Annotated in this window: 56 protein-coding genes and 1 pseudogene (1 of these 57 running past the window's edge); 13 read left to right on the top strand and 44 right to left on the bottom strand. The window is 39.1% G+C overall.

The window, feature by feature from the left end; translation table 11 throughout:
- Positions 1-78 precede the first annotated feature (78 nt).
- The 5 genes from AC1M84_RS02190 to dapC all read left to right on the top strand — a co-directional run bounded on the left by AC1M84_RS02190 (position 79) and on the right by dapC (position 6439).
- Positions 79-807, top strand: a complete 729-nt coding sequence (locus tag AC1M84_RS02190) for an AzlC family ABC transporter permease (RefSeq protein WP_092766232.1) — start codon at positions 79-81, stop codon at positions 805-807.
- The gene (ygaH, locus tag AC1M84_RS02185; RefSeq protein ID WP_179998205.1) at positions 804-1145 is read left to right on the top strand and encodes an L-valine transporter subunit YgaH; all 342 of its coding nucleotides are present in this window, start codon (positions 804-806) and stop codon (positions 1143-1145) included. Before AC1M84_RS02190 ends, ygaH begins: the two co-directional genes overlap by 4 nt.
- 185 nt (positions 1146-1330) lie before the next feature.
- Positions 1331-2548, top strand: a complete 1218-nt coding sequence (gene purT, locus AC1M84_RS02180; protein ID WP_481588341.1) for a formate-dependent phosphoribosylglycinamide formyltransferase — start codon at positions 1331-1333, stop codon at positions 2546-2548.
- Positions 2549-2571: 23 nt separating this feature from the next.
- Complete coding sequence (glnD, locus tag AC1M84_RS02175; protein WP_481588342.1) at positions 2572-5238, top strand: [protein-PII] uridylyltransferase; 2667 nt, start codon at positions 2572-2574, stop codon at positions 5236-5238.
- 31 nt (positions 5239-5269) lie between these two features.
- Positions 5270-6439, top strand: a complete 1170-nt coding sequence (gene dapC / locus AC1M84_RS02170; protein WP_481588343.1) for a succinyldiaminopimelate transaminase — start codon at positions 5270-5272, stop codon at positions 6437-6439.
- Between the two features lie 304 nt (positions 6440-6743).
- Here dapC and AC1M84_RS02165 read toward each other — a convergent pair whose 3' ends face one another.
- The 28 genes and pseudogenes from AC1M84_RS02165 to AC1M84_RS02030 form a co-directional block, all read right to left on the bottom strand.
- Positions 6744-7214 (bottom strand): hypothetical protein, encoded by a 471-nt coding sequence (locus AC1M84_RS02165; RefSeq protein WP_481593014.1) that lies wholly within the window; start codon positions 7212-7214, stop codon positions 6744-6746.
- Positions 7215-7258: 44 nt separating this feature from the next.
- Positions 7259-7327, bottom strand: a pseudogene (locus AC1M84_RS02160) (recombinase family protein); the annotation flags it as partial.
- A gap of 231 nt (positions 7328-7558) precedes the next feature.
- A complete protein-coding gene (gene pyrF, locus AC1M84_RS02155) occupies positions 7559-8257 on the bottom strand; it encodes an orotidine-5'-phosphate decarboxylase (protein ID WP_171076736.1) in 699 nt (232 codons plus the stop codon).
- Positions 8258-8395: 138 nt separating this feature from the next.
- Positions 8396-8761 carry a lipopolysaccharide assembly protein LapA domain-containing protein gene (locus tag AC1M84_RS02150; protein WP_035264552.1) on the bottom strand — a complete coding sequence of 122 codons (366 nt, stop codon included), beginning with the start codon at positions 8759-8761 and terminating at the stop codon, positions 8396-8398.
- Positions 8762-8781: 20 nt separating this feature from the next.
- Positions 8782-9087, bottom strand: coding sequence for an integration host factor subunit beta (locus AC1M84_RS02145; protein WP_035264555.1), 306 nt, complete (start codon positions 9085-9087; stop codon positions 8782-8784).
- A gap of 162 nt (positions 9088-9249) precedes the next feature.
- On the bottom strand, positions 9250-10926 hold the full coding sequence (gene rpsA / locus AC1M84_RS02140) for a 30S ribosomal protein S1 (protein WP_035264556.1): 1677 nt from the start codon (positions 10924-10926) through the stop codon (positions 9250-9252).
- A 116-nt stretch (positions 10927-11042) separates the two neighbouring features.
- Positions 11043-11723 carry a (d)CMP kinase gene (gene cmk, locus AC1M84_RS02135; RefSeq protein WP_035264559.1) on the bottom strand — a complete coding sequence of 227 codons (681 nt, stop codon included), beginning with the start codon at positions 11721-11723 and terminating at the stop codon, positions 11043-11045.
- Positions 11724-11741: 18 nt separating this feature from the next.
- A complete protein-coding gene (locus AC1M84_RS02130; protein ID WP_481594329.1) occupies positions 11742-12173 on the bottom strand; it encodes an SRPBCC family protein in 432 nt (143 codons plus the stop codon).
- A gap of 76 nt (positions 12174-12249) precedes the next feature.
- Positions 12250-12774: a tRNA adenosine(34) deaminase TadA gene (tadA, locus tag AC1M84_RS02125; protein ID WP_035264563.1), complete on the bottom strand. Its 525-nt coding sequence runs from the start codon at positions 12772-12774 to the stop codon at positions 12250-12252.
- 2 nt (positions 12775-12776) lie between these two features.
- On the bottom strand, positions 12777-13898 hold the full coding sequence (locus AC1M84_RS02120) for an enoyl-CoA hydratase/isomerase family protein (protein ID WP_481593011.1): 1122 nt from the start codon (positions 13896-13898) through the stop codon (positions 12777-12779).
- Positions 13895-14608: a uracil-DNA glycosylase gene (gene ung / locus AC1M84_RS02115; protein WP_481593010.1), complete on the bottom strand. Its 714-nt coding sequence runs from the start codon at positions 14606-14608 to the stop codon at positions 13895-13897. The genes AC1M84_RS02120 and ung overlap by 4 nt, the downstream gene beginning before the upstream one ends.
- Before the next feature lie 28 nt (positions 14609-14636).
- A complete protein-coding gene (locus AC1M84_RS02110; protein ID WP_180027682.1) occupies positions 14637-15233 on the bottom strand; it encodes a 6-pyruvoyl trahydropterin synthase family protein in 597 nt (198 codons plus the stop codon).
- A gap of 162 nt (positions 15234-15395) precedes the next feature.
- Entirely contained in the window at positions 15396-16352 is a 957-nt protein-coding gene (gene gspK, locus AC1M84_RS02105) for a type II secretion system minor pseudopilin GspK (RefSeq protein WP_481593009.1), read from the bottom strand.
- Between the two features lie 15 nt (positions 16353-16367).
- Positions 16368-17015 (bottom strand): type II secretion system minor pseudopilin GspJ, encoded by a 648-nt coding sequence (gene gspJ, locus AC1M84_RS02100; protein WP_481593008.1) that lies wholly within the window; start codon positions 17013-17015, stop codon positions 16368-16370.
- Entirely contained in the window at positions 17012-17404 is a 393-nt protein-coding gene (gspI, locus tag AC1M84_RS02095; protein WP_481588351.1) for a type II secretion system minor pseudopilin GspI, read from the bottom strand. Before gspI ends, gspJ begins: the two co-directional genes overlap by 4 nt.
- On the bottom strand, positions 17391-17951 hold the full coding sequence (locus tag AC1M84_RS02090; protein ID WP_481594328.1) for a pilus assembly FimT family protein: 561 nt from the start codon (positions 17949-17951) through the stop codon (positions 17391-17393). The genes gspI and AC1M84_RS02090 overlap by 14 nt, the downstream gene beginning before the upstream one ends.
- 1 nt (position 17952) lies before the next feature.
- Positions 17953-18567: a TetR/AcrR family transcriptional regulator gene (locus AC1M84_RS02085; protein ID WP_481594327.1), complete on the bottom strand. Its 615-nt coding sequence runs from the start codon at positions 18565-18567 to the stop codon at positions 17953-17955.
- Between the two features lie 49 nt (positions 18568-18616).
- Complete coding sequence (locus tag AC1M84_RS02080; RefSeq protein ID WP_481594326.1) at positions 18617-19387, bottom strand: TatD family hydrolase; 771 nt, start codon at positions 19385-19387, stop codon at positions 18617-18619.
- Between the two features lie 31 nt (positions 19388-19418).
- Positions 19419-19760 (bottom strand): PilZ domain-containing protein, encoded by a 342-nt coding sequence (locus AC1M84_RS02075; protein WP_481587020.1) that lies wholly within the window; start codon positions 19758-19760, stop codon positions 19419-19421.
- A 25-nt stretch (positions 19761-19785) separates the two neighbouring features.
- Entirely contained in the window at positions 19786-20763 is a 978-nt protein-coding gene (locus AC1M84_RS02070) for a DNA polymerase III subunit delta' (protein WP_481594325.1), read from the bottom strand.
- A gap of 13 nt (positions 20764-20776) precedes the next feature.
- A complete protein-coding gene (kdsB, locus tag AC1M84_RS02065) occupies positions 20777-21538 on the bottom strand; it encodes a 3-deoxy-manno-octulosonate cytidylyltransferase (protein WP_481594324.1) in 762 nt (253 codons plus the stop codon).
- A gap of 9 nt (positions 21539-21547) precedes the next feature.
- Positions 21548-22558: a tetraacyldisaccharide 4'-kinase gene (gene lpxK / locus AC1M84_RS02060; RefSeq protein ID WP_481594323.1), complete on the bottom strand. Its 1011-nt coding sequence runs from the start codon at positions 22556-22558 to the stop codon at positions 21548-21550.
- A gap of 3 nt (positions 22559-22561) precedes the next feature.
- Positions 22562-24286 (bottom strand): lipid A export permease/ATP-binding protein MsbA, encoded by a 1725-nt coding sequence (gene msbA / locus AC1M84_RS02055; protein ID WP_481593004.1) that lies wholly within the window; start codon positions 24284-24286, stop codon positions 22562-22564.
- 233 nt (positions 24287-24519) lie between these two features.
- A complete protein-coding gene (locus AC1M84_RS02050) occupies positions 24520-25410 on the bottom strand; it encodes a ParB/RepB/Spo0J family partition protein (protein ID WP_035264597.1) in 891 nt (296 codons plus the stop codon).
- On the bottom strand, positions 25407-26189 hold the full coding sequence (locus tag AC1M84_RS02045) for a ParA family protein (protein ID WP_035264598.1): 783 nt from the start codon (positions 26187-26189) through the stop codon (positions 25407-25409). The genes AC1M84_RS02050 and AC1M84_RS02045 overlap by 4 nt, the downstream gene beginning before the upstream one ends.
- Before the next feature lie 23 nt (positions 26190-26212).
- Complete coding sequence (gene rsmG / locus AC1M84_RS02040) at positions 26213-26845, bottom strand: 16S rRNA (guanine(527)-N(7))-methyltransferase RsmG (RefSeq protein ID WP_481593002.1); 633 nt, start codon at positions 26843-26845, stop codon at positions 26213-26215.
- Positions 26846-26930: 85 nt separating this feature from the next.
- Positions 26931-27620, bottom strand: a complete 690-nt coding sequence (murU, locus tag AC1M84_RS02035) for an N-acetylmuramate alpha-1-phosphate uridylyltransferase MurU (protein ID WP_481593001.1) — start codon at positions 27618-27620, stop codon at positions 26931-26933.
- A complete protein-coding gene (locus tag AC1M84_RS02030; protein ID WP_481593000.1) occupies positions 27617-28633 on the bottom strand; it encodes an aminoglycoside phosphotransferase family protein in 1017 nt (338 codons plus the stop codon). The genes murU and AC1M84_RS02030 overlap by 4 nt, the downstream gene beginning before the upstream one ends.
- A 119-nt stretch (positions 28634-28752) precedes the next feature.
- On the opposite strand from AC1M84_RS02030, the gene AC1M84_RS02025 reads away from it, so the two are divergent.
- Together AC1M84_RS02025 and AC1M84_RS02020 are read left to right on the top strand one after the other, a co-directional pair.
- Positions 28753-31227, top strand: coding sequence for an LPS-assembly protein LptD (locus AC1M84_RS02025; protein WP_092766270.1), 2475 nt, complete (start codon positions 28753-28755; stop codon positions 31225-31227).
- Positions 31227-32525 carry a peptidylprolyl isomerase gene (locus tag AC1M84_RS02020; protein WP_481591162.1) on the top strand — a complete coding sequence of 433 codons (1299 nt, stop codon included), beginning with the start codon at positions 31227-31229 and terminating at the stop codon, positions 32523-32525. Before AC1M84_RS02025 ends, AC1M84_RS02020 begins: the two co-directional genes overlap by 1 nt.
- 107 nt (positions 32526-32632) lie before the next feature.
- On the opposite strand, the gene hfq is transcribed toward AC1M84_RS02020, so the two are convergent.
- From hfq to tsaE, 4 genes are all read right to left on the bottom strand, one after another.
- Complete coding sequence (gene hfq, locus AC1M84_RS02015) at positions 32633-33142, bottom strand: RNA chaperone Hfq (RefSeq protein ID WP_481594322.1); 510 nt, start codon at positions 33140-33142, stop codon at positions 32633-32635.
- 89 nt (positions 33143-33231) lie between these two features.
- Complete coding sequence (gene miaA, locus AC1M84_RS02010) at positions 33232-34176, bottom strand: tRNA (adenosine(37)-N6)-dimethylallyltransferase MiaA (protein WP_481594321.1); 945 nt, start codon at positions 34174-34176, stop codon at positions 33232-33234.
- 6 nt (positions 34177-34182) lie between these two features.
- Positions 34183-36135, bottom strand: a complete 1953-nt coding sequence (mutL, locus tag AC1M84_RS02005; RefSeq protein WP_180027668.1) for a DNA mismatch repair endonuclease MutL — start codon at positions 36133-36135, stop codon at positions 34183-34185.
- An 8-nt stretch (positions 36136-36143) separates the two neighbouring features.
- On the bottom strand, positions 36144-36611 hold the full coding sequence (gene tsaE, locus AC1M84_RS02000) for a tRNA (adenosine(37)-N6)-threonylcarbamoyltransferase complex ATPase subunit type 1 TsaE (protein ID WP_481592995.1): 468 nt from the start codon (positions 36609-36611) through the stop codon (positions 36144-36146).
- Between the two features lie 116 nt (positions 36612-36727).
- Here tsaE and AC1M84_RS01995 point away from each other — a divergent pair, with 116 nt between their 5' ends.
- The 3 genes from AC1M84_RS01995 to AC1M84_RS01985 all read left to right on the top strand — a co-directional run bounded on the left by AC1M84_RS01995 (position 36728) and on the right by AC1M84_RS01985 (position 38625).
- Complete coding sequence (locus AC1M84_RS01995) at positions 36728-37651, top strand: RluA family pseudouridine synthase (protein ID WP_481594320.1); 924 nt, start codon at positions 36728-36730, stop codon at positions 37649-37651.
- A gap of 106 nt (positions 37652-37757) precedes the next feature.
- A complete protein-coding gene (locus tag AC1M84_RS01990; RefSeq protein WP_092766206.1) occupies positions 37758-38060 on the top strand; it encodes a type II toxin-antitoxin system RelB/DinJ family antitoxin in 303 nt (100 codons plus the stop codon).
- A 121-nt stretch (positions 38061-38181) separates the two neighbouring features.
- Positions 38182-38625, top strand: coding sequence for a GNAT family N-acetyltransferase (locus AC1M84_RS01985; protein ID WP_035264628.1), 444 nt, complete (start codon positions 38182-38184; stop codon positions 38623-38625).
- A 50-nt stretch (positions 38626-38675) separates the two neighbouring features.
- On the opposite strand, the gene AC1M84_RS01980 is transcribed toward AC1M84_RS01985, so the two are convergent.
- Positions 38676-39404 carry a pseudouridine synthase gene (locus AC1M84_RS01980; RefSeq protein WP_481594319.1) on the bottom strand — a complete coding sequence of 243 codons (729 nt, stop codon included), beginning with the start codon at positions 39402-39404 and terminating at the stop codon, positions 38676-38678.
- A gap of 123 nt (positions 39405-39527) precedes the next feature.
- On the opposite strand from AC1M84_RS01980, the gene AC1M84_RS01975 reads away from it, so the two are divergent.
- Both AC1M84_RS01975 and AC1M84_RS01970 read left to right on the top strand, forming a co-directional pair.
- Positions 39528-39980 (top strand): DUF441 domain-containing protein, encoded by a 453-nt coding sequence (locus tag AC1M84_RS01975; RefSeq protein WP_481594318.1) that lies wholly within the window; start codon positions 39528-39530, stop codon positions 39978-39980.
- Between the two features lie 120 nt (positions 39981-40100).
- Positions 40101-40952 (top strand): alpha/beta hydrolase family protein, encoded by an 852-nt coding sequence (locus AC1M84_RS01970; RefSeq protein WP_481594317.1) that lies wholly within the window; start codon positions 40101-40103, stop codon positions 40950-40952.
- Between the two features lie 49 nt (positions 40953-41001).
- On the opposite strand, the gene gltS is transcribed toward AC1M84_RS01970, so the two are convergent.
- The 11 genes from gltS to AC1M84_RS01915 form a co-directional block, all read right to left on the bottom strand.
- Entirely contained in the window at positions 41002-42225 is a 1224-nt protein-coding gene (gltS, locus tag AC1M84_RS01965; RefSeq protein ID WP_180027662.1) for a sodium/glutamate symporter, read from the bottom strand.
- 122 nt (positions 42226-42347) lie between these two features.
- Positions 42348-42593, bottom strand: coding sequence for a hypothetical protein (locus AC1M84_RS01960; protein ID WP_481594316.1), 246 nt, complete (start codon positions 42591-42593; stop codon positions 42348-42350).
- Between the two features lie 217 nt (positions 42594-42810).
- Positions 42811-43080: a hypothetical protein gene (locus AC1M84_RS01955; RefSeq protein ID WP_481594315.1), complete on the bottom strand. Its 270-nt coding sequence runs from the start codon at positions 43078-43080 to the stop codon at positions 42811-42813.
- Positions 43081-43265: 185 nt separating this feature from the next.
- Entirely contained in the window at positions 43266-44048 is a 783-nt protein-coding gene (locus AC1M84_RS01950) for a hypothetical protein (protein ID WP_481594314.1), read from the bottom strand.
- 23 nt (positions 44049-44071) lie between these two features.
- On the bottom strand, positions 44072-45064 hold the full coding sequence (locus tag AC1M84_RS01945; RefSeq protein ID WP_035267103.1) for a restriction endonuclease: 993 nt from the start codon (positions 45062-45064) through the stop codon (positions 44072-44074).
- Between the two features lie 74 nt (positions 45065-45138).
- On the bottom strand, positions 45139-47778 hold the full coding sequence (locus tag AC1M84_RS01940) for a bifunctional aconitate hydratase 2/2-methylisocitrate dehydratase (RefSeq protein ID WP_481587005.1): 2640 nt from the start codon (positions 47776-47778) through the stop codon (positions 45139-45141).
- A gap of 290 nt (positions 47779-48068) precedes the next feature.
- Positions 48069-48338, bottom strand: coding sequence for a hypothetical protein (locus tag AC1M84_RS01935; RefSeq protein WP_035267100.1), 270 nt, complete (start codon positions 48336-48338; stop codon positions 48069-48071).
- Between the two features lie 142 nt (positions 48339-48480).
- On the bottom strand, positions 48481-48858 hold the full coding sequence (locus AC1M84_RS01930; protein WP_481594313.1) for a hypothetical protein: 378 nt from the start codon (positions 48856-48858) through the stop codon (positions 48481-48483).
- Positions 48859-48931: 73 nt separating this feature from the next.
- Entirely contained in the window at positions 48932-49366 is a 435-nt protein-coding gene (locus AC1M84_RS01925; protein ID WP_481588372.1) for an I78 family peptidase inhibitor, read from the bottom strand.
- A 118-nt stretch (positions 49367-49484) separates the two neighbouring features.
- Positions 49485-54008: a translocation/assembly module TamB domain-containing protein gene (locus AC1M84_RS01920; protein WP_481588373.1), complete on the bottom strand. Its 4524-nt coding sequence runs from the start codon at positions 54006-54008 to the stop codon at positions 49485-49487.
- 43 nt (positions 54009-54051) lie between these two features.
- Positions 54052-56808, bottom strand: a complete 2757-nt coding sequence (locus AC1M84_RS01915) for an autotransporter assembly complex protein TamA (RefSeq protein WP_481588374.1) — start codon at positions 56806-56808, stop codon at positions 54052-54054.
- A gap of 176 nt (positions 56809-56984) precedes the next feature.
- On the opposite strand from AC1M84_RS01915, the gene AC1M84_RS01910 reads away from it, so the two are divergent.
- Positions 56985-57671, top strand: the 5' portion of a protein-coding gene (locus tag AC1M84_RS01910; RefSeq protein ID WP_179998246.1) for an MFS transporter. 633 nt of this gene lie beyond the right edge of the window; 687 of the gene's 1320 nt are visible here — the first part of the coding sequence; its start codon is at positions 56985-56987; the stop codon falls past the right edge of the window.

Genomic DNA, 57671 nt, shown 5'->3' with positions numbered 1-57671 from the left:
AGAATACTCAATCTCGTTTTATACCTTTTGTTCCAATCTCCAATTAGGTTTATCGTGACCCAATCAAGCTCCCCACACATGACACCGGCAGGTTTTTGGCAAGGTGCCAAAGACAGTCAAGCCATCATTTTCACCTATTTGCCTGTTTCATTCGCGTTTGGTGTATCGGCAACTCAATTTGGATTTACGGCGTGGGAAGCATTATTTTTATCCTGTTCGATGTATGCAGGTGCCAGTCAATTTTTGGTGGTTGCCTTACTCGGCAGTGGCACTTCCATCTGGATGACAGCCTTAACTGTAATAGCGCTTGATATTCGACATTTGTTATATGGTCCTGCTTTACAAAACTTAATTCAAGATAAACTCAATCTGAAAAAAACTGCAATTTGGTCATGGGGCTTGACCGACGAAGTCTTTGCATCAGGCATGATTAAACTGTCGCAACGCCGTCAAGAATGGTCTGAATCTTGGATGTTAGGTCTCAGTCTGTTTAGCTGGTTGTCTTGGGCACTCGGATCTTTTCTCGGGGGCTTATTTGCAGATCAAGTCAGTCATCTCCCCCAATTTTTGCAGGCAGCGCTCGACTTTCTATTACCTGCACTTTTCTTGAGCTTCTTACTAGCTGCATTTGAGAAAAAACATACCTTTGTCGTGACCATCACCATTATTGTTTCTGCTATTGCCTGTTACTTTATCGATTTATCTGCAGCGATATTCATTGGCATAAGCTCTGGTATTTTGGCTGGTTTGTTTAAACATTATGTACTGAAGCAACATGATCCTTTGCACACAGGTGAACAATCATGAATCTAGAAATTATTTGTGTCGGTATTCTGGTCGGCATCGCGAATTTCGCCTCACGCTTTGGTCCTTTTTTTGTGATTCAGAAACTACAACAAGGTCGCCAGAAACGCGGTGCTCTTTGGCTTAAAATCGCCCTTGGATCTATCGGTATTGCAGCAATCAGTTCAATGCTCGTGGTCGCGACTTTACCGCCGCTCTTAGAAACACCCAATAAGAGCGTTGCCATGTTAATTGGTTTTATTGTGCTCTCGGGTTTGTATTTCAAATTTAAACAGATTGTACCTGCAACACTCACAGCGGCACTCACATACGGTTTGGTGTATACCTATTTCCCACTTTAAAACATTTCTCGCGTATTATTCATTCAGATTCTAAATTTATAAGCCTGATCCTCGGATAAGGCTTATAAATTTTTATCAATAAAAAAATTAAACGATATCAAAATAATTTCTTGCTTTTTCTTGTATTCATCGCTCTCAAGAGGTTTTAGTTCTGATATGCTAAAAGTCCATAATATCAAGCACGGATGAATCAAATGCTTATTACACTCGGTACTCCACTTCAATCTTCGGCGTTTAAAGTTCTATTATTGGGTTCAGGTGAGTTGGGTAAAGAGGTGGTAATATCATTACAACGATTAGGTGTAGAAGTACATGCGGCAGATCGCTATGACAATGCACCTGCCATGCAAGTTGCTCATCACTCCTACACATTGAATATGGCGGATCCAAAAGAATTAAAAAAACTGATTGAACAAGTTCAACCTCATTTAATTGTTCCCGAGATTGAAGCCATTGCCACTGAAGTCTTAGTGGAAATCGAAGATTCTAAAACTGCCGTAGTTATTCCCTCTGCGAAAGCCGTCAATCTCACCATGAATCGTGAAGGAATTCGTCGCCTCGCAGCTGAGGAACTAGGGCTACCAACCTCGGCTTATCGTTTTGCCAATAGTTTGGAATCATTCCGTGCAGCATGTGATGATATTGGCTATCCAAATTTTGTAAAACCTGTGATGTCATCATCAGGTAAAGGACAGTCACGCGTAAAATCTTTTGATGAAGTCGACGCGGCTTGGGAATATGCTCAAACAGGTGGTCGTGTCAATCAAGGCACTGTCATCGTAGAATCGCAAATTGATTTTGATTTCGAAATTACATTACTCACAGTACGGGCAAAAAATCCTGAAACAGGAGAAATCGAAACGCACTTCTGCGATCCTATTGGACACCGTCAAGATGCAGGTGACTATGTAGAAAGCTGGCAACCTCAACCTATGAGCACAGCTGCCCTTGGTGAAGCAAAACGTATTGCCAATAAAGTCACAGTAGCACTAGGCGGTTGCGGTATTTTTGGTGTGGAATTATTTATTAAAGGTGATCAAGTTTGGTTCAGTGAAGTTTCTCCTCGTCCACATGACACTGGATTAGTCACACTTGCATCTCAATATCAAAGTGAATTTGAACTTCATGCCCGTGCGATTTTAGGTCTTCCAGTAAATACGCAACGTCACAGTGTTGCTGCAAGCGCTGTGATCTATGCAGGTGTTGATGATACGAATTTGTCATTTTCTGGCTTAAATCTTGCTATGCAAAACCCTAATGTCGATTTACGACTTTTTGGTAAACCTGAAGGCTTTAAACGTCGCCGTATGGGGGTTGCAACTGCACGTGCTGAAACAACTGACTTAGCACGCGAATTAGCGTCTGAAGCCGCTTCAAAAGTAATTGTAAATCAAAACAAATAATTCATTAGGTAGGCCATCATTTCATGATCAATACGTCTCCATTAGCAAACTATGTTTCGAGTAATCACGACATCAAGGCAATTAATCAATGGCGCTCAGATGTTGAAAATCAATTACAACATGAGTTTGAAAATGGTAAGGCGATACGTGAGATTATTCTCACTCGATCAAATCTGATTGATGAGGCGCTTAAATTCCTTTGGCAACATGCTGAGTTAGATCAAACCGATCTGGGTTTGTTCGCTGTAGGAGGTTATGGTCGTCGTGAAATGATGCCCTACTCTGATGTCGACATTCTGATCCTTTCAGAAGATGATCTTACACAAGAACAAGAAAATGCCATTACCATTTTTATTTCCTCTCTATGGGATGTTGGAAATTTTAAACCTGGCGTAAGTGTAAGAACCATTCAACAGTGCTTTGAACAGGCCATGAATGACTTAACGGTAGCTACATCTCTCATTGAGTCTCGTTTAATTATTGGCAATGAACACTTAGCGAAATGGCCTCGTCGTGTTGTTTCACAAACTTGGACGGATAAAACCTTCTTTGATGCCAAGATGGAAGAACAAGCCAAACGCTACGCTCAGCACAACAACACTGAAAGTAATTTAGAACCTGATATCAAAAATGCACCGGGCGGCATTCGAGACATTAACCAAATTGGTTGGATTGCAAAACGGCATTTCCGAGTAAATCGTATATACGATCTTGTACATTTAGGTTTCATTTCTGAGTTTGAACTTGGGGTTCTCGAAGATGCTGAGAATTTTCTCTGGGAAATTCGTCATCATTTACACCGCTTAACTAAGCGTGATGAAAACCGACTATTGTTTGATTACCAACGCGATATCGCAGCAAAATTTGGTTACCACAAAGTCGAAGGTGAACATATCAATTATCCAATTGAACAGTTCATGAAACGCTACTATCGAGCAGCTCAACAGGTTTCAACCCTGAATGAAATGCTACTCGCCTATTTTAATGAGTCTGTCATCACGCCTCGCTTACCCAACTATGAGCGTAAAATTGAAGAAGTGAATGAAAACTTCAAATTGGTGGATGGTAAACTCGCAGTTCAACACCATAAAATTTTTGCAGAGAAGCCTACAGCCATCCTTGAGATTTTCTATATCCTAGCAAATCGCCCTGATATTGATGGTATTCGAGCTCGTACACTTCGATTGCTTACTTTAGCTGCAAAACGCATTGATCAAGCGTATAGAGACAATCCAGTTAATCAAGCCTTGTTTATGGCGATCATCCGGTCACCAAATAACTTATATGAAACATTGCTTGCGATGAAACGTTATAGTGTACTCGGCAACTATATTCCTGCATTTGGGCAAATCATGGGCCTTATGCAATACGATTTATTCCATATCTATACTGTAGATGCACATACGCTCCTACTCTTACGTAATTTAAATCGTTTTAAAGCACCCGAATTTGCTAAAGATTTTCCTGTCGTAAGTTCGGTATTCCAGCGTCTGGTGCGCCGAGACATCGTATTCCTCGCTGCTTTGTTCCATGATATCGCCAAAGGCCGTGGTGGAGACCATAGTGAATTGGGCGCGGTTGATGCCATTGAGTTCTGTAGCAAGCACGGTTTTACTGAGCGTGAGTGTAATCTTGTTGCGTGGTTGATCCAAAATCATCTATTGATGTCGATGACTGCGCAGAAAAAAGATATTTCTGATCCAGATGTTGTAAAAGATTTTGCCGAGAAGCTCGGTGATATGGAACACTTAGACTATCTGTATACGCTTACAGTGGCTGACATTAACGCAACCAATCCTAAGCTTTGGAACACATGGCGCGCATCGCTCATGCGTCAGTTATATACCAATGCTCGTGACGTTATTCGTAGTGGTTTGGGTCGTCCTGTCGATTACCAAATGCTGATCGAAGATACCAAATTTGCTGCAAGTGAATTACTTGTCAATGATTATGCTTTAGAAGCCGTTGAAAAAGTTTGGCAAGAACTTGGTGACGAATACTTCCTCAAAGAAACTGCAGATGAAGTCGCATGGCATACACGTGCAATCCTAGATCATGGTGATAATTCAGCACCATTGGTGATGATGCGCGCGCACCGTAAATCAGCGCAAGATGCTGTGCAGATTTTTATTTACACTCAAGATCAACCTAATCTTTTTGCAACCACTGTTGCAGTTCTAGATCGTATGAATCTAGATGTACAAGATGCACGCATTATTACAGCAACTAAATCCTTTAGCTTAGACACCTACGTGGTGCTTGATCGTTTTGGCACATTAGTGACAGATCCAGAACGTGAAAATACGGTAAAAGAATCATTGGTGCACGCATTAACAGATTCACAAAATTATCCAGGTTTAATGCAACGCCGTATTCCACGCCAACTTCGTCATTTTGATATCGAAAACACAATTGATATTACTTTGAACGAGGCGCTACAGCAAAATATGGTCGAGATCTCTACCCTCGATCAGCCTGGATTACTTGCCCGTATCGGTGGCTTATTTATGATGCAAGGTCTCGATATCCATTCCGCGAAAATCGCCACCTTGGGTGAGCGCGCAGAAGATATTTTCTTTGTAACCAAAAAGAATGGCGAACCTATGAATTTAACTGAAGCTCAGGCTTTTGCTGAACAATTAAAAGCAGCATTAGATGAGGCTTCAAATCAGGTCTGTAATCATCATTAAAATTTAGATTTAACCCGACGGTAACTGTTTCATGAACTCTAGTTTAAACCTATTACATCCTTATCCATTTGAAAAGTTGAATAAACTTTTTCAGGATGTAAAACCTGCAAATCTTCCGTTAATTCCATTGTCAATTGGTGAGCCAAAACATCCTGCACCTGAATTCGTAAAACAAGCTATTGTCGATAACTTCAATCATCTTTCGACATACCCAAACAGTAAAGGCTTACCAGAATTACGTGAAAGTATTTCGCAATGGCTCACACGCCGTTTCAAATTAAATGCTATTAGCGCAGAAGATCATATTTTACCTGTGACTGGCACACGTGAAGGAATTTTCTCATTCGTACAAGCGCTGATCAATCGTGATGAAGCGCCTTATGTAGTTATGCCGAATCCCTTTTATCAAATTTACGAAGGTGCAGCTTTACTCGCTGGCGCTCAACCCTATTTCATCAACTGTACTGAAGAAAATGGTTACCTTGGCGACTTCGATGCTGTCCCTGCGGAAGTATGGGAGAAGACAGTTTTGCTCTTTGTCTGCACCCCCGGAAATCCGACAGGTGCTGTGCTTTCAAAAGAACAGTTCAAAAAATTAATTGCGCTCTCTGATCAATACAATTTTGTCATCGCATCTGATGAATGTTATTCAGAACTATGGTTTGATGAAGCACCAGTTGGCTTATTAGACGTTTGTGCAGAATTAGGTCGTGATGACTATAAAAACTGTATCGTATTTCACTCTCTGTCTAAACGTTCTAATTTACCAGGTATGCGATCTGGCTTTGTTGCAGGTGATGCTAGTCTATTAAAACCTTATTTAAAATTCCGCACTTACCACGGTGCTGCAATGCCAGTACAGCATCAATTGGCATCGATTGCTGCATGGAATGATGAAGCACATGTTGAAGAAAACCGTAAACAATACCGTGCTAAATTTGATTTATTCCAACAAGAATTAGGTCATTTGCTACCACTGAAAAAGCCTGATGCGGGTTTCTATTATTGGTTAAAGGTCGATAATGATGAAACTTTTGCCAAAATGCTGATGGAAAAAGCACATATCAAAGTTTTACCGGGTCGTTATTTATCTCGTGATACTGAACAAGGCAACCCAGGTAAAAACCATGTTCGTCTTGCTCTCGTAGCAGATTTAGACCAATGTAAAGAAGTTGTTAAACGCTTAAAATCAATTCTCTAATCGTGCATGATCTTTAATTTTAAGCCCTCTTTTTAGAGGGCTTATTTTTTTTATTGATGATTCTAGGCATAGTTTGAGCGGAAATTGATATTTTCTAACAAACCTCTCTCTAACACTATCCCAGAGGAGGATAGAATTTAAAAGAATGGTTGTTCACGATAGCGTCTAGGGTTGGTTGTAAAGCTATTATTATAGTTTGAGGAGTTAGAGCTATGACAATCTTATTCTGCTTTATCGCTGTGGCTTCAATTATTTATCAGATTATAAATTTGTAAATCCGAGTCCAAGATTCACCCCGTTACTCTTACATATGAGATACGATGCGCCTAAAGGTTGTTATAAAAAATCTATATTTTATGTATGGAAATAAGCTATCTTTAATTTCTGCAATAGTACTTAACACATGATTATAACCAACACTTTCGTGTCTAGATTCATCACCACCAAATCGTTGAAGTTTGTTATGTACAAAATTATCTGATTTAAACTTTTCAATTAATTTCTCTGTGCTTTCCACAACTTTACTATCATTATTTGTAAGTTTTCTTACCAAGTTAGTTCTAGATAAATTTACCTCTTGCCATTTTTTTCGTTTCCCATAAAATTCTTTATAATTATCGCTTTTAAAGTCTGCATTCTTTTCTAAGTTTTTATAAATTCTTTCTAGATCGTCAAGCCTTTCCCAATATGCTTTACATTCACTGGCTGTAACCTCAAGCCCTTTCTGTAGATGCCAAACTAAAAAATACTTAAAGCGACTATATATGGTGTCCATCCTTTAAATGTTACCCAGCCATCTGTAACACAATTATCCATACCTTATCCTTTTAATACTCTATGAACAGTAACAACGTGACAACCAGCAGTTTTAGCAATTTCTTCTTTTGTTAAAACTTTTTAACTCTCTGATTTTACCATATTTTTAGTAGCAACTTTTTCTATTTGGATTGTATCTGCTTCTTACTAAACCTTGTTTAAAACTTTCTTGAGTCTAACAATAATGGTCAGTAGTTCCCTTTAGAGATAATATAACTTTAACTATTGATACATCATAAAATTAAAAAAAACGCCATGAATTTTCATGGCGTTTTAAAACACTTAAAGACTGTAATTTAAAAATTACAAAGTAGCCAGAATGTCTCTTAAAGTTTGATTTGGATTTTCTGATTTAGTAATCGGACGGCCAATCACCAAGTGTGTAGAACCATCTAACATTGCTTGCTTAGGTGTAACAATACGTTTTTGATCATCCGCTGCAGAACCTTCCGGACGAATTCCTGGAGTGACGAGAGCAAAGTTCTGACCTAAAGTTTCACGTAACATTTTTGCTTCTTGCGCAGAACATACAACACCATCCAAGCCACTTTCTTGAGTTAAAGTCGCTAGACGTTTTACATGTTCAAAAGGCTCAATATCCAAACCTAGATCACGTAGATCTTCTCGCCCCATTGAAGTTAATACGGTTACTGCAATCAACTGTGTTTGATAGTTACCTGCTTTTAATCTTTCTACACAAGTTTCCATCATTTTTCGTCCACCAGATGCGTGAACATTAACCATCCATACCCCTTGATCTGCAGCAGCGCAAACGGCTTGTGCTGTCGTATTTGGAATATCATGAAATTTTAAATCTAAAAATACTTCAAAACCCTGATCATGCAATGCTTTTACAACAGTCGGACCTTCATGTGTAAAAAGTTCTTTACCCACTTTTACACGACAAAGTTTAGGATCCAAATTTTCAGCCATTTTCAATGCGTCGTATTGGCTTTTTGCATCTAAAGCAACAATGATACTCAAGGTTGTTCTTCCGTCCATCTAAAGTTGCGTCATTATAAAGATGTTCAACTTAAGCTGCAAAATTAACTTTAAAAAACGCAGCTTAAAATTCAACAGTTTATTTTCAATAAAAAAACCTCTAAAATAAATTTTAGAGGTTTTTTAAATATTTATAAATTACAGCGGATTTGAGTTACGCGGATCTGAATGCACATCTAGTACTGTCTTTTCATGACGTACATTTGCAGCAGCTTCAGCAGCAGCTAACTGAGCATTTTGGATTTGTTCTTTACGAAGATATTCAATATCTTTGCGAAGACGCTTAATTTCCCAACTATTTTGGAATACACGGAAAACTTGAACTCCAAGTAATAATCCAACGATGATCCCAAGTGCCAAAGTCAACAAAAGCAATAAACCTAATCTCATTGCCGGTACTTGAGTGAAGAGAAGATCAACAGTCAGTTCTGTACCATTTTGCAGAACCAATGCCAATGCATATCCGAAGATTACAACTAACAGTGCAACTAATACGTAACGCATAACCACCCCTGAGTAATTTATTATTTTCCTGCTGATTCGTTTACAGCATCTCTTAGTGCTTTACCTGGTTTGAAATGAGGTACAGCTTTAGCAGCCACTTCAACTGACTTACCTGTTTTAGGATTACGTCCAACTCGCGGTTCACGATGATGTAAAGCAAAACTTCCAAACCCACGAATTTCAATACGATTATCAGCTGATAATGACTCAATCATTTGATCGATCATAATTTTAACAGCTTCTTCGACCAATGGCTCAGCCAAATGAGGATTTTTGATAGAAATACGTTCTATTAAGTCAGACTTATTAAGTGCTTCAGTAGTCATCTGCGACCTCTTTAATTATCAAGCTACTCTGTGCATAGCGAGATAATAACCTGTTTAAATACAAAACGGTAGCGCAGTAAGTCAATACTACGCTACCGTTTACAGTATTTGTGTAAAAAGTATTAGTTAAATTACATTAACAATACATTGAACACGAAAGACTTAGTGGTTCATTTGAGCTTTGATCAAATCACCAATTGTCTTAGGACCGTTGTCTTGACCTGCAGAAGCAGTTTTCAAGTTAGCAACAGCTTCTTTCTCTTCAGCTTCGTCTTTCGCTTTGATAGACAAGTTGATTGCGCGTGATTTGCGATCAACATTGATGATCTTAGCTTCAACTTCTTGACCAACTTCTAAGAATTTAGTTGCATCTTCAACGCGGTCACGGTTGATTTCTGAAGCTTTAAGAGAAGCTTCAACTTCGTCAGCCAACTTAATTGTTGCGCCACGAGCATCAACTGCAACTACAGTACCTTTAACAAGAGCACCACGTTCGTTAGCAGCTAAGAAATCGTTGAACGGATCGCTGTTCATTTGCTTGATACCAAGGCTGATACGGTTGCCTTCAGCGTCTACAGAAAGGATAACCGCTTCAACAGTGTCACCTTTCTTGTAACGACGAATCGCTTCTTCGCCTTGTTCATTCCAAGAAATGTCAGATAAGTGAACTAGACCATCGATACCGCCTGGTAAACCGATGAAGATACCGAAGTCAGTGATAGACTTGATTGTACCTGAAACTTTTTCACCTTTGTCGTGAGCCTTAGCAAACTCTTCCCATGGGTTAGCACGAGTTTGTTTGATACCAAGAGAAATACGACGACGCTCTTCATCAACTTCAAGAACCATAACATCAACTTCATCACCAATCTGAACAACTTTAGATGGGTGGATGTTCTTGTTTGTGTGGTCCATTTCTGAAACGTGTACTAAGCCTTCAACGCCTTCAGCGATTTCAGCGAAGCAACCGTAATCAGTTAAGTTAGTTACACGCGCTTTAACGATAGAACCTTTAGGGTAACGGTTCATGATCGCTAACCATGGATCTTCACCAAGTTGTTTAAGACCTAATGATACACGGTTACGCTCTTTGTCAAACTTAAGTACTTTAACAGTAACTTCTTGACCAACTTCAACAACTTCTGATGGATGCTTGATACGTTTCCAAGCCATGTCAGTGATGTGAAGAAGACCATCAATACCGCCAAGGTCAACGAAAGCACCGTAGTCAGTAAGGTTTTTGATTGTACCAGTAACTGTTTGACCTTCTTCAAGTTGAGAAAGAAGAGCTTCACGGTCAGCTGAAGATTCAGCTTCCATAACAGCACGACGTGATACAACAACGTTATTACGTTTAGCGTCAAGTTTGATAACTTTGAACTCTAACTCTTTACCTTCAAGGTGAGTCGTGTCACGGATAGGACGAGTGTCTACCAAAGAACCTGGTAAGAACGCACGTACTGGACCGATGTCAACAGTGAAACCGCCTTTAACCTTACCAGAGATAACACCAGTAACGATCTCGCCGTCTTCAAAGATTTTTTCAAGTTTAGTCCAAGTTTCAGCACGCTTAGCTTTTTCACGTGATAAAACTGTTTGACCCATACCGTTGTCAAGCGCTTCAACAACTACGTCAACTGTGTCACCAACGTTAACTTCAAGTTCACGTTGTTCGTTTAAGAATTCAGAGCGAGCTACTACGCCTTCAGATTTAAGGCCAGTATCTACAGTTACCCAGTCAGAATCGATGCTAACAACGATACCTTGGATGACTGCACCCTTTTCAACGTTGAGGTTTAATTCGCTTGCTTCAAAGAGGGCTGCAAAAGATTCGGTCATGATATACCTAGAAAAGTCAGCGGTCTTGGATCAGACAAGGCCGGTTTAGTTAAGTATCGACATAGTCCATATAGAACTGATCAAGCTATGCTTCCACTAATATTCATTAATTTATCTTATTGCGCATCAATATATGCGGTCATCAGGTTAAATACAGCGTCAATGTCCAGATCTGAACTATCGATAATGTAAGCCCCTTCAGCCGGCTTAAGCGGCGCAACGGTTCTTTCCATATCACGCTTATCACGTGCTTGGATATTAGATAAAATGTCGCTTATTTTAACATTTTGCCCCATGGCCTGCAACTGCTTTACACGTCGCTCAGCACGCGACTCAGCAGAAGCCGTCAAATATATTTTTGCTTGGGCTTCTGGGAAGATTGAAGTCGCCATATCACGGCCATCGGCAACAAGACCTGGTGCTTGAGCAAATGCACGTTGTCTTTCGAATAATGCCTGTCTTAATTCAGGTACAACTGCAACCTTGGATGCAAACTCACCGACTTTTTCAGTGCGAATTTCATCCGTTACATCATGCCCGTTAAGTAAAATTTTTGTTTTTAAATGATCACTAACAAATTGAATATCGAGATGAGTCGCTATTTCTACGCATTTAACCAACACATCTGGATTGTGAATTGAATCAATTAAATTCAGCTGATGTAATGACAATCCCAACAAACGATACAAGGCTCCAGAATCCAATAAATGAAACTGATAATGCTGTGCCAATTTTGCTGCCAAAGTGCCTTTGCCTGAACCGCTTGGTCCATCGATCGTGATAATTTGAATTGTCATTACTTTACCAACTTCGCCTTAAAGGCGTTTTGCTAATTTCTTAAAACCAAGTGTAATAGCAAGTTTGAGTTGTGCAAGAATTAATTTGCTCACAAATGGTGCTCTTGCCTGTAATTCGATCGTGTATGTGACTAAAGTTTTAGCTGATGAAAGCTCTTTAAATTCAATAATTCCAAGATGATGTTTGATTAATGGATTCTTGATAAGTTTGTATTCAATACGCTTATTTGGCTCTAGTACAGTAATTTGTTCTTGAATTGGCTTTATTGGGCCTAATCCCATTTTTCGTACTGACCCAATCCCATCAGGACGGCTCGGATCAGCTGCATCTTTAATGCGTACAACCTGAATCGGTGCAAATACCTCATTATAAGTCGCATGTTTTGATAAAATTTCAAATACACGATCTATAGGCTGGTTAAATTCTTGTTTAACTTGGATTGAATTCATTTTTTATTCCTTTTCATTGAGTCCGCTTCATACTGACAATACATTATGTCAATTTTTCCACAATCAACAATAGCAATCATTCCTGATTATTTTCTATTTTTTGTCGTACACGCTGTTGTTTTTTTTGTTCACGTCTGAATTTAAAAAATTCTGAAAGTTGATGAGCACACGCTGATTGCATGCAGCCCCCTTCAAATTCAAATATATGGTTATAGTAACCTTGATTATTCAATAGCTGTCGCGCACTGACCAGAGAACCCGCCTTCGGCTCTAAAGTACCAAATACAACACGATGAACTCGAGCATGAATTAAAGCCCCCACACACATCGTGCATGGCTCAAGGGTTACATAAAGGGTTGCATCTTCTGGTAGACGATAGTTCTGAATTTGATTACATGCTTGGCGAAGTGCGACCACTTCTGCATGAGCAGTTGGATCATGACTCAGGATGGGTTGATTATATCCTTCACCAATTACTTTTCCTTGACTCACAATGACAGCTCCAACAGGAATTTCTCCCAATTGAGCTGCGAATGCAGCCTGCTCATAGGCACGCTGCATCCATTTTAGATCTTCAGTATCAAATTGGATTTCAGTCAAAATTAGATAATACCGTACTGTTTTAACAAGTTATTCCAGCTCTCGATATTTGTAACTGGTGGGTGCGCACTTAAAATTCCTTTTAAGGACATGGATTCTGCAGGTGTCCATTCAGGAGATAAATCTTTATCCACTAAACGTGCACGTACGCCTTCAACAAAATCAGGATGTCTAATTTTCCAATCAGAAATTTGAGTTTCAAGTTCAAATACTTCTTGCCAAGGATGAACTTGACGCCCCCATTGCCATAACAACCAGGTAATGGCAGCTGTACTTGGTGATCCTTTTGCCAGATTTTCACTCGCTTGTCTTAGCCAATCACTTCGTGCATCACTTAGACCGATAATTGCTTCGTAGTCATTTTCAAAGTTTGCACCACGACAGACACTGTGAATCACGTCTAACGAGATTTGCAGTGGCCCTGGAGAAACTGGTCGATGCAAACTATTTAAAGTGTCATCTAATGCCCTAAAATCACCAGCAGGATAATGATCCCAATCGATATTGATCAACTTTTGTAAAACAACATCGCGCTGAGCATCACAAATATGAGTCGCCCAGCCAATACCATAAGCTCCTGCCGCAGTCATGATCGATCCAGTTAAACCTGTAAATAGACCAATTGGACCACGATCTGCCAAGAAACGACTAGCACCAACATCTGGATATAAACCAATATTCACTTCTGGCATTGCAAGACGCGAATAAGGTGTAACGAGTCTGAATGGTGCAGCCATAAATAAACCAAGCCCACCCCCCATCACATAACCTTCACCCCAAACGACAATCGGCTTAGCGTAGTCATGCAACAAAAGATCTAGCGCGTATTCTTGTTCAAAAAATTTATTTGCCGCATCAACCTCATTATTGATGACCAACTGACGGAGTTTGCGTACATCCCCACCGGCACAAAAAGCTTTAGGGGTTGTTGAATCAAACCAGATCGCTTTAACCGCATCATCATGATGAAACTTTTCAAAAACAGCCAATAAAGCCGTCACAATAGATTCATCAAGTGCATGTAAAGATTTTGGACGATTTAATCGAACCACTCTCCATCCATTCTGTGCTTCTTCAACAATTAAGTCAGGATGATATTGATTCGTCTCAGGAGATATTGTCATGCTTCCAGCTGCCATTTAATTGGCTCAATGCCATTTTGTTTAAGATAATTATTTGTTTTTGAAAAAACTTTACACCCAAAAAAACCACCTCGGTTTGCTGCCAACGGTGATGGATGTGCTGCTTTTAAGACCAAATGCTTATTTTGGTCAATTCGTTGACCTTTCTTATGCGCGTACGCACCCCAAAGAATGAAAACGATCTTTTCACGTTGCTCATTTAGAACATCTATCGCAGCATCAGTGAAATCTTCCCAACCTTTCTTTTGGTGTGAAGTCGGCTGACCCGCTTCAACAGTCAATACACTGTTCAGCAATAAGACACCCTCTTCAGCCCATTGGGTTAAATCACCATGCTTGGCAGGCACTATTCCAAGGTCAGTGCTGAGTTCGTGATAGATATTACGCAAAGACGGCGGTAATGCAACACCCTTTTGCACTGAAAAACTCAATCCATGTGCTTGATTTGGACCGTGATAAGGATCTTGACCGAGAATCACGACCTTTACACGATCTAAGGGTGTGGTGTTGAACGCATTAAAAATAAGGGAATTAGGTGGGTATATCACCTTATTCGCCTGTAATTCAGATTTGAGAAAAGCTTTCAGCTGATCCATTTTATCGCTGAGCAAAAACTCTGCTAAAGCATACTTCCAACCATCCTCTAACCGAACTTGATTCAGTTGACTTAATTCTTGTTCGGTGAGTTGCATTGTGTTCATCCCTAAATCAATCACAGCTTTAAAGTTTTACTTGTAAATCTACACTTGGGTTCTTAAAAGTGAATCCTTGTTTCAATTGTTCGTACATTTTAGGATCAGACCATTCATTTTGAATTTGTTCTGAGAATACGATTTGATCAAGCGCCAATAAGCCCATCTGTTCATTTACGATATCTTCAGCAAAACTTTGCGCATAGCCTGTGTCAGTTTCATGCACGATCACTGAATAGACTTCGACATCACCTTCACCATTTTGCGTGATAGTTGATTTCAGTACTTGTTCTGCCAAATAAAAGAAAATTCGAGAAAATTGTTCAGCAGAAGGTGAAACTGGCAATGAAACCCAACGCGCACTAAAAGTTTTACATGCTTGAATATATTCAGCTGAATCCTCTTGCCAAAAACAAATCGCATGATCAAAACTATCATAAAGTTCTTTGATCACACCTTTCAGCAAACCAAAATCATAGACCATTTGACCATGATCTAGCTTTGAGGCTTTCAATAATAATTCGACTTTATAGCTATGACCATGAATTGAACGCTTACAGCGGTCTGATGTGCAATTTCGCACAATATGCGCGTTTTCAAACTTAAATAATTTTCGAATTAACATATGTCAGAGCAATAAAAAATCATGGATTAAAATGATTATAGTGCATATTCACACAACTCATCATTAATTTTAACGTTTTAAGCAATTGGCAAAACGTATTAAAAACAAAAAAAATAAAAAGCTATCATTCAATTTATTTAAATTAATAGTTTAGCAATTTAATCAATTGGTTTGAAGAGGTGCCAAACTTCTTGAGAAGACATAAACCTTATCTTCATCACGCATCAGATAACTCGAAAAATATCGCTTTCGATCAGATAGCATGATTTCAATATCTGCTCGATAGAATGCAGATTTAACATCAAAATTATTTTTTGCTGTTCTTTTAGCTTCTTCACTTAACTGACTTAGAGTGTTGAGTTCCCAGAGCTGATCTACGGACTCAAAAAACTCACCATTGGCTTTTTTCTGATTCAAATCACGCTGTACATTTTGCACATCCAAACTTGGGTCTATAGCAGCAATAATCATCGCTGGTGCTGTATTAATATTAATTTTAATTTCTTTTAAAGGAATCGCTGTAACATAAGGTTTTATCAATAAAAACTTATCACCTTCAAATCCTCGCACTTGCTTCAACTCTTCCACGCTATGAAAAGGACCATTCGCTGGCAAATAAGGACGCGTTAAACTTGAATAATAATTACTCTCTGCCCCCATCGCGCCAATCGTCAAATCATCTTGATCTTGCCAATCAATTACCGCTTCATTTAATTCTTCTGGCAAACCAAGCTTTGTTAATAATCCCTTAAAGTAATTCACCGCATTATCATTCGGCACGCCATCATCTTTGACTAAACTGTTTAAATTAAACTTACCCGTTTCATCAATAATTCGCCCTGCGACATAACCACCATCAATTGGAAATGGTGGCATCGGTTGAGCCCAAGTTTCTTGAAGATTATCAGATTTTGAATTGGACTTGGCATCTTGAACCAATAATTCAGAGAAAAAAGCTTCAGCACTTTTTGCATAATACAGCGCTTGGTTTTGACGAATCACATAGGCCGTATTTTCACTGGTATTGTATTGACGATGGGCAATCGTCGCAGCAATGATAGTTGCTAAAGCGACTAACATTAAAATCGTAATCAGGGCGATTCCTTTTTGCTGCTTCATGCATTTTCCTAATGATTATTGACTAGATGCCGGTTTTAAATAGTCAGTATTTAGCAAACTAAAAATCCACTCGTATTCAACATCTTGTTGTTTAAATCTAATTCGCATACCTTTAGGCAATAGCCGAGCAACACCATCTTGAGCATCATTACCATTAGAACTTATTGTTGATGCATCCGGCCACGAATTCAATTCATTCGGGTTCAAAATTGTGATTTGAAACTCATCCACATTCTCTAGGATCGTACTGGATAAAGGTTGGGTTGTTTGAAGAACGTTCAGATTGGGATACTTTAAACGATAAACTTTTCGATCTTGTGCATTATAACGATATTCTATTCTCTCAAATGGAGACAAACCCTGTTTCAGCGGATCTGTGACCCCTGCCTTACTAAATTGTAAAGACTGATCATCCAGTAAAAATGCAGGTTGGATTTGTCCTGCGATATTTGCAGTCAGCGGTACAATTTGCAAAGCATCTCTTTGCATTTGTAAATAACTATCTTGCAAACTGAGAAGCTGCTGCTCATGCACCGCATTGCGATCTTTGACTTTATTTAAATAATCAAAAATTTTCCATCCCAAAGCAGACAATACTGCAAAGATGGCTATGGCAACCAAAAGCTCTACCAAGGTAAAACCTTGTTGTTTACTCTTGATCATGAGTTGGATTGCTCTCTGATAGGATAGTTATAAAACACCATGGTGGTGACACCAGATTCAACTTTACCTAAATCATTGTTATATAGACTCACTTGCACTTCTATTTTCTGAACATCTGGGCTAATAGTCGCTTCTGATTTTTTATCAATTTGCCAACTTAACCCTTGAGAGGTAATTTGCTTCGATTGAGTTCCCTCTAACCATTCACCACTAATTTGCATTGCAGCGACTTCATTTTGTGCGACGAATTGTGCTTTTGTTCGTAAAATTGCATTCGCAGTCGCCTGTGTGTACTGCATAGCTACCTTCGTCAATGACATTGCTGCTACAGCGAAAATAGCCAAAGCCACCACCACCTCAATCAAGGTAAATCCTTTAAGCGCCCGCATCGATTTTACCCAAGTAATCTATTTGAATAAGATCACCAATTGCTTTTTGTTCATAATACATTTGAATTGTGACAGGTTTAACCTCGCCATTGCCCAACCAAATTAATTTCGGTGCATTATTATTCATCAAGTCTGCATTCGTTGCATTTTCAAAACTATAGTCGCTACTTTCAATTTGAAATGAAACCTTAGCAGGGAGTTCTCTCGCAGAAAACTCGGGCATTTCAACCCAAATGGAAGGTTGACGATTATTGTTCGATACAAGCGTCTGCTCAGGACGAGTTAAATCATTATATTTTTGAAATGTATAGCTAAACTGATCACCATTCCATTGTGGCACCAATGCAACCACTAACGATTGATCAACAGCCTCTCGTTGAATACGTTTTAAATCTAATATTAAAGCTTCTCTAGCTTGCATTGCCTTACGTTGATCAATCCCACCAATATTCATCACCACCAATGCCGCCATGATGCTGATGATCACAATGACCACCATCAATTCGATTAAAGTAAATCCGCCTTGACGGTGATCTAGAGATTGCATATTAGGCCACTGAATCTGTCAAATTAATCTGTTTAGGTATCATCAACGCTTGATCAATTAAAGCAACCCTTAACGTATCTCGACAACCTAAATAGCGTTGATAGAAACTCGAGTTTAATATCGCAGCACCACCATGAGTAATCGACCAAATGGATGCTAGATAATCCCGAGAACTCATCTTACTTTGAATGGATGCTAGATGATTTTCTGTCATACGAATGATAATTCTGAGTCTACTTTTGCGGATCTGATACATTTCATTAAATAAATGATTAATACCCTGACCAGTTGTAGATAATCGTTCTTCAATTTGATGAAAGAGTACAGTACGTTCTGGATGATGCAAATGGTGCAACATAAAAAAAGCTAAATGTTCAGGAAAGCCTTTTTCAGTATCTCGAACCATTTCTAATAACATGCGCTCATTACGAATAATAAGCAACATGTACAATTCATCTTTACTTTGGAAGTGCTTATAGAGTGTTCCTTTTGCTAAATCTAACTCAGCGGCCAATGCATCCAATGTCATGCCCGCTTCGCCGTTTTCCAAAAGAAGTTGTTCTGCGACCTGAAATATTAATGCTTCTCTCGCTCTAAACTGAGCCTGACGATCCATCTTCACTCTATAAACTCTCTTCTTTCTATTTTCCGTATTAAATTTTTTACTACATTCGTAGAAGATTCTCGAAATTTTGCGTTGTAATAAAGGCAATCTCCTCGACTGACTTATCATATACATCACTTAATGCTTTGGCTACATATGGGACATACTTTGGTTCATTAGACTTTCCTCTATATGGCATTGGTGCTAAATAAGGGCTATCAGTCTCAATTAATAGTCGATCTAATGGAACTTGCTTGGCCACATCACGTAAATCCTGAGCATTTTTAAACGATACTATTCCTGAAAATGAAATGTAATAACCGCAATCTAGAACCGCTTTTGCCGTATCCCAATCCTCAGTAAAACAATGCAAAATTCCATGTGTCGACTTTTCAGCTCTTATAATATCTATCGTATCGTTTTTAGATGAACGTGTGTGTACAACCACTGGCTTTTTCACCATCTGTGAAGCTTGAATATGTCGTGCAAAACATTCTTTTTGTTCTTTAACAAATTCAGTACTGTGATAATAATCTAGACCCGTTTCACCAATTGCCCAGGCCTTATCTTTACTCGCCAATTCAACCAAAGTTTCAACAGTAGCACGCTGCATGACTGCTGGATCTTCACATGGATGCACCCCAACACTGTAACCCACTCCTTCGTGTCGAGCTGCAATTTCTGACAGAACAATATGATCATCCAAATCAACGGATATCCCCATCATTTTTGTGACACCAGCATCAATCGCTTGCTGAATTGCTAAATCGATATTTCCCTCGTAAGGTTCAAGATTGAGCATGTTTAAATGACAGTGTGTATCTACAAACACAAGGACACCTTTTAATTTTTTAAGTCAGAGCCTACATTGTAAAGCTTGCGCGTGCTGTTGACATACTTCCAGCGAGTATTTTTTCTGCTTCCATCTTGTAATAGGCTCCTTTATCTCCAGTTAACTGCAATCCAAAACCTTGTGGTTTAATGCCCGATTGCTTATAGGAAATCCAAATCACCTTACCCGTAATTGGTATTTTTTGGGTTTGATTAGGAAGTGTTGCCAAGATAAAAATCTCTTCACCCATTTTGACTGGATGTTTGGTTGGAATAAATAATCCACCACCCTCAACAAAAGGCATATAACTGGATTGCAGAGTTTCGCGATCATTAATATTGACTTGTAATAAACCGCCCGGACGTGGCTGCATCTCTATCCCCTGTATTCAAACATGATTATTGAACATTCATTAATTTTATAAAAAGCTGATCAACAATTAAATTTGATTGAACATTCTGCTCAACCATTTGTTTTGCTTGATGCACATCGTTATAAATATCAAATAATTGCTCTAATTGATATTGCTCAGCCAACAAACTAAAGTCTAAATCGCTATTTTTTACATTTTGTTCCATTTTGTATGCAACAAGATCAGCTAATAAGTACTCAAACATAACAATCAACTCGGAAAAGTTGAGTTGCTTATTCCATTTAGAAGCGTACTGCATTGGCATATTTTTTTGACTGACTAAATGATACCAATCATTTATAAACTCACTTCGCAGAGTTAACCATTCACTTGAGGCCAACTCAATAGCAGCTAAAGGCATACCATTCGAAAGGTTAAGCAACAGTGTGCTCAAAGTCTGCTGCTCTGCATTCAAATGTTCATTCAAATATGCATTGGCTTGATCATCAGTCAGCCGATCTAAGGCGTAATGTTGTAGGCGACTTCGTATAGTGGCAGGTAATTTTAAATAATGATCCGCCAAAAGAATAATCACAACACGCTCACCTGGTTCTTCAAGTGTTTTCAATAAAGCATTTGACGATGCGATATTGAGCGCTTCCGCCGGTTCAATCACAATAACCCGCCAACCATCGACGGTTTGTTGCACGAATGGCTGTAATTCACGAATTTTCTCAATTTTAATTTTAGCGTTTTGTTTCTTATTGTCCTCATCCGTCGTGACGTAAACATAATTTGGATGAGTATCTGATTTTAGCCACAAACAACTCGAACACTGACCACAAGGTTGATTTGGCTGCTTATCTAAACATAGCAGCCAAGTAACAAATTGCTGGGTAAAAGCTTCTTTACCACAGCCTTTTTTGCCATAAAAAAGTAATCCATGACCAACTTGAGGAAACCGCTGAGTCAGTGTGCTCCATACATTGAGTTGCCAAGGATAAACATGCTGAGTCTGAGTCATTGACTAATCTATACTATTGGAAATGAGAAATAGGCATTGCATTAAGACGGTCTAAATCTTGTTGCGTATCCACACCTGGTGGTAAGCACACCTCTGCCACATCAATTGCGATTCGATGACCATTTTCTAAAACACGCAGTTGCTCAAGGCTTTCTAAAACCTCAAGCTCACCCTGATCCCATGTCACGTACTCTTGCAGTAACTTCACTCTATAGGCATATAAACCAAGATGTCGGTAGGCTTTAGGATGTAGTATATGTGGTTGTTGCTTTGATCCATCACGATCATATGGAATGGTTGCACGACTGAAATAAAGCGCTTCATTGAACTTACTTATGACAACTTTCACAATACTATCGCGCTTAAATTCTTCTAATTCTTTGATCACTTCACACAAAGTGGACATTGAACATTCAGGCTTTTGCTCTAACAAAGAAGCAACCTGTTGGACTAAAGATGCAGGCAATAATGGTTCATCACCTTGCACATTTACAATAATATCTTCACTCGCCCAACCTTTGATTCGTGCAACTTCACTCAATCGGTCGGTCCCAGAAGGGTGTTCTGCACTGGTCAACACAACATCAATTTGTTCTGCCTTACAAAGATCAACAATTCTTTGATCGTCAGTAGCAACACACAAATCATCAAACCCAGTCACTTTTCGCGCCTGATCTACCACACGTAAAATCATTTCACGCCCGTGTATTTTAAGGAGTGGTTTTCCAGGTAAACGCGAACTTGCAAAGCGAGCAGGTATTACAATATGTTTCATGGATATTCCTTATGTGTTTACGATACCAAGTTTTGCAAGCTGTTGATCCAGCAAATCATAACAAGCTGATGATAAAACTGCTTCAACAGGAACCACCCAAATTTCACGACTAAATTCTGGATGTTGTTTTAACAAAGGGAGGAGTTTTACAGCATCTTTTTCAGTGGTGATGACTGGATTTGAATCTTCAAATTGTAAATCGTCAATCTGATACTCATAATGATCAGGAAATTCATGGCACTGAAAATGCTTTAAGCCCATACTTTCAAGGGTTTTATAAAACCGTTGCGGGAACCCAATACCAACAACCGCATAATAATTCAAATCAGTGGCAAAATATTCAACTTGATCTTCGACTGGATTTAACAAGTACGGCGCTGCGACTTGTAATTGCATATACAGATTTGAGCTTGGTTGTTCAGCATGCTCAATTACTGTACCACTGCATAACCGTGCTACTGGCTCACGCAAAAAGCCTTCTGGCAACAGTTTCTGATTGCCCAAACCACGATTGTTATCCAGCACAATCCATTCTAATTGACGATCAAGTGCCCAATGTTGCAAACCATCATCACTAATGATCAAATCAAGTTGATGCTGAGAGAGAAGTAACTCTACACTTTTCTGTCGTTGCCCACCTACGACCATCGGCACGCCAGTAGATTGCACAATTAAACAGGGCTCATCACCTACTTCATTTGGCTCAGAATCGAGATTCACGCTTGCAGGAAAAGGACCTTTACCACCATAGCCTCGACTAATTACTCCAACTCGAATATTTTTTTGTTGAAGATATTTAACCAATTGAATTAATAACGGTGTTTTACCACTGCCACCTACCGTTATATTGCCAATGACCATGACAGGAACTGGTGCAGTATAAATAGGTTTTATACCATGTTGATACAAGGCTTTATTCAGGGAAAATCCTAATCGATAAAGCAATGACAGGGGTCGCAATACAATCAACCACTTGGATTGCTTATTCCAAGCGTTTTGAATGACCTGCGCAATAGACATAACTTATTCCTCAAAATTACGTTGATGCAGTTGGAAATATGCACCACGCAAATCGAGTAATTCCTGATGTGTTCCCTGCTCTAATATCCGACCTTTATCCATTACTACGATAAGATCTGCATTCTCAATCGTTGATAATCGATGTGCAATGACAATCGTGGTCCGATCCTGCATAGCTGCATCAAAAGCACGCTGAATAAAGTATTCAGACTCATTGTCTAATGCGCTTGTCGCTTCATCAAGAATTAAAATTGGAGCATTTTTTAAGATTGCGCGAGCAATTGCAATACGCTGTCTTTGTCCGCCAGATAAATTTAAACCTTGAGCACCTAATGGTGTGTCATAGCCTTGAGGCAGTGCCATAATAAAGTCATGGGCATAAGCAGCTTTCGCAGCAGCAATAACCTGCTCTTCCGAAGCATCTTGTAACTGACCATAAGCAATATTCTCACGAACAGTACGGTTAAACAGCACGACTTGCTGATTGACCATAGCCACTTGTGAGCGTAACGCTGTAACTTCAATATCTTGAATATCATGGCCGTCAAATTTGATTGACCCTGAACTTAATTCTTGAAAACGAACCAATAAGTTAACTAAAGAAGACTTACCAGCCCCCGAACGCCCCACCAACGCTACAGTCTGCCCAGCTTTAACATTTAAATTGAAATCATGGATGGCATGGAAACCATCGCTATATGTTAAATTTGCCTGATTAAATTCAATATTGCCTTTGAGTTGTGGTTTTAACTGCCCTTCATTTTTTTCTTCAGGCATATCCAATAACTCAAATACTGAATGTGCTGCAGCCATTCCTCGCTGTAATTTTTCATTGATATCGGTTAAAGCTTTAATCGGCTTACTCAACATACCGGCTGCAGTAATATACGCAACAAACTGACCCGCTGAAGTATCCTGTAATATCTCAGGTCTTAAAGCAATCCAAATCACAATACTTAAAGCGATCGCCATAATAAGTTGTACAACAGGACTATTTAATTGTTGTACTGCAACCATTTTTAAACCACGACGCAAGTTTTCGAGTGAGGTTTCTTTAAAACGAGTTTGCTCGTATGCCTGTCCACCAAACCCTTTAACAACCAGATTACCATTCACGGTTTCTTGCACTACATGGTTTACATCACCCATCGTATCTTGCACTTGAGTAGACAGCTTACGCATACGTTTAGCAGCTTTTCTAATCAACAAACCGATTAATGGCGCAAAAATCAAAATACATAAAGTCAAGCGCCAGTTGGAATAGAACAAATATCCTAACAGCGCAATGGTGATCAAACCTTGTTGTAATAAGGTTCTTAATGACTCCGTTGAGGCAGCAGTCAGCTGTTCAACGTTGTACATAATTTTGGCAGTAATATGACCACTAGTGTTATCTAAATAATATTGCGACGGCAATCGCATTAACTTAGCAAAAACTTCTTGGCGAATATTAAAAATTAGATTTCGAGAAATCACCGAAGTGTAGTATCCACCTAGAAATAGCCCCACTCCTCGTACAAACATCAAAACAACAACCAAAAATGGGAATAAGTTCGTGAAACTTCGATCCTGTTCTTGAATGGCATTGATAATATGCTCTAATAATTTCGCAACAGAAACTTCAGTCGCGGCATTCAGCACAAAACCAAATACAACAATCAATGCAATCGTCCAGTACTGTTTTAAGTAACTCAACAAACGCATATAAACTTTAAAATCTTGCTTCACTCACAACCTCTAATTGGTACGGTATCCTTAAACACCTAAACAGATTCAGCACGTATGCAATTTAATCATACATAATTCGAACATCGAATGCTAAAGTCTGCCCCACTCTAAAATCAATGACCTGATTGTATGAAATGATCAAAGTAAACCTTAGCTCAATTGGAGTATTGAGACCTAAATGACTTAAATCTCAAACTCAACTAAATAAATCACATTTACTGCTTTTAAATTAATTATTTTTCATCTAAACAGATATTTAGAATACCATCTAACTCATCAAGTGAATGGTAATGAATCACAAGCTTACCTTTACCTTGCTTATTGTGATCAATTTTAACATCTGCACTGAAACGTTCAGAAAGACGCTGAGTCAGTTGCTCTAAATCAGCTGAAATTGATGGTTTTGGCTTATCCTGTTTTGGTGCATTAAAATCACGCACTAACTGTTCTGTTTGACGAACAGAAAGGTTTTTTTCAATGACAATTTTTGCAATTTCAATTTGGTCTTTTGCACGCAAAGTCAATATTGCACGCGCATGCCCCATATCTAATTGACCTTGTTGGATATGGTCTTTAATCGGATCCGCTAAGCTTAATAAGCGCAATAAATTACTTACTGTAGTACGTGCCTTGCCCACCGTTTCAGCAATTTCTTGGTGACTTAATCCAAACTCTTCATGAAAACGCTGCAATGCCATAGCTTGATCAATTGGATTTAAATCTTGGCGTTGAATGTTTTCAATTAATGCCAACGCAATTGCAACTTGATCTGACAAATCACGAACAATTGCAGGAACTTCATTTAGTCCAGCGATTTGAGCTGCTCGCCAACGGCGCTCCCCTGCAATAATTTCATATTGATGTACATCATCCTCAATTGGACGAATGACAATCGGCTGCATGATGCCATGCTTTTTAATAGAAGATGCTAATTCCTGAAGGTCTTCTTCATGAATAAAGCGTCGCGGCTGATAATTACCACGTTTAAGAAGTTTGACATCTACTTGTTTGAGCTGACCATGATCTAATGACTGTGCTTCTAATTGTAATTTTTCTTTTTGAATAGAGCCCAATAACGCATCTAAGCCACGACCCTTTGCTAAGCCTCTTTTCTTCACGGTCATGCTTTACTTCCTTTTTTCACTTTGGTTTTTTTTAACATTTCAGCAGCAAGATTCAAATAAGCCACTGCACCCTTAGAACTTTTTTCAAAATAAATAATCGGTAACCCATGTGCTGGCGCTTCCGCTAAACGCACATTTCGAGGAATAACCGTTTCGTATAATTTTTTACCAAAATACTGCTCCAACTCATCCGACACATCACGTGTCAGCGCATTTCGAGCATCGTACATGGTACGCAATACACCAATGATTTCTAAATCAGGATTTAACGCTTGTTGAATACGATCAATCGTTTGTGTTAAATCCGCCAAACCTTCCAAGGCATAATATTCACACTGCATTGGAATGATCACGCTTTTAACAGCAGCCAATGCATTTACCGTGATCAAACTTAAGCTTGGTGCACAATCCACAATGATGTAATCAAACTTATCTTCAATTTGTTGGATCGCATCACGCAGAATAAATTCACGACCGTCTTGCTCAGCAATGGCTAATTCAACACCTGCTAAATCACGATTGGAGCCAAGTACGCGATATCCAACTTCAGCTTTAGTGATGGCTGTTTCAATTGGCACTTCACCCAGTAAAACATCAGTTACTGAGTATAAGAGATCATTCTTTTGAATACCCGAACCCATTGTGGCATTGCCTTGAGAGTCCATATCAATCAACAATACTCGCTTTTTAAGCACTGCTAATGATGCAGCCAAATTTACAGCAGTCGTGGTTTTACCTACGCCACCTTTTTGGTTCGCAATAGCAATAATTTGAGCCATGGTAACCCCAATCCCTAGAATTTTTAAATTTGTTTAAGTAGCAATAAATGACGTTGTTCATCTAAACGAGGAACGTGAAGCTCAATAATTTCGCAACTCAACTCATCTTTATGGTTTTCAATTTCCTCAGCAGGAATTAAACCTTTCATAGAAGCAATAACACTGTTTTCATGCATAAAAGGACGAGAAGCAGTAATAAAATCTGTCAGTGAGGCGAAAGCACGACTGGTAATTACATCGAATTTACCCAGTTCATTAATACTCTCTTCATTCTCTACTCGAGTTTGAACTGCCACAACATTTTTTAGTTTTAGATCAGCAATAAACTGTTTGAGAAAACGAATTTTTTTTCCATTCGAATCCAGAAGCACACAGCTTCGCTCAGGTTGACATAGCGCGATGATCATCCCCGGCATACCACCACCGGTACCGATATCAAGCAATCGCCCTTGAGGCAAGTCTTTCAAGATGCTGAGGCTATCCAATAAATGCTTAACTAACATTTCTTTAGGATCACGAATCGCGGTCAAGTTGTACGCCTTATTCCACAATACAAGCGCATCTTGATATTTTAATAATAAACTCAACGCCTCACCAGTGAGTGATAAACCTAGTTTTTGACTACCTTGTTGTAACTCATGAAAAAAAGGATGCATAAACAGTAAACATCTCAATAAAATTAATCAAAGTATACCGTTTTATGCATCGTGGAACACTATTTAACGCTTAGTGAATACTCAGTTAGTTAAATTGTCCTTCTCGAATTTGCTGATCCAACTGCATCAACCTTTCTGGAGTACCCACATCCACCCACGTTTCTGCCATTTTTGCAGCAGAAATTCTGTGGTTGTGCATAGCATCTTTAAGCAAAGGTGCTAAAGGACGCTTGCCCCATTCTAGACCTTGAAATAAACGAGGATGAATCACCGCAATACCACTATAAGTCAGATTTTCGCCCTCTTTTTCTTGCTCAAAAGTATAAGCACGACCATCTAATAGTGTGAAATCACCTTGAGGATGTTGTAGCGGATTTGGTACAAGTACCAAGTGTGCTAGATCTTCTTGTAAATCAAGCTCAAGCAACTGAGCAAAATCAAACTGAGTCCACACATCCCCATTGACGAGAATAAATGGTTCTTCACCCAACAACGGCAAAGCATTGATGATTCCACCAGCTGTTTCCAAACCCTCATCTTCACGCGTCCAGCGAATGTTCACACCAAACTGAGAACCATCGCCTAAAGCACCGATCAATTTGTCGGCCAGCCATGCCGAATTAATAATAATTTCACTAACACCAATCGACTTTAGTTTTTCAATATGCCATACAATTAAAGGCTTTCCACCCACTTCCAACAGTGGCTTTGGTTTATAAAGCGTCAAGGGACGCATACGGTTACCCAGACCGGCTGCTAAAATCATGGCTTTCATGCAGCTACTACCTCATAGTGACCATACTTGGCTTCAAATGCATGAAGCACTTTATCTTCAACCCATTGAATAAATGGAGTGAGTTCAGCGTAAGGCTTCGACTCTTCGAGTAAATACCACATGACACGAGGCAGGTCTTTTAAATAGCCCGACTTTCCATCACGTTCAAACAATCGCACAAAAATACCTAAAATCTTTAAATGGCGTTGAATCGCCATGAAGTCAGCATCTTTAATGAAGCGCTCTAAATCACGATCAATTTTTGAATCATCTGGTAATAATTCATAGAAGGTTTTAAACCATTGTTTTACACGTGCTGGAGGCCATTGCACGTATGCATCACGTGTAATTGAAATCAAGTCGTAGGTATCCGCACCGATTACCGCATCTTGAAAATCAATTACGCCTTGTTCTTGTTCATCATTCAACAACATGAGATTACGACTGTGAAAGTCTCGATGAACAATCACTTGTGGTTGAGCTAAAGCCACATTTGCCAATATCGCAAAAGTACGCTTAATCAAACCTTGTTCATCAGCATTTAATCGAATATTTAGTGATGGAAGCAACCAATCTGTGAATAACTCCATTTCACTGATTAATTTTTCGTAACTATATTCTGGAAACTGATCCACACCATGAATAGACTGTAATTGAATGAGTTGTTTAAAACTCTGTAAATAATGCTGATCTACCGTGTCATTGTTTAAATGGTTCGCTAAAAGCTCATCCCCAAAATCTTCAAGAAGCAACAACCCTTGCTCTAAATCCTTTGCAACAATATGTGGAACACGAACACCATGACGATCAAAGAATTCATCAATCGTCACAAAAGGTACACAATCTTCTTTTTCTGGAGGTGCATCCATTAACATAAATGATTTATTATTCAAGGTGATTCGCGCATAGCGACGGAAACTGGCATCGCCTGCTAAATATTTTATTTCGAACTGCTCTGATTGAAGTACAGATTGCACCCACGTATGTATCAATTGTTCACGTTGTGTATTCATTTGCTATAAATTCTAGTACAGGCTGAATATTTAAAGTGCTAAGTGTAGCCACTAATCCGTTTTTTCTCTATGATGCGACAATAATTAATTGCAATTTGCATACTTGGTTAATGATATAAATGAAGCATCAGTTTACTTTCAGCCCTTTGGCGACTGCTATTTTAACCTTATTGTGTGGTAGCACAGTCTCAAGTTATGCCGACTCTAAAGACAGTACAACTGAGGTGGACAATCAAGCACTTCAAACTGCAATTAAAGAAAGCTACCCTGGTCAGCGCTTCTTTGATCAATATTATGTCAATAAAAATTCAGCCGAAGCGCAACAACGTAGCACGTTCTCCCCAAGCTCGAAATTTTGTGCTCAAACTTGGTTGACACCTATCAGCCCTGATACTAAAGCAGTTGATCCTGAGCAAGCAACATCGATCATCACCGCTGATCGTGCATATTACAATCCAAATGGTGATTCAGAATTAGAAGGCAATGTCATCATCGATCAGCAAGGTCGTATGGTTCGTGCAGATAAGATTAAAATTGACAACACTCAAACCCATGCCAAAGCTTCTGGCAATGTACAGTTGGCACAAGCGGGTTTATTGGCTCAAAGTGATCAAATTGACTACAATTTAAAAACCCAAACGGGACGCCTCAATAACAGCTTTTATATTTCAGAAGCGACACATGGGCATGGTCGTGCAGAAAATATTGAGCGCACCTCACCCAATATTTTACTCCTTCAGAATGCAACTTATAGCACGTGTCCACCTGAGCAAAGCCCAACATGGAAGATTCAAGCCAATTCGATTGAGTTAAATCAAGACACTGGGCGTGGCGTGACCAAAGGCACTAAACTATATATTAAAAACACACCAGTGCTGGCTGTGCCATATTTCAATTTCCCTATTGATGATCGTCGTACCACTGGCTTATTAAACCCAGGTTTTGGTTATACCAACGATGGTGGTTTAGAACTTGAGGCGCCAATTTATCTCAATTTAGCACCCAATTATGATGCGACTATAACTCCACGTTTCATTGGCGGCCGTGGATTGATGGCTGAGGGTGAGTTCAGATATCTGACTGAACAATATGGTGGAGGTCGTATTTGGGGTGGTTATTTAGCACAAGATCGTAAATATGATGATGAAGATCGTAAAGATTTACACCTCTTGCATAATTGGAAAATCAATGACCAATGGATGACCAATTTAGAATACAACTATGTTTCTGATAAAGACTTCTTTGCCGATCTAGACAGCAATCCGAATACAAGAACGGAGTTAAACCAACGCCGCGCTTGGGATCTTAATTACGCGAATGGAATTCCAGGGTTACGCGCGCAACTCAAAGTTGAAGACTTCCAGACGCTAGACCCTGATGTTGATGATGTTGATCGCCCCTATGCACGACTACCGCAATTGCTCGTCAATTATATCACTGGTAATCCGCAAGGACTGGAATATGAATTTAATAACGATACAGCATATTTCCAAAAAGATATTAATGACTTAAATGCTTCAGACAACTCAAATATGGACACCATTTATCAACCAAGTGGTACACGTCTTTATAATGAGTTTTCTGCTCGATATAATTTCCGCAATCAATGGTCATTCTTTATACCTCAAGCATCAGTTCGCTCTATAAATACCTTCTTTGATCAAAATACGATTGATCGTATCACCGAAGAACAAAGAAAAAATACCAAAGACAATGCAGTTATAGTTCCAGAGTTTACTTTAGATGCTGGTCTTATCTTTGAAAAAGATGGAAAATTCTTACAAACCATCACACCACGTGCATTCTATGCTTATGCACCACATAGAAATCAAAACAGTTCACCAAACTTTGACTCAACCGCAGCGTCCCTGAATTACGATCAACTCTTTAATCCACGTCGCTTTTACGGTCATGACCGCCTAGAAGATAATAACTTCTTATCACTCGGGGTAAGTTACAGCCTCTTTGATACTATCGGATTAGAACGTTTACGTGCCAGCATCGGACAAAGTTACTATTTTGAAGACCGTAAGGTGACTTTGAATAATAGTCAAAATGACCCATTTAATACTGAGCGTCAAACTGGTCCTGTGATCAGCATTGCCAGCCAGCTTTCTCAGAACTTTACTGTGAATGCAAACTCAATGTGGATGTCTAACGGAGATAATGCTCAACGTGATCTACAAGTGTATTACACAGGTGATCAAGGTAACCTATACAACTTTGGTTATTTTAATCGTAAGCGACTTGAAGATCGTCAAGACCACTATGACCAAGTTACAGCATCCTTTATACAACCTGTGAAAGGTAATTGGAATTTGATGGGTCATATGCAATATGATCTAGACAACAGTGTTGCACGCGAGTACCTTTTAGGTATTAATTATGAGTCGTGCTGCTGGGGTGTTTCGGTCTATGGTCGCTCTTATTACAATGACTTAGATGATGTTAATGCACCAGACACCAAACAAAAACGTGCTGTAATGGCAGAGTTTACACTTAAAGGACTTGGTGGCTTAAACAGTAAGTTAAGCTCTTTACTGGAAAATCGAATCTTGGGTTTCGATAAAGTTAAACAAAATTGGACGAATTAATGAAGATGCAAAATTTAAAACAACTCTTTAAAGCTTCAGCGTTAGCACTTGTTATTTCTGCATCAGTGTCAAGTTATGCAAACCCATCAGATCAAATCGTTGCTATTGTTGGCAAAAGCGCCATTTTAAAAAGTGACATTGCACAAGGTGTCGCTGAGCTACAACATCAGCTTAAAGCTCAAAAACAGGATGTACCACCACTTCAGGTACTTGAAAATCAAGCTCTGAATAAACTTATCATCCAAAATGCGCAACTTGAACAAGTAAAACGCTATGGCATTCAAGTTGATGAAAAAACTTTAAATGATGCTGTACTTAATGTTGCTCGCCAGTCGAACAGTAATAGCCTAGAAGACTTCCAGCAAAAGCTTGACCGTATGGCTCCAGGCACTTATGAAAACCTACGTGCTAAAGTCGCTGATGATCTTGCTATTCAGCGCTTACGTCAACAACAAGTGATGTCACGCATCAAAATCAGCGACCAAGATGTTGAAAACTTCCTCAAATCACCGGAAGGTCAAGCTGCTGTGGGTACTCAAGCTCACGTGATTCACTTCAGAATTTCTGGTGAAGCCTCTCAACAAGAACTCACTCAAGTCGCGCAACAAGTTCAAGATGCACTTCAAGCTTCGAATGATGTAGATGCGATACAGAAACAATTTTCTACATCTACAATTAAAGTTGAAGGTGCAGATATGGGCTCGCGCTCAATCGCAGATATTCCAGAAGAACTTGCATCGAGTATCGCTTTAGTTTCACCAGGCAATACTACTGATTTAATTCAGGCTCGAGATGGCATCCACTTGTTGAAACTCTTAGAGCGCAAGTCAAATCAGAAAAAGACAATTGTGCCACAATACCAAACTCGCCATATTCTGATTAAGACTTCTGAAGTGGTGAGTCCTGAAAATGCCAAACACACTATTGACAGTATCTATAGCCGTGTAAAGGCAGGTGATGATTTTGCAGTCCTTGCTGCAACTTATTCTAATGATCCAGGTTCTGCACGTGATGGTGGTAGCTTAGGTTGGGTTTCACCAGGTATGATGGTGCCAGAGTTTGATCAAAAAATGCAGACTGCGAAAATTGGCGAAGTCAGTGAACCTTTTGAAACACAGTTTGGTTGGCATATTTTGCAAGTTACTGATGCACGTCAGCAAGACATGACTCAGGAACAGCAAAAACGCATAGCGCGCCAAATTCTTGGTGACCGTCAATTTGATGCAGAGTTAGATGGCTGGTTAAGAGAGCTTCGCGCAAGTACATACGTTGAAATTAAACAACCCAACCAAAACTAATTTTTTCTTAATTGAGAGCCTCCACTATGGGGGCTTTAATTTTAATTTTTAGGCTGTTCATATAAAAAAAGGCACCTTCATCAGGTGCCTTTTTGATTACTCAAAAATTAACGATTGTTATCGTCTTCTTGAGCATCATCAAATTTTGTTTCGCCATCAAAGTTTGGTGTAGAAGTCGCACCAAAGCCACCTTGACCACCGAAGCCACCTTGACCGCCAAAACCTTGACCGCCAAAACCTTGACCGCCACCGAAGCCACCTTGACCGCCAAAGCCACCTTGACCGCCAAAGCCACCTTGACCACCGAAGCCGCCTTGACCACCGAAGCCACCTTGACCACCGAAGCCACCTTGTTGACCACCGAAGCCGCCTTGAGCACCAGCAGGAGCGCCTGCAGGAGCACCAGCAGGACGTGGATTACGTGCAGGTACAACTGTTGAAATAGCGTGTTTGTAAACCATTTGGCTTACCGTGTTTTTTAATAATACAACGTATTGGTCAAATGATTCGATATGACCTTGTAATTTAATACCGTTGACTAAAAAGATTGAAACTGGAATACGTTCCTTACGGAGAGAGTTTAAGAACGGATCTTGTAAAGTTTGACCTTTAGACATGTTATACTCCAAAAAATAAAATCAGCGCAAAAAAACTATCTTTATTTTTCAATTAAAATTTATAAAAAAGATAGTGAGTAAATTTTGCTTTATCCATATAAGTTTCGCAAGTCTTCTTGAGCTTGCTTTATCGTCAAAAAAGTTTGAAAACTGTGCGCTTCTTGCAAAGAACGTAACCAAGTGTATTGACGTTTAGCCAGTTGTCGTGTTGCAAACAAACACTTGTCTTCCATATCTTGCTTAGATTTGAGACTTCTATCACTATTTCTAAGGAAATCTAAAGCTTGGCGATATCCAACAGATCTCGCCGATGGCAAATTATCGTTTAAATCGTATTTTTCAATCAGGTGCTCCACCTCATTTAAAAAACCGATATCCCACATTATTTTTAGGCGCAGTTCAATTCTTTTGTGTAATTCTACACGATCAGGTAATAGCGCATAATTATGAAAATTGTAACGATATGGCTGTTTTTTAGGCTGTTCAGCTTGAAGCTCAGTGATAGGTCGACCTGTGAGACGATAGACCTCTAGCGCGCGTATAATGCGTTGACGATCACTCACTTTAAACTTCTCACCTGCCATAGGATCGACACGTTTTAACTCTTCGTAGACGTTCTCCCAACCCAATGCCATGGCTTCATTTTCAATTTGTTGACGTACCTTTTCATCAGCATTAGGGAGATTCGTTGCCAAGCCTTCCAACAGTGCTTTGTAGTACAACATCGTCCCACCCACCAAAATTGGGGTCTTACCGCGTGAATGTATTTCATCAATCAGCAGCGATGCATCTTCAACGAATTGAGCTGCCGAATAAACCTCGAGTGGTGTAATAATATCAATCAAGTGATGTGGATATCGTTCCTGCTCTTCTTTTGATGGCTTTGCCGAACCGATATCCATGTCCTTATAGATTAACGCAGAATCCACTGAAACAATTTCAAAATTACCGCGCTCATATAGCTCGCATGCCAAAGCAGTTTTCCCACTCGCAGTCGGCCCCATTAAGTTGATGACTGGCATTTGATTTGACATGTATAATTACTCTCCTCGAGCAAATAATTTATCTAATTGACTAAGTGGAAAAGCTCTCCAAGTCGGTCGTCCATGATTACATTGACTTGCAAACTCAGTTTGTTCCATCTGCCTCAACAGTGCATTCATTTCAGAAATACTTAACATTCGATGCGCACGCACTGCGCCATGACATGCCATCCCTGCCAAGATATGGTCTCTTTTTTGTTGTAAAGCACTGGCCTCATCATTGGGATCAAGATCATTCAAAAGTTCTGGGATTAATGCATTAAAATCAGCTTTGTGCAAAATAGCAGGCACACCTCGCACTATCACTTGCTCATCGCCATATTGATCAATTTCTAAACCAAGCCGCGCCAACTGAGGCTTAAGGTCTTCGATACGCGTGGCTTGCATGCGTGTAATTGAAATCACTTTTGGAATCAGCAACTGCTGTGATGTCCAAAATTCAGGTTTATCCCAAGCAGATTTCATTTGCTGCAACAAGATTCGCTCATGCGCAGCATGCATATCCACAATGATCAAACCTTCAGAATTTTGCGCCAGAATATAAATTCCATGAAGTTGTGCAATTGCAATCCCCAAGGGGAACTCATCAACTCTAGACGATGTTGATTCCATCTCAGCATCATGAGGAACTTCAAAATTAGATGACGTTTCTTTCAAAGGTGCCAAATAAGACTTGAGTGCATTACTGATATTAGAATTTGAATAAGGCTGGCTCGGCGCACTATATTGAACTGACTGAGGCTGTTTAACACTAAAATCTGTTAAATACCCCTCATGACTCGATTCCTGCAACGTCTGGGACATAGGGGGCGATGCTGGAGCATTTTGATGCAGATTAAATTGCTCTTGATAACGTGGTAACTGTACTGATGGTGCGATGACATCTTGATCAAGCTTTAAAGCCTGGGCTAAATCCGCAGTCGCAGTTTGAAATTGCGACAAAGTTTCTTTGGCAAAATGACGTACAAATTCGTGTACTTCACGTTGATTCAAAAATCGAATTTCATGTTTAGTCGGATGCACATTCACATCAATAAATTCAGGATCAACTTCTAAGAACAACAAATAAGCTGCATGTTGATGCCCATGCAAGATGCCATCATAGGCCATTCGCAAAGCATGAGAGATTGTTTTATCTTTTACGATACGACCATTCACGTACACATACTGCAAATCACTTTGTGCTCGAGCATCAGAAGGATGACCTAACCATCCTGATAAGCGCATATTGACACTATCAGCATCGATCCAATACGCATTTTCAGTAAATTGTCGACCTAAAAGCTGCTGTACACGTTGAAATCTGAGTTGACCACTGTCTGCGACAGGCAAATTTAAACGAATAGCACCATTATGTTCCAGCACAATCCGAATATCGAAATGCGTTAAGGCTAAGCGCCGTACGATTTCTTCAATGTGACCAAATTCCGTATTTGGCTTTTTTAAAAACTTTCGTCTTGCTGGCACATTAAAAAATAAATCTTGTACACGTATGTGTGTGCCTTGCTGAGTAGCAACAGCTTGAATCTCTTGATGATCAAAGGCCGTGCCGTTTACTTCGACCTGATAACCAATTCCTGAATCATCACGACTACTGGTCAAGGTCAAGCGCGAAACAGCAGCAATGGAAGCCAAGGCTTCTCCGCGAAAACCTAAGCTCACAATTGCATGTAAATCTTCAGCAGTTTGAATTTTACTGGTCGCATGACGCATGACCGCAAGCGGAAGATCCTCAGGATGAATCCCTTTGCCATTATCGATAATCTCAATCAGCGTACTACCGCCTTGTTCGACTCGAATGATTAATTCAGTCGCACCTGCATCAATGGAGTTTTCTAGAAGTTCCTTCACCACTGATGCAGGACGTTCAATTACCTCTCCCGCAGCAATTTGGTTTGCTAATGCAGGAGATAAGGTTTGAATTCGATTCAAGCTAAGATCATGCGCCATAGATTTATTTAAAACTGTGTCTTTAATTTTGCGAGTAAAGCTTCATCATTTGAAGAAATCGTGACATGACGCACTGACTCATCATCAGATTTCTCAATATTCAAGATAACATCTGCTTCTGGAATTTCGTCACCACCTTTAGAGGGCCATTCAAACAAGAATAGCGCATCAGCAATATCCAGATAATCACGAAGACCCATCAACTCAAGTTCATAAGGATCATTCAAACGATACAAATCAAAATGAAAGACATCCTGCTGATTGATTTTATAGGGTTCAACCAGTGTATAAGTCGGGCTTTTAACCGCACCACGATGACCTAAATTTTGCAGCCAATAACGCGTCAGGGTGGTTTTACCCGCACCCAAATCTCCAATGAGGTATATGACACCCTTTTCAATACACTGCCCTAAACATGCAGCTAATTTTTGAGTATCTGCTTCATCATTTAAGTTGAGTTGAAAAGAATATTGCATCTGGATCACATTAGACATCTGTTGAAGAGGTATAATAGCATGCTCCTGAACAGTGCCTATCTAGACTTGTTCAAAAACTCATTCATCTGATCATTTTTTTATTCTGTTGTCTTGTTATGTCAAAATCAAATTCAGAAAGTGCCCCAAGTTTTACGCCACCGATGATCAATGGTGTAACAGCCAGCAAAGTATTTCTTCCAAATCTACAAATCTCCCCGATCACGATTTATGATTTTCTCATTCAAGCCTTTTCTCATATAGACGCACTGGAATGGCAACAACGCTTTCAAGATGGTCTTATTTATAATACAGATGGCAACAAACTTTCCATCAACTCGGCGTATCAACCCAATTCTCATATATTTTATTATCGTTTTTTAGCAGACGAAATTCATGTTCCATTTAAGGAAAAGATTTTATACGAAAACGATGATCTGCTCGTGGTGGATAAACCTCATTTTTTAACCATGAGTCCGACAGGTCAATATGTTCAAGAAACCTTATTGGTGAGATTAAAGCAGTTCACTGATAATCCTCATCTCACTCCGATTCATCGTTTAGACCGCGAAACAGCAGGTGTTGTTTTATTTTCAAAAAAAGTTGAAAGTCGCGGAGTATATCAACAACTTTTTGCAGATCGTAAAGTATCCAAAACATATCAAGCCATCGCACCTTACTCAAAAGACTTAGTCTTTCCACGAACAGTTGAATTGCGCATAGAAAAGGGAAATCCATTTTATATAATGAAAGTATGTGAAGGCGTTACCAATTCTGTCACTCAAATTGACCTGATAGAACACAACTCACAGTGGGGACGATATATTTTGAAACCGCTGACTGGTAAGCAACATCAACTTCGCGTTCACCTCAATGCACTCAATATTCCAATCAAAAATGATCCTTTTTATCCGGTAATCGCGCATAAAGCTGAGGATGATTTCAGTGCTCCGTTGCAATTACTTGCTGATGAGCTTCAATTTATTGATCCGATATTAAATATTGAAATGCACTTTAAAAGCATGCAAACACTGACATTGTAGATTCATTGTAATGACAAATTTATATAATTTTCACGTTCAGACATTGAAATTACATTTACTTAGATTAAAATAAGCACTTAAATTTAGAGTCGTTTGGTTTTAATTCATGAGAAAAACAGAAGTTTATCAAGTTCGACTTGACTCACAAGAAAAAAAACAAGCCTTTGCAGTTTTTAAGCAATTGGGGATTACACCAGCGCAAGCAGTGCGTTTATTTTTCAAACAAGTTGTACTGACAAAGTCCATTCCTTTTGCAATCGAAAATCAAACGATCAACATGGATCAATTGTTGAAACTCAAAAAGCTTAAGCAAGAACAACAAGATTCCAACACTACAACTTCGAGTTTAGATGACGACGATTTTTTTGCAGAATTGAATGCACTTTTGGGTGAAAGCGATAAAGATTAATTTTTGACATAAGTTAACTTTGTCGTATTTTTAAACAATTTAATTTACAGCGCCCTGCGCAAATATGTTTAGCTCTTCATCATAACAACATTAAAAATAATGATCTGAGGAGAGCTCAACAGTGATAGTACGGAAAGCCACAACAGAAGATCTCAATCAACTCGCTGTACTTTTTGATGAATACCGACAGTTTTATGGTGCATCATCCAATATTCAACAATCCTATGATTTTCTAAAACAGCGATTCGAAAACCAACAAAGTGTTATTTTTATTCACATCAAAAATGATGTAATCACTGGGTTCGTGATTCTTTATTTAGGTTTTTCGTCCCATGCTTGTTCAAGCTACTACATTTTAGATGATGTATATGTCACTCCAATTTATAGAAGACAAGGTTCAGCTAAACAACTCATTGACACTGCAATTTTGTTTGCACAATCCGAAAAAGCCAGTCGAATTTCATTAGAGACGCAACGAAGTAACTTTCAATCTCACCAACTTTACGAAAAGATGGGCTTCGTCAAAGACAATGAATTCCAAACCTATCATTGCTTTCTATCTTAAGGCATTACATAACATATCGTCTTGAGAATAGAGTCTTTAGCATTGATGATTTAAATCTCAAGGAGTTGAGCATCAGGACTTTGATTTTTTGCGGCGAGTATTTGCTGTTCAGTGAGATAGCAATATTCACCTTCAGCAAGCTGATCTAATTTTAATTGTCCAATTTGCAGTCGATGCAATGATTCAACACGATTTCCCACAGCAGCAACCATACGCTTTACTTGATGATAAACGCCTTGATGCACTGTAAATTGTAGGTGTTGATTGCTTATGAGTTGAATATCTGTTGCTTGAAACAATCCTGTTTCATTGCGAAGCTCTACACCTTGACCCAATTGAATGATTTGCTGCTCAGTGACTGGATCTGCTGTATGCATTTGATAAACTTTAGGAACATGTTTTTTAGGATGAGTCAGCGCTTGCAGAAATTGTCCATCATCTGTAAGTAACAATATACCAGTCGTGTCTTGATCTAAACGTCCGACTGTTTGCACTCCCCTTTGCAACAATATGTCATCGATTAATTCAAACACGCTGAAGTGATGCGTCGCTTGATGCGAGCATTCATAGCCTACAGGTTTATTGAGTGCTATATAAACTTTTTCACGATAAGTATATTCATCGTTATACACGTGGAAGCTAAGACCTTGAAGCTTCAGTTTATATTTCGGGTCCGTGATCACAGTACCATCAATGACCACTGCACCAGCTTTAATTAATTGTTGACAATATTTTCGTGATCCAAAGCCTTGAGACTGTAACATTTTTTCCAGAACCATGAATCACTTCCATTACTTACAATATTCGTTGAAATTTAAAGGATGCCATCTGAATGCAGACTTTAAATCAGTTAAACTATTATAACTTTCAAGTACTGTCCTGATAAGCACTGGATCTTCTTTATGTCTCAATTAGACCTCAATTTAATCGTTCTAATCATTTTATTGGCATGTGGAATATTCAGTCAAAATACAGCTGTCACAATTGCAGTCGCAGTACTTATTGTTTTTCGTATCACCCCTTTAAACGTGTATTTTCCATTGCTTCAACAGCATGGTTTAAATATCGGCATTATTATCCTCACCATTGGCGTACTCACGCCAATTGCCAGTGGCACCATTCCGGGTAAAGATATCCTCAAGTCATTCTTGAGCTTAAACTCAATTTTAGCCATTGGAATCGGTTTATTGGTGGCATGGCTAGGTGGTCGTGGCGTAACGCTTATGGCGAATCAGCCAAATATTGTCGCTGGACTTCTGATTGGTACTGTAGCAGGTGTGGCTATTTTACGTGGTGTCCCTGTTGGACCTTTAATTGCAGCAGGAATACTTTCCATTATCATCGGCACTTCTTGAAACAGGTTGCTTTCACGACTGAACAGTCATTTCACAAACGCAACAGTCATCATTTGTTGGTTTGATCTTTTAGAACTGCGGTAAAGTATTTTGATTACGGATACTTGCACAGTTTAAATTATGCAAAAAATTAAAATTATTCGTCAGGATCAATACGAACTTGCTGCTACCTTTTTTCCTGCCGAGCATTCAAAGCGTCTTCCTGTCTTGGTGTGCCCTGCCACTGGAATTACTCAAAAGTTTTATCATCGATTTTGCGAATGGCTTAACCAACAAGGCTATGCCGTAATGGTGTTTGATTTTAGTGGTATTGGTGCTTCTCTTTATGGCCCATTGAAGCAATCCAAAGCAAGTATTGTGCAATGGGGGCAGTTGGATATTCCCGCTGCAATTGATCAACTCTTACAACTCACCCATGCCAAGCAAGTTATTCTTGTCGGTCACAGCGCTGGCGGACAACTCATTGGGATTACCCCCAACCATGATAAAGTTGCAAAAGTCGTTGTAATTGCAGGTTCGACTGGGCATGTAAAAGGGCTCAAAGGTCGTACGAAACTACTTGCCCCTGTGATGTTTAAAGGTATTTTTCCTCTCGCACGTATGACGCTCGGTTACGGCCCTACCCAAGCCATTGGTATGGGGGAAAATCTACCGAAAGATGTTGCACGTGACTGGGCTCAATTTTGTAGTCAACCTGGCTATGTTATTAATGCGATTGGGAAAACGGTTACCCTAGATCAAGACTATCACAAAGAGATACGAATTCCTGTCACAGCCATTTGGGCAAGTGATGATGAGATTGCAACTGAAGCAAATGTTCAGGATTTACTTCGTTTATACCCTAATGCACCTACCGAAGCGATCGAACTCAAACCTAAAGAGCTGGGACATAAAGCAATCGGACACATGATGATGTTCAAACAGTCACATCAAAATATTTGGCCGATGATCGAATCTCAACTGCATATATAAGTCTCCATAAGTAAAAAACCGCCTTTAAGGCGGTTTTTTTAAACTTGCTCTATCCCAATATCCCAATGGAGAGCTGGATCACTATCGCATTTACAATATCAATGAAAAATGCACCAGTCAGTGGAATGAGTAAGAATGCTTTGTGTGAAGGACCATAGGTATTGGTTACTGCTTGAATATTGGCAATAGCCGTTGGCGTCGCACCCATACCAAAACCACAATGACCTGCTGATAAAACTGCAGCATCGTAGTTGCTCCCCATCACCTTAAATGTCACAAAAGCAGTGTATAAAATCAATACCAGCATTTGCACAATCAGAATCGTGACTAACGGTCCTGCCAAATCTGCTAATAACCACAGTTGTAGTGATAACAATGCCATAGATAAATAGAGCGATAAAGATGCATTTCCAAACACGTCAATCGCACGATCAAAGATATTTACTTTGAATACATGTTCAAGCAGATTTCTCAAAATCACACCTGAACCTAGCGCCCAAACAAAGGTTGGAAGCTCAAACCATTTACCCTGACTAAAATCTGTCATTAAGTTTGCCGTGAATATACAAAGTGCAAACATACCAAGGGTCGAAACCGCATTACTTGCAGTAATTAATCGTGTCTTTTTTGGATATTCAAATGGTGCAGATTTTAACTGATCATCTAATTGTGATTCGTTTTGCTCATTTTCAATTTTGTCAGCCAATTGATGACGTTTAATTAAAAATTTAGCAACTGGACCACCAACAATACCACCAATAATCAGACCAAAGGTTGCACTTGCCATACCCAATACAATAGCACCTTGAATGCCATGCTGGGTTTCAAGCACTTGCCCCCATGCACCTGCCGTGCCATGACCACCCGTTAAGGTGATTGAACCCACAATTAAACCAATAAGAGGATCTAAGCCTAAAACCGTCGCTAAACTCACCCCAACAATATTTTGAACGATCACAAATCCGATCACACAGAACAAAAATATAAATAGGGCTTTCCCGCCATCTTTTAATTTAACAAAATCTGCACCTAAGCCCACAGAGGTAAAGAACATCAGCATTAAAATGCTTTGAATTTGCGCATCAAAGGTGGCACTAATATTAAAGAATTTAAATAAGATGAATGCTGTAATTGCTGCGACTAAACCGCCAATCACAGGTTCAGGTAAATTGTAGTTTTTAAAGAATTGGACTCGGTTGACAAGGTATCGCCCAATAAATAGAAAAAATACGGCAATCACGATGGTGCCAAAGGCATCAACTTCAAAATTCATTCTATTTCCCTAATGTTTTAATTTTAATCAATTTTCACAAAGAATTATGCTTTATTCAGCTATTGAAATGTAATTTTTCAATGATTTATAGGCAGTACATTTATTTGTACTGCACTGTTGGTTTATTGCGATTGTTTTCTTCTTTGTTCTCGAATTGATTCGCGAACTCGATCTGACTCGACTACACCTAGGTGGTGCTGATTGTAATAGCGCTGTTTATCGTATTCAGACATGTTTACTGTTTCATCTTTATATTTCTGATAACGTGCATCTTCTTCTGAATCATAATTTTTAATCTCCACGCTTGAACATGCAATGAGCGATAGTCTGATTAAACTTAATGTGAGTAGCGTTTTCATTATATTCATGCTGTGTTCATTTTTTGCTTATTCTATTTATTTCACCTTTCTAGATTGTTGCTGTCTGTTTTATTTATGGTTACGTGCTTGTAAGATTTTCGCAGTAGTCAATTTGAATTTATATTCGATTCAGCATGACGAATCTGTGTGAATATGTTTTAATGCAGGCAGTATGAGATGAGCCTTATATGAGTATCACGTGAGTGGTACGACTAGCCCCGTTAATTTAATGATTACGGGGCTTTTTCATGGGCTTTCTTTTTCGGTAAATGACGGTTTCGCCGTATTTTTGAAACACCCACTCTTTTGCTTGTTGGTCGGTGATGTTTTCAAACACATAGTAGTCATGATCCCATGCCTCTTGATGGAAAATAACCTTCTTCGTATAAGTTTCATTCTTTCCATTGGTCATACAAACAAAGCTGTCGCCTTGGTCTTTGACTTGAGTTCCGTTTAGGAAGCCACCGATACAGAGGAAACGGGATTGTGAGGACATTATAACTTTAACTTTTTTCAATCATTTTACAATGTGCGGATTAAATAATTTATTGAATGAGGAATAAAGTTCATTTAAGTAATTTTCAATAAAATACATGATATCAAATTTGACTTAATGTAGAGTTAAAATATAAATAGTATAAACAATTTATATGAATTCTAATTTATTTAAAATTTAATATATTAAGCAATTTTAAAATTCTCCATGTACTCTTTTCCTTTATTTTCTAATTCAAAAATCCTCCCCTCTTTCCCAACATCTCTGATTAAACCTTTTGATTTTAAAGATTTGAGGGCATCTGCATAATTTAGATAATCTCTCAAATTACTTTCTTCCACATATTCTTTTGATCCAATAGTTATACTAGGTCTATATGAAACTTCATCTTTTCCAATATATTTACCTTCATTAGCGTAAAGATATTCAAGAATATTTTTCTCATAAATTGTTAATTCTTTATACTGCTTTATATTCTCATTATGATCTAATTGATTTCTTTCCTGTCTTAACTTATCTATTTCAGCTCTTAAAATTTCCCTGGTATTTTCGTCATTAATTTGTTCAATATCTACATCACGCTTTGCTTGGTCAATTAACTCTTTCTCTTTATTTGCCAACTCTAAAGATCTTTCTTGCTCTAATAGATTTTTTTCGGCCAAATATTTATGCTCTCTTTTTAGATCCTGTGAGTTCAGACGTTCATAAGCAGACCTTGAAATCCACCCAAATAAAACTTTTAACCAAGGCGTTACCAACATTATTGCAACTGCCGTAATGATTGGAAAAACAATTAAACTTAAAAAAGTTGTTTGATCATCAAATAAAAAGATTTTTTCTTGCGCTGTTCCTTTAGCAAAACACAATAAAAATAAGGCACGCCAATTAAATGCTAAAAACGCTAATAAAAAGAATCCCCAATATGGTTCTTTAATGCGTGTATTAATTGCATCAATCAAATCTTTCATTATTATTCTCGTTCTAGATAACTTTACACCCAACTCAACTTAGGAACATCCACAATGCCTAGTGCTTCTTTAGTCGATGATTTTAATTTTGATAAATTTGCATAAATCCAATCAACCAATTGCTCACCTTCCATAATATTTACTTGGTTTAACTCAGCAAATTCTTTCGACTCTTTTGAAAGATATCCTGTTGTTATAACCCATTTGTAAGTTCTGATACCTATTTCTTCTTCATAGGCAATCAATTGGTTTATTGCATGTTTATCTGTTTCCCCCCTATGATGTTTCACTTGAACTAAAATATTTTTTAAAAATGGGTTGTTTTCTGATGTTGCTTCTATATCAATATCTGCTATGCCTTCACCATTCTTTTTATCTAAGATCAATACACTTGAGTAACCTTGTATTTCTAAGAGTTCTTTAATCAATTCCTCTAACCCCCTACCGCCAGCTTTTAAACGTGTATTCCCTTTCCATAAGGCATTCAATAATTCTGTTTTAAATTCATTTTCATATTGATCTATTTTTTCTTGAAAACTACTCTTTATATCAAAATCCCCTAAGTCCTTTAAGTTTTGAATAATATGATCTATCTCTTGGGAAAATCTTGTTAGATCACCTATTGTAGTTCTAAGCTTTAATCTGCTCTCTAAATTTTCTTTTAGCTTAGAGCGTGGAATATAAATTACTTTTCCATCTTTTCTAAAAAACTCTACATCGATTTGATTAGCACCATGTCCTCCTTTAAATAGAGGATCATATTTTTTGGTTCCTATTACTTTAGCAATCGCAATCTTTTTACCTAAAGGAACAATAACAATATCTTCACTCTTTAATTCAAAATAGTTCTTAACTTGATTAGTCATACGACCAATCGAACCATTTTTCTCGATAATTTCTTGAATCACAGTTTTTATATTTGAATGTACTGAAAAGTTTACCTGCTTCCAACCATATCCAATTCTATTCTCTTTTATTAAAGATTCTGGACTTCTTACCATTAAATATTTTTTCATTTTTTAACACACAAAAATAAGGGCTGATTACTCAGCCCTTATTTCTAACTCAATATAAATTATTTTTCAATAACTTAGCTTAATTGAGCAGCAGCTATTTTTTTCGTATCAACGTCTTTAGCAGCGTCTGTATAGTCGTTCATTTGATCGAAGTTCAAGTACTTGTAGATATCAGCAGACATGCTGTCGATTTGAGCAGCATACTGTTGGTATTCTTCAGGAGTTGGTAACTTACCAAGTACCGCAGCAACAGATGCAAGCTCAGCAGAAGCCAAGTAAACGTTTGCACCTTGACCTAAACGGTTAGGGAAGTTACGAGTAGAAGTAGATACAACAGTTGTATTTGGAGCTACACGTGCTTGGTTACCCATACATAATGAACAACCTGGCATTTCTGTACGCGCGCCAGCTTTACCATAAGTATTGTAGAAACCTTCTTCCATCAATTGGCGTTCGTCCATACGAGTTGGAGGAGCTAACCAAAGACGAGTAGATAAAGAACCACCAGGTACTTTGTCTAAAAGTTTACCAGCTGCACGGAAGTGACCGATGTTCGTCATACAAGAACCGATGAATACTTCATCAATTTTGTCGCCTTGAACGTCAGAAAGAAGTTTTGCATCATCTGGATCATTCGGGCAGCAAAGGATAGGTTCTTTAATGTCAGCAAGGTCGATTTCATACACTTTCGTGTATTCAGCATCAGCATCAGCTTTAAGAAGTGATGGGTTCGCTAACCATTTTTCCATGTTCTCAACACGGCGTGCCATAGTACGAGCATCGCCATAACCTTCAGAGATCATCCACTTCAACATCGTGATGTTTGAACGAAGGTATTCAGCAACTTTCTCTTCAGAAAGTGTGATCGCACAACCAGCAGCAGAACGTTCAGCAGAAGCATCAGAAAGTTCGAACGCTTGTTCAACAGTTAAGTCAGTTTCCATTTCTGATAAGTCGATCTCTAAGATACGACCAGAGAAGATGTTTTTCTTACCTTTCTTCTCTACAGTTAAGTCACCTTCTTTAATTGCGTAGTAAGGAATCGCATGTACTAGGTCACGTAAAGTGATACCAGGTTGCATTTTACCTTTGAACTTCACAAGAACTGATTCAGGCATATCAAGTGGCATAACACCAGTTGCTGCAGCGAACGCTACAAGACCAGAACCCGCTGGGAAAGAAATACCGATTGGGAAACGTGTATGTGAGTCACCACCAGTACCAACTGTATCTGGAAGAAGCATACGGTTTAACCAAGAGTGGATAATACCGTCACCTGGACGCAGTGATACACCACCACGGTTCATGATGAAATCAGGAAGCGTGTGTTGCATTTGAACGTCAACTGGTTTTGGATACGCAGCAGTATGACAGAAAGATTGCATTACGAGGTCAGCAGAGAAACCTAAGCAAGCTAAGTCTTTCAATTCGTCACGCGTCATTGGACCTGTTGTATCTTGAGAACCAACAGTTGTCATCTTAGGTTCGCAGTAAGTACCTGGAAGTACACCTTGACCTTCTGGAAGACCACAAGCACGACCAACCATCTTCTGAGCAAGCGTGAAGCCTTTGCCAGTTGCAGCTGGTTGAACTGGAGTACGGAACAAGTCAGAAGCAGGAAGACCCAACTCTTCACGTGCTTTAGTAGTCAAGCCACGACCAATGATCAAGTTAATACGACCACCCGCACGTACTTCGTCTAGAAGTACTGGAGTTTTTAACTCAGCTTCAGCAATTTGAGCGCCATCTTTGAACGCTGTAACTTTTGCAGTCGCTTTGTCAATCTTCAACGTGATTTCGTCACCCATGTTCATGTTAGCAACGTCGATTTCAACTGGTAACGCACCAGCGTCTTCCATAGTGTTGAAGAAAATCGGAGCAATCTTAGAACCTAAGCAGTAACCGCCTTCTTTCTTGTTCGGAATGTGAGCGATTTCGTCACCAAAGAACCAAAGTACAGAGTTAGTTGCAGATTTACGAGAAGAACCTGTACCAACAACGTCACCCACGTAAGCAACAGTATTGCCTTTCGCGATTAAGTCTTTGATTTGGCTTAATGGACCAACTTCACCTGGAACTTCGGGCTTAATACCATCACGTTCATTTTTAAGCATCGCATTCGCGTGTAACGGAATGTCTGGACGGCTCCAAGCGTCTTGTGCAGGTGACAAGTCGTCAGTGTTAGTTTCGCCAGTAACTTTGAAAACTGTAAGTTTGATTTCTTCTGGAACATCTTTACGGCTAGTGAACCATTCAGCGTCAGCCCAAGATTGAAGAACAGCTTTCGCGTTTTCGTTACCTGCTTTTGCTTTATCAGCAACATCATGGAACGCATCGAAAACAAGAAGTGTTTTCTTAAGCGCTTCAGCAGCTAAAGCACCAAGCGCTGCGTCTTCTAATAATTCAACTAAAGGAGCAACGTTGTAACCACCAAGCATAGTACCTAGTAAGTAAACCGCACGCTCTTTAGAAACTAATGGAGAAGTCGCTTCACCTTTCGCCAAAGCAGCCAAGAAAGCAGCTTTTACGTAAGCAGCTTGGTCAACACCTGCTGGAACACGGTTTTCAAGCAAATCAACTAAGAATGCTTCTTCGCCAGCTGGTGGATTTTTTAATAATTCAACTAATGCAGCTGTTTGAGCGTCATCAAGTGGCTTCGGTGGGACTCCGAGTGCGGCACGTTCTTCAACGTGTTGGCGGTAAGCTTCTAGCACGGTGTTATTCCTCTTCTTTAAAAAATTACTTGCAATATCCTGCTTATAAAGCCTGCAAATAATATGGACTGCTAAATTTTACTAAAATTCCGGTTAAAAGTTAATGCAAGAAGAGTGTTTCTTTGTGATGACCATTATTTTCTTACTAAATGATCTCTCTTCTGATTACTCATTGCTCAATATGTTGTTTTATCGAACAATTCTGACATTAACATGAAGCTTTTACGGATCTGAAATAAATAAAAGGCAACAAGATGTTGCCTTTTAAATCCTTTTTTGACTATTCAACCTTAGTGGACAGTCGTGCGATCTAAATATTGTTGCAGACTTTCTCGTGTTCCTTCGAATCTGACCAGAATTTCATCATCATGTAGCATGCGGTGTTCGGCACAGGCAAAACTAATGTGTACCTGATAAATTTTGGCATGTTCATTGATCATATTTTTAAGATAGACTCGATCCCCTAGACTTAGGACGTAATGGCTGCCATTAATTACAGCAACACCATTGGCATCTTCAAGCAGAAGATCGGCATTATTCAGGTATGCGACCACTTCCATTGTTTCGCTCCTTTTGTTTTATTTATCTTATTTTTATATAAGCTTTTCTATTTTAATGCTAATTAAAATTTGTAATTAATTTCAACAAAAAAAGGGAAACTTACGCTTCCCTCTTTTTTATGATCAATCTTTTTGTAGCGCCTTAAAACTGTTTGTAGTCAGGCAGATTATCTTTATCGTAAGGAGTGGCTAAACACTCATCCGTTGCTTCTTTTTTGAATTTAGCCATTAATGCATAACGATCCAATTCTAATTGATTCGCAGGATAAGCATAGACCTTCTCAATTTGAGCATCTACGAATTTCTTCGTCGTCGGATCGGTCAGTTTAGAAGCATGTTCGACCGCCGCAGTTTTCTCGATACCATTTTGACGGTCTAGCAAAATAGAGCGTGCAGCATTACCAATACTGGTACAGTAACCATGCCAGACTTCTTCAGGGGTTAGTGGCTTTTTTTCTTCACAAGCACTGAGCAAAACGGCTGAACCAAGTACAGCACCCAGAATCACGAATTTGTTCATACATCTCTCCTGTTGCGGCTATGATAATCGAGTTAAACCGAATAGGAAATCGTGTAATGACATTTCTCGTTCATTAACCGCAGCTTGAACGAATAATTTTATTCTGATCATCCACGGTTACTGTAATACGATCATTTCGATAATCCATAGTAACCAGATCATTTGGTCCGACACGGCGAATAATTATGGCTTTGGTTTTATTCAAAATCTGTTGATCATCAAGATTATGCATGCCGACTAATTTTTTTGCTTCTTCAGGCTTGCAAATATTTTGATGATGTCTAAATAGTTCCCATTCTTCTACCACAACACCATCTGGCAACTGGCAATAACCCACTTGACCATTTACCTCATCACGTATTTCTAATTTTCCACCTTGTTGAACACAAAATTTGCTTGCAGGATTAGCCATTCCAATTTTTGGAGTAAGTTGCTCAGTTTGAGTGGTTTGACAGCCCGCCATGAGTGTTGCCGCTATCATCGCGATGAATATTGCAATTGTTTTCATTTTTTAATTCTTTCTTGTCCGATAAATTTTAAGTCTAGCATTTTAACAATAGGGCTTAAATTTAATTTCGGTTTATACATTGAATTAAAAAGGGCTTCGATTGAAGCCCTTTTACCTTTTAGAATCGCCAGTTGTAGAAAATATCAATGGCTTTTTCTAAAGACTGACTTGCTTCCAGATAGAGTCTTTGGTTCATCTGATATCGTAGCGTCAATTTATTGACTGGCGTAAAGACACCAACACCATAACGGATATATAAATCAGGGGTCAGATAACCTGTCACACTCACTTGAGTATCATCGCCTGTTCCTTGCGCATCAAGAGCAAGACCACTTAACCCAAATGTCTGTCCAATTTGATTGGTTAAAGCACGTGTACCACCAAGCCCTAAACTAATCCCCGCTGCAGCAATGGTATTGTTCACATCTGATTTAAAGCCTTCTGCTTGACTCAAGCTACTAGAACCTTCATTGATTCGACCTGTAATCAAGGCATTCATCGCCTCTTGTTCAGATAATCCCGCATCATTAAATACTTGGATATTTGGACTACTTGCGGTTCCAGTAACACGCACACCAACTGTACTGCCTGAAATGAGTTTACTTGCTTCAACCTCAAGGGTTGGGTTGGACAATGCACCATTGAAACGCGCAATTGCACGACTTAGTTCTAAAGACTGCCCATAAGCTTCAATAGTAACGCGCTTACTTACACCAATCGCACCATTGGCACGCATGGCAGTTTCTAAACCGCGTTGCGTTAAGTAAATTCGCCCAAGCAATGGAATACGACTATTAAAGCCTTGGAAAATCACTTGGTTTCCTAAATTTAATTCTAAGTCAGCGCGGATATCCCATGGCTTTGCAGCCTTAAGTACCGCGAGTTGATTATCACCTTCACGTACTACTCGAACATCGGCGGATAAAGGCACTACGGATGCGCTCGATTCTGGCATTGAAATCAGCGCACGCGGAACTTCAACTTTACCATTCAAAGTTAACTGCTTACTGACAGGACGTGCATCTAAATCCATTTCAGTGTTCACAACAGCTGTGATTAATGGTGCTTGGCGAATAAATAAATTATCACCTTTGAGTTTTAAACGAATTCTAGGATCATTTTTCCAATCGATATCACCCGTTAACTTACCCACACCTCGACCACTATTGAAAGCGCCATCGATCGTCGCTTGGTTTTGACGAATAGATGAATACAGCTGAATATTCGTGAGATTAACAGGTAACGAAATCATGCTGATTGAACCATTTTTAAGTCGCATTTCGCCGTTAAATAACGGTTGAGTCAATGTCCCACTGATTTTACCCGCAAGGGATAAATTACCATCGATTTTACGCACATCCGAAATGAATGGTTTTAAAATTTTCAGTTGTACTTGACTCAGAGCAACTTCACCACGCATTGGTTTCGAATCAACAAATGGATTCACCACAACATTTGCATATCCAGTCCCAATATTCGGAGCTTTCAAATCAGCACGAAGTAATAATCCTTCACGAATACTTCGTGCAATAAGACTTACTTCATCGTAGTTCATTGTAGTGCTGATATCATCAGGATCGGCAGCTGCTAGACCGACAACACCATTACGCGTAACAAGTTTGGCATCGATTTTTGGTTGAATGCCTTGCCCCCAAGACGCTTTAGCATAACCATCCAATTTACCCGTAATTGCGAAACCTTCAGGCATAAATGCGGCAAAGTCACCAAGATCTAAATTCCGACTCACAAATGAGGCGCTACCTTTGGTCTTACTCACACGTAAGGGCTGATCAAAGCAAAGTTGGCTCTGATTACTGGTCCAGCAATGAGCACCCACAAATAATTCTGTTTTCGCAGTATTATAAATCACAGGGGCAGATTGGGCCTGTTTCAAATGCACCCGTGCAGAGTCAAAGTCACCTTTTTGAATTTGACCTAACCAATCATTCGCAGGATTAAATCCACCTGCCAGTTGCACATAAAATTTAGACAGCTTGTTCGAGGCTTGCACTTTCAATAAATGTGCTTTTCGTGTACCAGCAATTGAGACTTCAGCGTTTTGAATCTCACGATTGCCACTTCTTAAACTGTCCATTCTTGCAGTTAATGCAGTAGGCACTGTGTCTGAAGTTGGTAATTCCCCTTGGATGTTGAGTGATTTGATACTGACAAGATCATTGAAACCAAAGTTATTCACCCTCACATTCGCAGTTGCAGACAATCTCGGTTGAGACTGCACGTTTACAAAACCTTGCGCACGACCACGTAAACCAGGATAAAGCTCAAATAATGCAGGCGCGTCAATCTTAACGCGAAGATTCTGAGCATTCCCTTCGGCTTGAATCTGATTCTGCGCATACACAAAATACAAATTATTGGCTTCAAACTGTTGTGGTAGGAAACCTGTCTGATTCGAATTAAGAATAACAGCAAGATTACCTTTTGCTCTCAGCGGTTTTTTATTGATCATGCCAGCGAGATTGAGTCGATCAATATTAATTTTTTTCAAACGATCTGACCAAACACCATCCGTTTTGACATTACCTGAAATTTCCCCTTTAACACTTGAAACAAAATAATGAGGCTTAAAACGTATTAAAGAAGCATTAATGTCCCATCCGATTCCATTGGCTAAATTGACTAAACCATTGGCATTGATCTGACCCGCAGCACCCTGATGTTTAAATTCGGAAATATTGATGCGCTGAGGTGTGCCTGCTACACGTATTTTAAGCTGACCATCCCCTTGTGGCAGTTGGCTTGCATGTAATGCACCATCATAATTTACTGCGAAGCCTTTAAAGCCACCACCCGACTTTTCATCATGTAGAAGAATGGCTGCTGTACTTGAGCCAGTCAGCTTAATTGTTTCCGGTGGATTTTGATTGGCAAGTTGACCTGAAAGATTGATCTGATTTAACTGAATAATTTGCTGGTTAGGTCGAGCAAAGCCACTCGCTTGAATTTGTCCATTTAATAAATTTACAGGAGCAGCAGAACTGATGGTTTGCGGATTAAAGTCTTTTGCATTAAGCACCGCATTCCACTTCAACTGTCTTTGATCAGATGGTAATTCAACCTTGGCATTTGCTTGTAAAGATCCTTTTCCATCTGCTTGATAGATAAATGAAGGAACATGAAGATCATTACCTTTAAGGTCTAATTGGGCATTGTATTTGCCAGCAGGTAAAGTTCCTTTTTCATTTGCACCAACTACGGTTGCCACATGAATATTTTGTTGACCTTCAACTAAAGCAAGTTTTACATCCCCAGATTCACTACTTAACCAACCAATGTACGGAACAGCACGATCAATATTTTTCCAAGCGACATCTAGCAACATCGGATTCGGTTTATTATTTTTTTGTTCAGCTTGATTAAGATTTAAATTCCATGTTTCATATTGGTCAAAATCAATAAGTGCTGTGAGAGCTAATCCCTTCTCTAACGACCCAGCTGAGGCGATTTTGGCATCCAAACGTTCTGGCAGAAAATCTTGCACCACTTGTGGAATCACTTTATCTTTTGGATTGATTTTATCTAAGCGACCTTGCACATCCCAAGTGACTTTATCCTTCCACCCAACGACACCCGCAAGATTCAGCGCCCCGTTCATCAATTGACCATTCAGGTTTGAAATATTCAATTGATTGACGAGATCTGTATGCGCCAGCGCAGTATATTGTCCTTGAGGAATATTTTTACCAGAAATATCGGTATTAATATCCAAATTCAAACGTTGGATATCTCCAGAAAACTTAGCAACTCCTTGTTTAGATAAGAGCTCCTGCTCTAGCATTAAAGGCCAGTGATAATCTTTAAAGTTTAAAGCACCTTGCATTGGTACATTTTTTCGAACTGGATGTACCACTGCCCAACCTGTTAATAAATCAGGGGTACGTGTGGCAATGCCCGCTTGAATGGTATCTAAAGAGCCTTTTGCATGGAGATAAATATCCTCAACGTTGATCGACTTTAAAGATGGGAGTCTTACAACCGCTTGCGCATCTAACGGATATTTACCTTTAAAATCCATCTGACCTGTTGCTTTTTTTACAGACAAATAACCCATATCAAACTGCGAATCTTCAAACTTAAGCTCAGTACCTGACCATAGTGCTTCGTTTAGGATAATGTCATTAAATTGTACTTTAGAACTTGAAGTCTGAATGACCAATTGATCGATATCGGCTTGATCAACACGTAAAACAAAAGGGAGTTTAATTTCACTAAACTTAAATGGCTCATCACTTGGCGGTGACTTGTTAATGACACGCAAATTTCGGACATCGGCACGATTCAAATGAATTTCTTTATCTAATATGGCACGCCAACCCAAAGTGACATCAGCTCTATCAATTTTCACATCAACTGATTTCAGCGTCACCAATACATTTTTTAGAATGATGCCTTGAAGTAAATTTCCACCTTCATATTCATACTGAATAATCTGTTGAGTGGACAAAGCACGGTCAAGTAAGAATTTACTGCCTTTGTCTGTTGAAAACATTACGGCAAGCGAAGCCACAAAAAAGATCAGAATAAATAAAATGATCAGCAATACACGGCGTAATAAACTTCGCTGTGGCGTCACGTTTTGATCAGGTTGTTGCTCAGGTTGCTGCTCGATGTCTTCAGCCATACTTATTCCAAAAAATGTTTGAGTACTTTTATTATCTTAAATATTAAAGTTGCGGCCCGATAAAGAAATGTAGACGAATAGGTTTACCAGGATCAGATATCCCCGATGCCACATCTAGACGAATTGGACCAATTGGAGAGTTCCAGCGGATTCCTGCTCCTATGCTATATTCAGTATCATTGGTAAATTTTTCATCATAAGCATTACCAAAATCACTAAATAACGCGGCGCGCCAGCCTTCTTTAAATTGGTAATTGTACTCTAAAGTCCCAATCGCACGCGCTTGACCTCCGACTTTATATCCAAATTCCACAGGGGACAAACTCTTATAGTCAAAGCCTCGTAGACTTTGGTCACCCCCTTCAAAGAATCTCAAGTTATAGGGCACTTTTTGAAAATCTTCTGTGATGATATAACCGAGGTTTGCCCCACCAATGAATTGATGATCATTGTTACTGCCTAATGAATATAAAAATTTCCAGTTCGCATTTACAATCGCCATATCAGCATCGGATAGCAGGCTTTCACTCCCCAATTGGATTTTGTAGTTTTGTTTAAATCCTTTTGTCGGATTTAATCGATTATCACTGGTGACTTTAGTGGCTTCATAACCAAGTAATAAAGATTGCTGCTCATCATTACCCGTTGCAACGACGAACTCTGGAATTTCATCCCAATTGGTATCTGGGTCAAGTGTCTCAGGAATATCACCTTCAATCGTCATACGATCTAGACGATAACGCACACCAAAAATATGCTGCCAATCACGACGCGCACCTTTAATAATTCTGTCAGCTCCGGCAACGGCGGATTCCACAATGAGATTTAATCCATTCCCAATTTCATCACGATCTTCACGCTCGTAACCACCAACTAGACTGACATAATCATTTAATGGGTGTTTATATGGAATATTATAGCGACCATCAATCGATTGTCTGACTTGTGACAACTCCAAGTTTGCATCAAATGAATGACCACGTTCATTCACAATAGAACGGCGGTACTGACTTCGTAAGCGCACACCGGTATCAGTACCATAACCAATACCCGCTTCAACACTATTTAATTTATCCGCATTCAATGTCACGATGACAGGGATTTTTTTCTCTTCACGTGCTAAGGCTTGTAAACGCTCAGTTTCTTCCTGCTTGGCTTGCGCTTGATTATCAGCATCATTACGCTCTTGCAAAGTACGACGTTCATTTCCACCCGCAAATTGAGTTTCATCTGCCACATTCTGCGTGACTTCTTCTGATGAACTTGCCTGTTGTTCAGCCTTTTCTTGACCTGTTAATAAACTTCTATCAATTTTTTGCTCATCCACTAAAGCCTGCAAATCAGGTGCGAGTTCAAGCGGCTTAATAATTGGATCAGGTTTAACAGCGTCAACAAGGCTATAGTTAAAATAACGTGAATTGGTTAAGTTGTTGGCTAATACATTTACACGCCATGCGGTAAAGTCTGCACCTTCTTGCCAAGGAGCTAAGGTTCTTAAAATATCTTCACGAATCGGTATTTTTTTTGATGGATCACTCATTCTAAACTGCACATCATCCAGCTTATAACGTTCACCTGTTTCCATCTTCAAATTTATATCTGCTTGATTTTGAGGGCGGGCCAACATGACATCGTGCATTCGCCAATAATAATCAAAGAAACCGTTGTTATTCGCCGCTTCAATGATTCGAGCTTTTGTCGCTTCGTATTTACCATGATCGAAAATATCACCCACCTCCAAATCAGGAAGCACTCGAATCACTTGCAATTGAGCAAGATTCTCCCCAGGCCCAGTAAATTCAATATTTTGTTCTCGCACCACTACTGGATTATGAGGTGTGACATTGACACGCACTCGGTTATCACTGACTTTTTCAAACTTAAATTCAGCATCGTAATAACCTACGGCTTGTGCAGCTTGGACAGTCATATTACGGAGTTGCGGGACGGCAGCATTGAAATCTGAAAATGACTCAACAGTGAATGATGATAACTTTGCTTTGATATTGTCCGCGAGTGGTTTAGGTGCGCCTGTAACATCTGCGGTAATACGTGGCACAGCAGCGGGCTGATTAAGACGTGGAGGACGTATTTTGTAGAAAATGCGTTTAAACACATTTACTTTTTCTGGTTCTTTATTTTCAGGTTCTTGGGTTTGAACGGATAATGAACGTCCTTCCACATTTTCAGACACCTCAATCTGACGATCAGACTGAATATTTTGCATCAACTGATCAATGTTGACTGGAGCTTTTGTTAACTCAGCCTCTGAAATGTCATTCGCAGGTAGATCTTGTACTTGAACTGCTGGAGTCGTCAATCCCGATCTGAAATTTTGCGCTTCCTGCTTGGCTTGTTCAGCGACTGATAAAATTTCATTGGCAAGTCGAGGGTCCACACTTTCCTCAGGCAGCAACTCCAAATCATCAAATTCTATCGGTTTGAATTGCTCTTGTGGACTCAATTGCTCTTGCTGCTGAAGCATTTCATAACTATTAAAATCATCTTGCCCACTCAACTGATCTATTTTTTGATCAATACTTTCAATTTTCTCTTTTGACAATCCCTGTTGCTGCGCAACATTTTCTATTTTTTGTTTATTATTTTCGATGGCTTGTACAGATGTCGCAGGCTCAAGCTCCTGACTTGATACCACTGTGTCAGCTGCAAATAACACAGGTGAAGAAAGAGCACCTAAAAAAACACTTGCATAGAACCATTTATTGATATCATTTAATATCCATGTGTGCTGTACACATTGGGAAAGTAATGATTTTTTAAATTGTGTTTTCGATGGCATACTGCGCTCTGAATACTTTATATTTTAAATAGAAAATACGGATTTTCCACTCAAGCTAACTGAATCAAATTTCTAGTATTTTCAAAATTTTTAGGATGAAAATATGATACATGATTTTCCGATATTGTTACTAAATCATCACATTTCTTAATAATTTTTAAAAAAGCTGAATTGTCATGCAAAAACAAGAGCATCTCCTGAGTTCGCGCCGTTTTTTACCTATGTTTTTGACTCAATTTTTTGGAGCCTTAAACGATAATGTCTTTAAACAATCCTTATTGCTTGTCATTACCTATGGTTGGATTCAACAACAGACCGCAAGCGTAAGCACACTGAATAATCTAGCCGCACTTCTCTTTATTCTACCTTACTTCATTTTTTCAGCGACTGCAGGACAAATTGCAGACAAATACGAACGCTCTTTCTTGATTCGTAATATCAAATTGCTTGAAATCTTGATTATGCTGATTGGTACTGCTGGATTTTTACTCGGCAATTTATGGCTATTGTTATTTGCATTGTTCCTCATGGGTACACACAGTACCTTCTTCGGACCGATTAAATACGCCATTCTCCCTGAAATATTAAAACCGAATGAATTGATGTCGGGTAATGCTTTATTCCAGTCAGGTACTTCCATTGCAATATTGATGGGGATGATCTTGGGTGGTGTAGTGATTTCAAACTCTGAAGGCAACTTAGTTTGGATCAGCCTGACGGTCGTGACCATCGCGATACTTGGTTATATTTGTAGTCGCTTCATTCTCAAACAAAAAGTCCGTGAAAATCATATCAATGTCGATTGGAATTTCTTTCGAACCAGTTTTCAAACCATACGTTATGCAAAAAGTTTACCCCTCATC

The sequence above is a fragment of the Acinetobacter sp. 24-47-66 genome (genome assembly GCF_056779755.1).
Note: the sequence above shows the minus strand (reverse complement) of the source record. Positions and strands in the feature narration are given on the sequence as shown.

Bases quoted from the DNA above. Each gene is read 5' to 3' on its own strand.
- cmk (WP_035264559.1), bottom strand. From the start codon at position 11,723: ATGACAATTCAAATTATCACGATCGATGGACCAAGCGGTTCAGGCAAA.
- lpxK (WP_481594323.1), bottom strand. From the start codon at position 22,558: ATGTCTATTGCGCAGGTCATTCAAAACGCTTGGAATAAGCAATCCAAG.
- AC1M84_RS01915 (WP_481588374.1), bottom strand. From the start codon at position 56,808: ATGCCATCGAAAACACAATTTAAAAAATCATTACTTTCCCAATGTGTA.
- AC1M84_RS02090 (WP_481594328.1), bottom strand. From the start codon at position 17,951: ATGCAATCTCTAGATCACCGTCAAGGCGGATTTACTTTAATCGAATTG.
- rsmG (WP_481593002.1), bottom strand. From the start codon at position 26,845: ATGCATCCTTTTTTTCATGAGTTACAACAAGGTAGTCAAAAACTAGGT.
- AC1M84_RS02070 (WP_481594325.1), bottom strand. From the start codon at position 20,763: ATGACTCAGACTCAGCATGTTTATCCTTGGCAACTCAATGTATGGAGC.
- AC1M84_RS01925 (WP_481588372.1), bottom strand. From the start codon at position 49,366: ATGAAAACAATTGCAATATTCATCGCGATGATAGCGGCAACACTCATG.
- AC1M84_RS02050 (WP_035264597.1), bottom strand. From the start codon at position 25,410: ATGACCGTGAAGAAAAGAGGCTTAGCAAAGGGTCGTGGCTTAGATGCG.
- AC1M84_RS01980 (WP_481594319.1), bottom strand. From the start codon at position 39,404: ATGGTTCTGGAAAAAATGTTACAGTCTCAAGGCTTTGGATCACGAAAA.
- AC1M84_RS02020 (WP_481591162.1), top strand. From the start codon at position 31,227: ATGAAGATGCAAAATTTAAAACAACTCTTTAAAGCTTCAGCGTTAGCA.
- gltS (WP_180027662.1), bottom strand. From the start codon at position 42,225: ATGAATTTTGAAGTTGATGCCTTTGGCACCATCGTGATTGCCGTATTT.
- AC1M84_RS02145 (WP_035264555.1), bottom strand. From the start codon at position 9,087: ATGACTACTGAAGCACTTAATAAGTCTGACTTAATAGAACGTATTTCT.
- AC1M84_RS02085 (WP_481594327.1), bottom strand. From the start codon at position 18,567: ATGGATCGTCAGGCTCAGTTTAGAGCGAGAGAAGCATTAATATTTCAG.
- dapC (WP_481588343.1), top strand. From the start codon at position 5,270: ATGAACTCTAGTTTAAACCTATTACATCCTTATCCATTTGAAAAGTTG.
- gspK (WP_481593009.1), bottom strand. From the start codon at position 16,352: ATGAAGCAGCAAAAAGGAATCGCCCTGATTACGATTTTAATGTTAGTC.
- AC1M84_RS01920 (WP_481588373.1), bottom strand. From the start codon at position 54,008: ATGGCTGAAGACATCGAGCAGCAACCTGAGCAACAACCTGATCAAAAC.
- AC1M84_RS02025 (WP_092766270.1), top strand. From the start codon at position 28,753: ATGAAGCATCAGTTTACTTTCAGCCCTTTGGCGACTGCTATTTTAACC.
- AC1M84_RS02110 (WP_180027682.1), bottom strand. From the start codon at position 15,233: ATGTTAATTCGAAAATTATTTAAGTTTGAAAACGCGCATATTGTGCGA.
- murU (WP_481593001.1), bottom strand. From the start codon at position 27,620: ATGAAAGCCATGATTTTAGCAGCCGGTCTGGGTAACCGTATGCGTCCC.
- miaA (WP_481594321.1), bottom strand. From the start codon at position 34,176: ATGTCAAATCAAATGCCAGTCATCAACTTAATGGGGCCGACTGCGAGT.
- AC1M84_RS02075 (WP_481587020.1), bottom strand. From the start codon at position 19,760: ATGCAGCCACGTCCGGGCGGTTTATTACAAGTCAATATTAATGATCGC.
- ygaH (WP_179998205.1), top strand. From the start codon at position 804: ATGAATCTAGAAATTATTTGTGTCGGTATTCTGGTCGGCATCGCGAAT.
- AC1M84_RS02030 (WP_481593000.1), bottom strand. From the start codon at position 28,633: ATGAATACACAACGTGAACAATTGATACATACGTGGGTGCAATCTGTA.
- AC1M84_RS02165 (WP_481593014.1), bottom strand. From the start codon at position 7,214: ATGGACACCATATATAGTCGCTTTAAGTATTTTTTAGTTTGGCATCTA.
- gspJ (WP_481593008.1), bottom strand. From the start codon at position 17,015: ATGATCAAGAGTAAACAACAAGGTTTTACCTTGGTAGAGCTTTTGGTT.
- tsaE (WP_481592995.1), bottom strand. From the start codon at position 36,611: ATGCAATATTCTTTTCAACTCAACTTAAATGATGAAGCAGATACTCAA.
- AC1M84_RS01930 (WP_481594313.1), bottom strand. From the start codon at position 48,858: ATGAACAAATTCGTGATTCTGGGTGCTGTACTTGGTTCAGCCGTTTTG.
- purT (WP_481588341.1), top strand. From the start codon at position 1,331: ATGAATCAAATGCTTATTACACTCGGTACTCCACTTCAATCTTCGGCG.
- ung (WP_481593010.1), bottom strand. From the start codon at position 14,608: ATGCAACTCACCGAACAAGAATTAAGTCAACTGAATCAAGTTCGGTTA.
- rpsA (WP_035264556.1), bottom strand. From the start codon at position 10,926: ATGACCGAATCTTTTGCAGCCCTCTTTGAAGCAAGCGAATTAAACCTC.
- hfq (WP_481594322.1), bottom strand. From the start codon at position 33,142: ATGTCTAAAGGTCAAACTTTACAAGATCCGTTCTTAAACTCTCTCCGT.
- AC1M84_RS01995 (WP_481594320.1), top strand. From the start codon at position 36,728: ATGTCAAAATCAAATTCAGAAAGTGCCCCAAGTTTTACGCCACCGATG.
- AC1M84_RS01945 (WP_035267103.1), bottom strand. From the start codon at position 45,064: ATGAAAAAATATTTAATGGTAAGAAGTCCAGAATCTTTAATAAAAGAG.
- glnD (WP_481588342.1), top strand. From the start codon at position 2,572: ATGATCAATACGTCTCCATTAGCAAACTATGTTTCGAGTAATCACGAC.
- AC1M84_RS01935 (WP_035267100.1), bottom strand. From the start codon at position 48,338: ATGGAAGTGGTCGCATACCTGAATAATGCCGATCTTCTGCTTGAAGAT.
- kdsB (WP_481594324.1), bottom strand. From the start codon at position 21,538: ATGAAACATATTGTAATACCTGCTCGCTTTGCAAGTTCGCGTTTACCT.
- AC1M84_RS02190 (WP_092766232.1), top strand. From the start codon at position 79: ATGACACCGGCAGGTTTTTGGCAAGGTGCCAAAGACAGTCAAGCCATC.
- AC1M84_RS01975 (WP_481594318.1), top strand. From the start codon at position 39,528: ATGTCTCAATTAGACCTCAATTTAATCGTTCTAATCATTTTATTGGCA.
- pyrF (WP_171076736.1), bottom strand. From the start codon at position 8,257: ATGGACGGAAGAACAACCTTGAGTATCATTGTTGCTTTAGATGCAAAA.
- AC1M84_RS02120 (WP_481593011.1), bottom strand. From the start codon at position 13,898: ATGACAATATCTCCTGAGACGAATCAATATCATCCTGACTTAATTGTT.
- AC1M84_RS02045 (WP_035264598.1), bottom strand. From the start codon at position 26,189: ATGGCTCAAATTATTGCTATTGCGAACCAAAAAGGTGGCGTAGGTAAA.
- mutL (WP_180027668.1), bottom strand. From the start codon at position 36,135: ATGGCGCATGATCTTAGCTTGAATCGAATTCAAACCTTATCTCCTGCA.
- AC1M84_RS02150 (WP_035264552.1), bottom strand. From the start codon at position 8,761: ATGCGTTACGTATTAGTTGCACTGTTAGTTGTAATCTTCGGATATGCA.
- gspI (WP_481588351.1), bottom strand. From the start codon at position 17,404: ATGCGGGCGCTTAAAGGATTTACCTTGATTGAGGTGGTGGTGGCTTTG.
- AC1M84_RS02130 (WP_481594329.1), bottom strand. From the start codon at position 12,173: ATGAATTCAATCCAAGTTAAACAAGAATTTAACCAGCCTATAGATCGT.
- AC1M84_RS01990 (WP_092766206.1), top strand. From the start codon at position 37,758: ATGAGAAAAACAGAAGTTTATCAAGTTCGACTTGACTCACAAGAAAAA.
- AC1M84_RS01950 (WP_481594314.1), bottom strand. From the start codon at position 44,048: ATGAAAGATTTGATTGATGCAATTAATACACGCATTAAAGAACCATAT.
- AC1M84_RS01960 (WP_481594316.1), bottom strand. From the start codon at position 42,593: ATGAATATAATGAAAACGCTACTCACATTAAGTTTAATCAGACTATCG.
- AC1M84_RS01970 (WP_481594317.1), top strand. From the start codon at position 40,101: ATGCAAAAAATTAAAATTATTCGTCAGGATCAATACGAACTTGCTGCT.
- AC1M84_RS01955 (WP_481594315.1), bottom strand. From the start codon at position 43,080: ATGTCCTCACAATCCCGTTTCCTCTGTATCGGTGGCTTCCTAAACGGA.